The organism is Caulobacter sp. S45 (genome assembly GCF_009765965.1).
Lineage (GTDB): Bacteria > Pseudomonadota > Alphaproteobacteria > Caulobacterales > Caulobacteraceae > CAHJWH01.
Genome location: NZ_LMUL01000014.1, coordinates 635,693 through 690,438, shown reverse-complemented (window position 1 = coordinate 690,438; position 54,746 = coordinate 635,693). Strand labels below are relative to the sequence as shown.

Below are 54,746 nucleotides of genomic sequence, written 5' to 3'. Positions count from 1 at the left end.
GGCCGCCGCCAGCGCGGGGCAGAGCCTGCTGATGCGTGCGTGGGAAGAGGCGCTGGAACCCCACGGCTTGCCAGCCGCCCAGGTGCTGCTGACCCGCGACGACACCGAGGTGCGCCGGCGCTGGCTGAACGGGCGGGCCACGCTGGAACGCCTGTTGGAGCTCGGCGCCATCCCGGTGGTCAACGAGAACGACGCGGTCGCCACCGAGGAGATTCGCTACGGCGACAACGACCGGTTGGCTGCGCGGGTGGCGCAGATGATCCGCGCCGAGCTGCTGGTGCTGCTCTCCGACGTCGACGGCCTCTACACCGCCGATCCTCGCCGCAATCCGACGGCGCAGCATGTGCCGCTGGTCTCCAGCCTGACGCCGGAGATCGAAGCGATGGCCGGCGGGGCCAACAGCCAGACCGGGGTCGGAACGGGCGGCATGGCCACCAAGCTCGCCGCCGCTCGCATCGCCCAGGCCGCCGGTTGCGCCACCCTGATCGCGGCCGGTCGGCCCGAGGGAGATGTCGCCGCCCTGTCGGCGTTGCTGGCCGGCGCGCGCGCCACCTTTGTCCAGCCCAGCGCTACGCCGATGGCGGCCTACAAGCAGTGGATCGCCGGCGGTCTCGCCCCGCGTGGGAGCCTGACGGTGGACGCCGGCGCGGCGTTGGCGCTGCAGGCGGGCAAGAGCCTGCTGCCGGCGGGCGTGCGCGCGGTGCAGGGCGCGTTCGGCAAGGGCGACCTGGTGCTGGTGCTCGAACCGACGGGGCGTGAGATCGCGCGTGGGCTCTGCGCCTACGACGCCAGTGACGCCCAGCGCATCATCGGCCTGCAGTCCCAGGGGATCGAAGCGGCCTTGGGCTATCCGGGGCCGACGGCGCTGATCCATCGCGACGATCTGGTGGTGCCGGGCGAACCGTTGAGCAGGACCGCCAATGGCTGAAGACAGCGGCGAGGAGCTCGCCCAAGCCATGACCGCCATGGGTCAGCGCGCGCGTGCGGCGGCGCAGGCGCTGAGGCTGGCCCCCGCCGAGCAAAGGACCCAGGCGCTGACGGCCATGGCCGACGCCCTGGCTGAGGCGCAGACTGACGTGCTGGAGGCCAACGCTCAGGACGTCGCCGCGGCCCGCGCGTCCGGTCTCGCGCCCAACATGGTGGACCGGCTGGCGCTGGACGTTGAGCGGCTGTTGGGCGTGGTCACGGCGTTGCGCACCGTAGCGGCTATCCCCGACCCGGTCGGAGCCGAGATGGCCCATTGGACGCGCCCGAACGGATTGGATTTCACCCGCGTGCGCACCCCCATCGGCGTGATCGCGGTGATCTACGAGGCGCGTCCCAACGTCACCGCCGACGCCGCGGCCCTGTGCCTGCGCGCCGGCAACGCCAGTATCTTGCGCGGCGGCTCGGAGAGCCTGCGCTCCAACCTGGCCATCCATGCCGCCCTGGTTCGTGGGCTGACGGCTGTGGGGTTGCCGCAGGATTGCGTGCAGATCGTGCCGAATACGGACCGGGCTGCGGTCGGGCAGCTGTTGTCGGGATTGGGAGGGACCATCGACCTGCTGATCCCTCGCGGCGGTCGCACCCTGGTCGAGCGGGTGCAGGCGGAGGCGCGGGTGGCGGTGCTCGGTCACCTCGAGGGGCTGTGCCACACCTATGTCCATGCCGGCGCCGATGCGGACAAGGCGCGCGCCATCGTCGTCAACGCCAAGCTGCGGCGGACCTCGGTGTGCGGCTCGACCGAGACCCTGTTGATCGACGCCATCGCGGCGGGTCGCTTGTTGCCCGCCATCGCCGCCGATCTTTGTGCGGGCGGTTGCGAACTGCGCGGCGATGCACGCGCCAGGGCGTTGGTCCCCGACATGGGCGTGGCGGTGGAGCAGGACTGGCGGACGGAGTATCTGGCGCCGATCCTGGCGGTGCGGGTGGTCGACGGGGTGGATGCGGCGGCGGACCATATCGCCACCTATGGCTCGGGCCACACCGAGGCCATCGTCACCGAGGATGCGGGCGCCGCCCAGCGGTTCGTCGACCTGGTGGACAGCGCCATCGTCCTGGTCAACGCCTCCACTCAGTTCGCCGACGGGGGCGAGTTCGGTTTCGGGGCCGAGATCGGCATCTCCACCGCCCGCCTGCACGCGCGCGGTCCGGTGGGGGCGGAGCAGCTGACGACCTACAAGTACGTGGTGCGCGGGACGGGGCAGGTGCGCGCCTGAAAGTGCGCGCGTGGCTGCGTGGTGCGTCCTTCGAGACGCCCCTTTGGGGCTCCTCAGGATGACTTAGGTTGTTGGGTTGCATAAACGCTCGTCATGCTGAGGAGCGCGCAGCGCGTCTCGAAGCACGCAGCACATGTAGAGCACATGAAAAAGGCCGCGGATCGCTCCGCAGCCCTCTCCGTATCGACCAGGCGCTCAGCCTAGCAGTTGTAGTACATGTCGAATTCGACGGGGTGCGGGTGCAGTTGCAGCCGCATGACTTCTTCCATCTTCAACTCGATGTAGGCGTCGATGAAGTCGTCGTCCATCACGCCGCCCTTCTTGAGGAAGGCGCGGTCCTTGTCGAGGCTTTCCAGAGCTTCGCGCAGCGAGCCGCAGACTTCGGGAACCTTCTTCTGCTCGCGAGGGGGCAGGTCGTACAGGTTCTTGTCCATGGGTTGGCCCGGATCGATCTTGTTCTCGATCCCGTCCAGGCCGGCCATCAGCAGGGCGACGAAGGTCAGGTAGGGGTTGCCCATGGGATCGGGGAAGCGGACCTCGATGCGCTTGGCCTTGGGCGAGGACACCCACGGGATACGGATCGAGGCGGACCGGTTGCGGGCCGAATAGGCCAGCTTCACCGGAGCTTCGTATCCCGGCACCAGACGCTTGTAGCTGTTGGTGGTGGAGTTGGCGAAGGCGTTGATGGCCTTGGCGTGCTTGATGATGCCGCCGATGTAGTGCAGGCACATTTCCGACAGGCCGGAATACTTGTCGCCCGCGAACATGGGCTTTCCGTCTTTCCAGATCGACTGGTGGCAGTGCATGCCCGAGCCGTTGTCACCGAAATAGGGCTTGGCCATGAAGGTGGCGGTCTTGCCGTAGGCCGAGGCCACGTTGTGGATGACGTACTTGTAGAGCTGCATCCGGTCGGCCATGGTCAGCAGGTCGGAGAAGGTCAGCCCCAGCTCGTGCTGGGCGGGCGCCACCTCGTGGTGATGCTTTTCCGGCTTCATGCCGAGCTCTTCCATCACCGACAGCATCTCGCCGCGCAGGTCCTGGGCGCTGTCCACCGGGTTGACCGGGAAGTAGCCGCCCTTGGGGCCGGGGCGGTGGCCCATATTGCCCTCGTCATAGGCCTTGTCGGTGTTGCTCGGCAGTTCGATCGAGTCGAAGCTGTAGCCGGTCTTGTGGGCGGCGGTGGACCACTTCACGTCGTCGAAGATGAAGAACTCGGCTTCGGGGCCGAAATAGACCTGATCGCCGACGCCCGCTGACTTCACGTAGTTCAGCGCCGCCTTGGCGATGGAGCGCGGGTCGCGGTTGTAGGGCTCCGAGGTGTCGGGGTTCAGCACGTCGCAGAACAGGAATAGGGTGGTCTGCTGGTAGAAGGGGTCGATGTAGGCGGTCGACAGGTCCGGGCGCAGCAGCATGTCGGACTCGTTGATCGCCTTCCATCCGGAGATCGAGGAGCCGTCGAACATGGTGCCTTCGGTCAGGAACTCGTCGTCGACCAGGCTGAGATCGAAGGTGACGTGCTGCATCTTCCCGCGCATGTCGGTGAAGCGGAGGTCGACGTACTTGACGTCCTTTTCCTTGATCTGGGCGTAGATTTCTTCGGGCGTCATCTAAAACTCCAACGTGGTCCTGCACGGGAAGCGAGCGGGCGCCCCCTGGGCCCCGTCGCGATGGAAGGTGATCCGGCGCGCGGTCAGTCGTGCATCGCCTCGCCGTGGAGTGCAAGGTCTAGACCGTACACTTCCTCCTCTTCGGTGACGCGCAGGCCGGTGGTGAACTTGCAGACCATCAGGATCAGGAAGGTGACCATCGCCGTCCAGACGATGGTCACGATGCAGCTCTCGAACTGGACCAGCACCCCGTGTCCCTTGGGCAGGGTGTTGATCCCGACGTCGGCGAACACCCCGGTCAGGATCGCCCCGACGAAGCCGCCCACCCCGTGCACGCCGAAGGCGTCCAGGCTGTCGTCGTATTTCAGCGCGTTCTTCAGGAACACCGCCGAGCAGTAGCAGACCGCACCGGCGATCAGGCCGATCCACAGTGCGCCGCAAGGCGTCACGAAGCCGGAGGCCGGGGTGATGGCGACCAGGCCGGCGACCGCGCCCGAGGCCAGGCCGAGCAGGGTGGGCTTCTTGCGGTGGAACCACTCCACGGCCATCCAGGCGATGGTGGCGGCGGCGGTGGCGACCTGGGTGTTGGCCATGGCCACCCCCGCGAGCGCATTGGCGCCTAGAGCCGAGCCGGCGTTGAACCCGAACCACCCGACCCAGAGCAGGCTGGCCCCGATCATGGTGTAGACGAGGTTGTTGGGGGCCATGTTGTCGTGGCCGTAGCCACGGCGCTTGCCGACCACCAGGGCGCAGACGAGGCCCGCTACCCCGGCGTTGACGTGGACCACGGTGCCGCCGGCGAAGTCCATCACCCCCAGCCCGCCCAGGAAGCCGCCGCCCCAGACCCAGTGGGCGATGGGCGCATAGACGAATAGCGACCACAGCACGGTGAACAGCAGCAGGGCGGAGAACTTGAACCGCTCGGCGAACGCGCCGCAGATCAGGGCTGGCGTGATGATCGCGAAGGTCATCTGGTACATCATGTAGACGTATTCCGGGATGGTCAGGACCGTCCCGGCGATGGTGTAGCTCTTGGTCATCGAGACCTGCTTGAGGAACACGTTCCCCAGGCCGCCCCACCAGTTGTTGGCCCAGGCGCTCGGGTCGGTCCCCAGCGCCACCGAATAGCCGGCCACGAACCAGACCAGGGTCGCCACTGCCGTGATGGCGAACGACTGGGCCACGGTGGCGATGACGTTCCGCTTGCGCACCATGCCGCCATAGAACAGCGCCAGCCCCGGTATGGTCATCATCAGCACCAGGGCGGTGGAGACGAGCATCCAGGCCGTATCGCCGCTGTCGGTCTTGAAGGCGCTCGCGGGCGCAGCCGCCGGCGTGGTCGTGGCGGTGGCGGGCGCAACTGCGACCGGGGCGGCCGCCCCGGTGGCGTTGACGGCGGGCGTCGGCGAGACGGCGCTTGGCGCGGCCTGGGCGGAGGCCATGGCGGGGATCAGGCAGATCGCCAGCAGGACGGCGGAAACGAGGCCGGCGGCGCGACGAACCCTGGACATGGCTAAGAGCATCTGGGGCATGGGAACGACTGGAGCTCTAGAGGGCGGCTGCGCCGGATTCACCGGTGCGGATGCGGACGGCCTGTTCGACGTCGAGGACGAAGATCTTCCCGTCGCCGATCTTGCCGGTCATGGCGGCGGCGCGGATCAGCTCGACCGTGCGCTCGGCCAGGTCGTCGGAGACCACGACCTCGATCTTCACCTTGGGCAGGAAGTTCACCGCGTATTCGGCCCCCCGATAGATCTCGGTCTGGCCCTTCTGTCGGCCGTAGCCCCTGACCTCGGTGATGGTCAGGCCCTCGATCCCGCCGGCGGTGAGCGCCTCGCGGACATCGTCGATCTTGAACGGTTTGATGACCGCCATGATCAGCTTCATCGCTGCAGTTTCCCCACCAGAAACGAGCAGCTGCATCGCCGTCGCTTTGGGATTGCAGCCTCCTACAGGAGGCGGCCTCCGCCCCACGTCCGCGATAAAGCGAGCATCAAGATTTCCGGTTCAGCGCGTAAAATGTGCGCATATTGGGCATCGACTGCTTAATATGTATGCTGACAGTTCGCGGGCGGTTGCGCATTTCGATGACATCGCGCGATGCGGCCACAGGAGGCTTAGGCGTGCAGCGAGGAGGAACCGAGTCCTTGCCCCAGCCCGACCCCCAAGGCCCTGAACAGCGGGCGCTTCGCGCATCCGCCTTCGACGGCGCGCCCTGGCCCATCCTGGTGCTGTCCGCCAACGGTCTGCTCAAGGCCGCCAACGAAGCGGCCGAGATGCTGTTTGGCCAGGCGCTCGCCACGCTGTCCCGCCGCGGCCTGAGCGAAGCGACGCGAGACGGCGAGCTGATGCGCCTGTTCGACCGGGCGGTCGCGGAGGACGGCTTCGTCCACCAGGGCGGCGTGGAGGTCTGCTGTCCGGGCGTGATCACCTTCGAGGCGGAAGTGACCTTCAGCCCCTTGCCGTCGGGCGATGTGCTCGCGACCTTCTATCTGGAAAGCCAGGGAACCAAGCGGGAGCGGGCCAGCGAAGCGCTCCGCTCGGTCGCCGGCATGGGCCGCACCCTGGCGCACGAGATCAAGAATCCCCTGGCCGGCATCCGCGGCGCGGCCCAGCTGCTCAAGAGCGGCGCCAGTCCGGCGGATGCGCCCCTGGCCCAGGTGATCGTGGAGGAGACCGACCGCATCCGCCGCCTGGTGGATCAGGTCGAAGCGTTTTCGGACGAGCGCACCGCCGCGCGGGTCCCGCTCAACATCCACCGCATCCTGGACCGTGTGCGCATGCTGTCCTCAAGCGCCTTCGACGGTCAGGTGGCGTTCCAGGATAGCTACGATCCCTCGCTGCCGATGGTGCTGGGCGACGAGGATCAGCTTGTGCAGATTTTCCTCAACCTGGTGAAGAATGCGGCCGAAGCCGCCCTGGAGCGCCGCGACCTCCAAGGGCAGGTTCGCATCTCGACTGCCTATCGTATGGGCAGTCGTCTGCGCACCGCAGGGCAGGGCTGGCTCAGCGCGCCGCTCGAAGTCAGAATCCAGGACAATGGTCCGGGCGTGCCGCCGGACCTCCGACATCGCCTGTTCGACGCCTTCGTCACCACCAAGCTGTCCGGCATGGGCCTGGGCCTGACCCTGGTGGCCAAACTGGTCCACGCCCACGACGGGCTGATCGAGTTCGAATCCGAGCCCGGCCGCACGGTCTTCCACGTCCTGCTGCCCATCGCGGTGGACGCTTCCTGATGAAAACCCTTCGTATCGGAGCCAAGGCGTGAACGTCCCCCAGAAGGTTTTGATCGCCGACGACGACACCTCCATCCGCCTGGTGCTGAGCCAGGCCTTCACCCGCGCCGGGTTCCAGGTGCGGGCGACGGGGTCGGCGGCCACCCTGCTGAAATGGGTGTCGGACGGGGAGGGCGACCTGGTGATCACCGACGTGGTGATGCCCGACGAGAACGCCTTCGACGTGCTGCCGCGCCTGCGCAAGATGCGGCCGCAGCTGCCGGCCATCGTGATGAGCGCGCAGAACACCCTGCTGACGGCGGTGAACGCGGCCCAGATCGGCGCCTTCGACTACATGCCCAAGCCGTTCGACCTGGACGAGATGGTCAGTGTGGCGCGCCGGGCCCTCGCTCGTCCGGCCGACGCGGTGCGCGCCCGCGCCCAGGCGCGCGCCCTGCGCGACGAGGGTCTGCCGCTGATCGGCCGCTCGCCGCCGATGCAGGACGTCTACCGCACCCTGGCCCGACTTGTGGACACCAACCTGAATGTCCTGATCGTGGGCGAGGTCGGGGTTGGCAAGGCGCTGGCTGGCCGCGCCCTGCACGATCTAGGCTCGCGCCGGCAGGGGCCGTTCGTGACTGTGCGCCTGGCGGGGCTCTCGGCTGATCGGGTGGACGCGACCCTGTTTGGAACGCCCGATGGGGCGTCCGGCGGAAAACTGCTGGAGGCCGACACCGGCACCCTGTTCCTGGATGGGATCGACGATCTGTCGCTGGACGCCCAGGCGCGCCTGCTGGGTCTGGCGGACGGCGGCGAGCGCCCGGTCAATCCGCAAACCGGCCGGATGGTCGACGTGCGCGTCGTCGCCTCGGTCGGGGAGCATGTGCGCGAACGGGTGCGGCAGGGCCAGTTCCGCGAGGACCTGTTCCTGCGCCTGGCCGTGGCGATCCTGCGCCTGCCGCCGCTGCGCGACCGGATCGACGACGTGCCCGACCTGGCCCGCGCCTTCCTGTTTCGCGCCCATCGCGACGGCGGGGCGTCCAAGACGCTGGACGGTTCGGCGTTGGACCGGCTGGCTCGCCATAGCTGGCCCGGCAACGTGCGGGAGCTCGAGAACGTCATGCGCCGCGTCTCGGCCCTCTACACCGAGGACCTGATCACCGACCGCCTGATCGAACGGGAATTGCAGGAGGAGCAGCGGGTCGATCTGGCCAGCGATCCGCGCGTGTCGATCGACGACCTGATCGAGCAGAGCCTGATGGTGCAGTTCAACGCCGGCGGCGGCGACCTCCCGGCCGCAGGACTCTACGACCGGACGTTGGAGAGCATCGAGCGGCCGCTGATCCGCCTGACCCTGAACGCCACGCGCGGCAACCAGATCAAGGCGGCCGAGGTCCTGGGCATCAACCGCAACACCCTGCGCAAGAAGATCGAGATGCTCGGTTTGGAAGTGGGGCGGCGACGCACTTAAGCTTGTTCCTTCCCCCTCGAAGGGGGAAGGGCAGGGATGGGGGTGAGTGCAGAACGCTTCCGATAGGGCTTGTGAGGCTGCGCCTCATCGGGCTTCCGAACGCCGGGCGCCACACCCTCACCCCGACACTCTCCCTTCGAGGGAGAGGGAGGCAAGCTACCCGCGTGGTTCAGTCGGCGGCGCTGGCGGCGCGGCCTGGGTTGGCGCGGCCGACGCTGGCGCGTCGGAAGCCGTCGGCGCAATCGGCTTGGGGACGACCGTCTTGGGCGGTTTCCGCCTCGCTTCGCGTGCGGCGCGATCGGCGGCGACCTGGGCTTGGTGGAGCTGCTGATTGATCTGGTCGCAGACGTCGTCGAAGGCGCCGTAGGCGCGCTGGGCGCAGCTGTCCTGGTAGACCTGTTGCAGTTCCTGGACGGTCGCCTGCGGGTCGTCCTGGGCGGCGGCCCCCGCCATTGCGGCCACGGCCAGCAGCCAGATCATTCCACGGTCTCCATCTTTCGACCCTTACACGGACCTGGCGTCCCGGACTCTGCGGGCAAACGTCGCCGTGCGCGCGGCGCTCACGGTTTCCGCCATCGTCCAGGTGGTGTAGAGCATCGGCGCATCTTTCATCCACGTTCCCGAACCGACGCGCTGCGCCATTGCTCGCTGCTTGGGCGGTGCGGTCCCGGTCTGTCCCCATGCCCGATCCGATTCGAGACCCCTCGCCATCGCCGCTTCCGCGTTCCGGTGGAGCGCTCGTGCTGTTCTCGGGCGGCCAGGACAGCTCGACCTGCCTGGTCTGGGCGCTGCAGCGATACGGCCGGGTGGAGACGGCGGGCTTCGATTACGGCCAGCGCCATGGCGTCGAGATGCAGGCTCGCCAGCGGGTGCTGGAGGGCGTGCGCAACCGCTTCCCCCAGTGGGCGGAGCGTATGGGCGAGGACCATGTGCTCGACCTGCGCGGGTTCGGGGCGGTGGCGCAATCGGCGCTGACGGCGGACCGGGCCATCGAAATGACCGACCGGGGCCTGCCTTCGACCTTCGTGCCGGGCCGCAACCTGGTGTTCTTCATCTATGCGGCGGCCCTGGCGGATCGGCGTGGGATCGAGGCCCTGATCGGCGGCATGTGCGAGACTGATTTCTCCGGTTATCCCGATTGCCGTCGCGACACGCTCGACGCCATGCAGCAGACGCTGCAGCTCGGCTTGGACCGGCCGTTCACGATCGAGACGCCGCTGATGCGGCTGACCAAGGCGCAGACCTGGGCCATGGCCGAAGAGCTCGGCGGCTCGGCCCTGGTCGACCTGATCCTGGAGGACAGCCACACCTGCTATCTCGGCGAGCGCGGCGAACGCCATGCCTGGGGCTATGGCTGCGGCCATTGTCCGGCGTGCGAACTGCGGGCCAAGGGCTGGGTGGAGTGGCGCGAGGGAGCGGCGGCATGAGCTACGCCGTCAAGGAACTGTTCCTCACCTTGCAGGGCGAGGGCGGTCAGGCCGGTCGTCCGGCGGTGTTCTGCCGCTTCGCCGGCTGCAACCTGTGGTCCGGACGCGAGCAGGACCGGGCCGAGGCCGCCTGCAATTTCTGCGATACCGACTTCGTGGGCATGGACGGCCCTGGCGGCGCCCGGTTCGAGACGCCGGCCGATCTGATCGCCGCCGCCGAGGCCCTGTGGCGCGGTCCTGTGGGCGAGCCGCGGCTGGTGGTCTGCACCGGCGGCGAGCCGATGCTCCAGCTCGACGCCGCCCTGGCGGATGCTTTCCACGCGGCGGGGTTCGAGCTGGCGATCGAGACCAACGGGACGCTTGAGGTCGTACCCGGCGTCGACTGGATCTGCGTCAGCCCCAAGGGCGCGACGCAATTGGTGCAGACGTCCGGCCAGGAACTGAAGCTGGTCTATCCCCAGCCCGGCGTCGATCCGGCGCGGTTCGAAGCGCTGGACTTCGAACGTTTCCTGCTGCAACCCATGGACGGCCCCGCCCGCGCGGAGAACACTCAGGCCGCCATCGCCTATTGCCTGGACCATCCGCGCTGGCGATTGAGCGTCCAGACCCACAAATATCTCGGCCTGCCTTAGGGCTTCCTCCAAGGTTTCCTGTTCAAGACTGCATCATGTCCGATCCTGTATTCGAGATCACCAAGGCCGCGAGCTTCGACGCCGCCCACAGTCTGCCGGCCGGGCCTAAGGGCGAGTACCGCCGGCTGCATGGCCATTCCTTCCAGGTGGAGGCGACCGTGCGCGGCGTGATCCAGGGCCCGGTCGGCTGGGTCGAAGACCTGGGCCGGTTGGACGCGGTGCTGAAGGCGGTGGCGGGCGAGCTCGACCATGGCCTGCTCAACGAGAAGCCCGGCTTGGAGAGCCCCACCCTGGAACGGCTGTGCCTGTATTTCGCGGCGCGCCTGAAGCCGGAATTCCCGGGCCTGTCGCGGATCGTGATCTCGCGTCCGACCGTGCACGAGCGCTGTGCGCTGGAGCTTTAGCCCAGCCGTCGCAGCAGCTTAACGACCGCCGCCGCCCGTTGCGGTGCGCACCACGGCTCCGGTGGTGTTGACCGCCGCGCCCGCCGTCGCCCCGGCCACCTTGACGCCGGTCTTCACCGCCGCGCCCGCAACGCCGACCGCCGTCCCAGCGACCGCGCCCACCACGCAACCAGCAAGCGGCAGGGAGGCGGCCACGACGGCGGCGGCGGCCAGACGTATCAGGCGAAGGGATTGCACGGGAGGCTCCGGTCTCAGCCGCTTAGCTTAGCCGATCATCCGTTCATCAATCGTTGACGCTATTGGCGTGGTGCGTGCTTCGAGACGCCCCTTCGGGGCTCCTCAGCACGACGAAGGTTTTGGCGAATCCCCAGGTTTCATCATGCTGAGGAGCGGCGCGAGCCGCGTCTCGAAGCACGCAGCCCCGTCAGCCGAACTCGTCTTCCAGCGTGGCCAGGCGGGCGGCCTGGTCGTCGGCGATCAGGGCGTTGACCAGTTCGTCCAGGGCGTCGCCCTCCATCACCTTGGGCAGGTTGTAGACGGTCAGGTTGATGCGGTGGTCGGTCACCCGCCCCTGTGGGAAGTTGTAGGTGCGGATGCGTTCGGAGCGGTCGCCCGAGCCCACCTGCTCCTTGCGCGCGGCGGCCCGGTCGGCGTCGAGCTGGCCGCGCTGGGCGTCGTACAGGCGCGCCTTCAGCACCTTCATCGCCTTGGCGCGGTTCTGGTGCTGGGACTTTTCCGAGGAGGTGACCACGATGCCGGTGGGCAGGTGGGTGATGCGCACCGCGGAGTCGGTCTTGTTGACGTGCTGGCCGCCGGCGCCGGAGGAGCGGTAGGTGTCGATGCGGATGTCCGCGTCGTTGACCTCGATCTCCACGTCCACGGGTTCGGGCAGGACGGCGACGGTGGCGGCGCTGGTGTGGATGCGGCCCTGGGTCTCGGTGGTCGGCACGCGCTGCACCCGGTGGACGCCGCTCTCGAACTTCATCCGGCCGAACACGCCGTCGCCGGTGACCGACGCGATGATCTCCTTGTAGCCGCCGACCTCGCCTTCGGAGACGTCCTCGATCTCCATCCGCCAGCCCTGCAGCGTGGCGTAGCGCTGGTACATGCGAAACAGGTCGCCGGCGAACAGGGCCGCCTCGTCGCCGCCGGTGCCGGCGCGCACTTCCAGGATGGCGCTGGCGTTCTCGTCGCGGTCCTTGGGCGCCAGCAGCAGGGCGACGCCGCGTTCCAGGTCGGGCAGGCGGGCGTTCAGCGCCGCCATCTCCTCGCGGGCCATCGCGCTCATCTCCGGATCGCCGGAGGCCGCCATCTCCTCCAGTTCCGGCAGTTCGGCGCGCGCCTTGGCCAGATTGCTCACGGCGTCGGCGACGGGGCGAAGTTCGGCGTGCTCCTTGGACAGGCGCACGATCTCGGCGCCGTCGGAGGCGGCCGACATGCGCGCCTCCACTTCGTGGAAACGGTCGAGGACGGAATTCAGCTTGGCCTGAGGCAGATGCATGGCGGCGGGATATGGAACGCGCGGAGCGGCGCGTCCAGGGGCGCGATGTTTCGTCTATCCCCGGACGGTGTCCAGCGCACGGTTCTCCACCCGAACCCGCCACGCCAGCAGCGCCAGATTGGCGAGCCCGAACGCCAGCGAAACCCACACCAGCCCGAAGGCCAGCGGCAGGGCGAAGATCTCCAGGATCACCACGACATAGTTCGGATGGCTGACGAACCGGAAAGGGCCTTTGCGCACCAGGGTCTCGCCCGGCAGCACGAACACCCGTGTGGTCCAGCGGCGGCCGAGCGTGGCCAGCACCCAGACGCGTCCGAGCTGAAGCACGATGAATATGGCGACCCAGGGCCAGACCAGCGGCCGGTCCCAACCCCACAGCCACAGCGCCACGAGCCAAAGCCCGTGCAGGGCCACCATGATCGGATAGTGCTTGGCGCCCGCCTGCACGGCGCCCATCGCCTGGAGGCGACGTTCGTTGCTACGGCTCCAGACCAGCTCGGCGAGACGCTGGAGGGTGACGAAGACGAGAAGGATCAGAGCGCCGGGCACGACCTCAGCCCTCGTCCGCGCCGAGCGCCAGGAAGTGGGCGGTGAAGCCTGGTCCCATGGCCGAGGCCACGATCGGGCCGTCCACCCCGCGCTCCATCGCCTGCTTGAGGATGAACAGCACGGTGGGCGCGCTCATATTGCCGTACTCGGCCAGGGTCTGGCGCTCCAGGTCGAGCGAGCCGTGGGGCAGCTGCAGCGCCTCCTCGATCGCGGGCACCACCTTGGCCCCGCCGGGATGGCACACATAGCGGCCGACCTGCTCGTGGGTCAGCCCGGCGGTTTTCAGGAAGTCGCCGGCGGCCTCCGCCAGGTTCTTGGAGACGAAGGCCGGGACGTAGTTGGCCAGAATCACCCCGAACCCCAGTGGGTCGATGCGCCAGCCCATGATCTGCAGGGTGTCTGGCCAGAGATGCTCGCCGGTGGCGATGATCTTGCGGCCCTTGGCGTCCGGCCCGGCCGACACCACCGCCGCCGCCGCGCCGTCTCCGAACAGGGCGGTGGAGATGATGTTCTCCTTGCTGGCTTCGTCGGGGCGGCAGGCCAGGGTGGACAGTTCCACCACCACCAGCAGCACGGGCTTGTCCGGATTTTCGCGGGCGATGCGGGCGGCGAGGGACAGTCCCGCCGCGCCACCGCCGCAACCCAGCCCGAATACCGGCGTGCGCCGCACCTTGGGATCGTAGCCCATCCGCCCGAACACCCGCGCCTCAAGGCTGGGGGTGGAGATGCCGGAAGACGAGACGGTGACCAGGGCGCCGATCTCATCGGCCCTCAGGCCGGCGGCGTTTAGGGCCTTCTGCGCCACCTCGACATAGAGGTCCTGGGCGCCTTCGAGATAGACCTCGTTGCGTTCGGCCCAGCCATGCTGTTCGCCATACCAGGCCATGGGTCGGATGGCCTTGCGGGTCTTGATGCCGGTGTTTTCGAAGATCGAGAGCAGGTCGGGCGTGCGGAACACCTTACCCTTGAAAACTTCCGCGGCGCGCGCCGCGACCTCGGTCTGGACGAGGACATGAGGCGGCGTGGCCGTTTCGACCGCGACCAGACGAGGCGATGGCATCCATTACTCCGGCGATAAGAGCCTGCTGGCCGAAGGGGACGCCTGGCGCGGCGGCCAGCAGGTTCGGAAGCTACGTTAGTGGGAGAGCCCTTGTGGTTGGTTCAAAAATTCCGATCGAACCGCAAAGGCTCCTGAGATCTGTGCGAAGGGCGGGACTGGACCGCCTGTGCGGATTGATTACATCGTCCGCGCCCAGACGCCATTTCGAAAACGTTACGATCGCCGCTGATGTTACAAAAGAAATCCGTCACCCTGAGCGGCCACGAAACCTCGCTTGCGCTGGAGGCGGAGTTCTGGGCCGTGCTACAGGCCATGGCGGTGGTGCAGGATATCAGTCTTGCGGCGCTGATCCGGTGCATCGATGAAGGACGGGGCGGCAGGGCGCTGGCGTCCGCCTGTCGGGTTGCGGCGCTGACCTGGGCGGGTCGCGCTCAGTAAAAGGCGATTAGCCGTTGGTCGCGCTAGTACGCACATCGGGTCGCCCCGGCATGGCGGCGGACGTCGGAGCCTTCACGCCGCCGGGCGTCATCAGATGATGGCGATGCATCCGCACCATGATCAGCACGGCAAGCCCGACGAGGATGACCACGACGATGACCGCGAGCGGGGAGACCCGGCTGGAGACCTTCGGGGTAGCCGGATCGCTCATGTCGTCCCCTATAGCGCAATGATCTTTCGGAACGGACGGTGGGAGTCGAAGTTCCGGAGCCGTCCTATACCGCACCCCTTGGGGCGCGTCCCATCGCACGGTGTTTGGCCGCAGGGTCTTAAGCTCGCACCCGCGTGTGCTACATTCGTTCTTCGATTCAGGAACGCCCCGTGTCTCAACCTAGCTCGTCTCAACCTACGTCCACATCGTCCCCGTCCGTCTCCACGCCCCGTATCTCCGACCTCGCCCGCGTCGACGCCGCCGCCGACTACCTGTCCGGCCTGAACCCCGAGCAGCGCGCCGCGGTCGAGGCGGTGGATGGGCCGGTGTTGGTGCTGGCGGGCGCGGGCACCGGCAAGACGCGGGTGCTGACCACGCGGCTGGCCCACATCCTCAGCACCAATCGCGCGCGGCCCTGGGAGCTGCTGGTCGTCACCTTCACCAACAAGGCGGCGCGCGAGATGCGCGAGCGGATCACTCACCTGATCGGCGGCCAGGCCGAGGGGCTGCGCTGGCTGGGCACCTTCCACTCCGTCGCCGCCCAGATCCTGCGCCGCCACGCCGAACTGGTGGGGCTGAAGTCCAGCTTCACCATCCTGGACGACGACGACCAGCAGCGCCTGCTGAAGCAGTTGATCGAGGTCGAGAACATCGACGCCAAGCGCTGGACGCCGCGCCACCTGTCCGGCCTGATCGACCAGTGGAAGAACAAGGGCTGGGTCCCCGACAAGGTCCCGCCGGCCGAAGGGGACGGCTTCGCCAACGGCCGGGGCGTTGCGCTCTACCGGATGTACCAGGACCGGCTACGCACTCTGAACGCCTGCGATTTCGGCGACCTGCTGCTGCACAACCTGACCATCTTCACCGCCCATCCGGATGTGCTGCAGAGCTTCCAGGAGCGGTTCCGCTATCTGCTGGTGGACGAGTACCAGGACACCAACGTCGCCCAGTACCTGTGGCTGCGGCTGCTGGCCCAGGGGCGGCGCAACGTCTGCTGCGTCGGCGACGACGACCAGTCGATCTATGGCTGGCGCGGCGCCGAGGTGGACAACATCCTGCGCTTCGAGCGGGACTTCCCCGGCGCCAAGGTGGTGCGGCTGGAGCGCAACTATCGTTCGACCGAGCACATCCTGGCCGCCGCCTCCGGGCTGATCGCCACCAACAAGGGTCGGCTGGGCAAGACTCTGTGGACCGAACAGAAGGGCGGCGAGAAGGTCCGCGTCTCCGGCGTCTGGGACGGCGAGGCCGAGGCCCGGCTGATCGGCGACGAGATCGAACGCTGGCGGCGGACCAAGCGGCGCTACAACGAGGTGGCGGTGCTGGTGCGCGCCTCGTTCCAGATGCGGGCGTTCGAAGAGCGCTTCGTGCTGCTGCAGATCCCCTACACGGTGGTCGGCGGCCCGCGCTTCTTCGAGCGGGCCGAAATCCGCGACGCCCACGCCTACCTGCGCCTGATCAATTCCGAGGAGGACGACCTCGCCTTCGAGCGCATCGTCAACCAGCCCAAGCGCGGTATCGGCGACGCCAGCGTGCAGAAGCTACTGTCCGCCGCCCGTGTGCACGGCCTGTCCGCCTCGCTGGCGGCGCGGGGGCTGGTCCAGACCGACGAGTTGCCCGCCCGCACCCGCACCGCGTTGGCCAACTTCCTGCGCGACATGGACCGCTGGCGGGGGCTGGCGGCCAATGCGCGCCACGCGGAGGTGATGGAGACGGTGCTGGAGGAGAGCGGCTACACCGACATGGTGCGCGCCGACCGCAGCCCGCAGAGCCAGGGCCGGCTCGACAACCTGAAGGAGCTGGTCCAGTCGATGGCCCAGTTCGACAGCCTGACCGCCTATCTGGAGCACGTCAGCCTGGTGATGGACCTGGACCGGGGGCCGGGCGCCGACAGCGTGCAGATCATGACCCTGCACGCCGCCAAGGGGCTGGAGTTCCCGCTGGTCTTCCTGCCGGGCTGGGAGGAGGGCGTGTTCCCGTCCCAACGCTCGGTGGACGAAAAGGGCGAGAAGGGGCTCGAGGAGGAACGGCGGCTGGCCTATGTCGGCGTCACCCGCGCGCGGGAGGATGCGCGCATCTCGTTCGCCGCCAACCGCCAGGTCTATGGACGCTGGACCTCGCAACTGCCGTCCCGCTTCGTGGACGAACTGCCGCCGCACAACGTGGAGGCCAGTTCGGAAACCGGCTACTACGGCGGCGGCCCAGGCATGCAAGAGGCCAAGAGCCGCTTCGACGATCCGCCGGTGTTCGGGTCGGGTTATTCCTCGCCGGGCTGGAAGCGGGCGCAGGAACGTGGTGGGCTCGGATCATCGCGCGTGTCGTCCGAAAAGTTCGGCCTGTCGCGCGCCCGTGGTCGGTCCGGCGTGATCGAGGGCGAGGGGAGGCTGATCGCCACCTCCGATCCGAGCGCTACGACGTCGAATTACAAGCGCGGCGACAAGGTGTTCCATCAGAAGTTCGGCCCGGGCCTGGTGACTGCGGTCGAAGGCAACAAGCTGACCGTGGACTTCACCAAGGCCGGCGAGAAGCGCGTTCTCGACAGCTTCGTCGAGCCGGGCTGAGGAGCTCTGAAACGCAAACCGCCCGCCCCGCGTGAGCGGAACGGGCGGTGCAAAATCAGAAGCTAGGCGAAGCGCTTAGCAATAGCCGGGGGCGAACACGTAGGCGCCCGCATAGCCGCTCCAGCGCCAGTGACGATGTCCGCGGCAGTACCAGGGATAGCCGCCGTAGTAGCCGAAGATGCGGCCATAGCCGTATCCGTAGCCGCGACCGTATCCATAACCGCGGCCACCACGGAAGCCACCGCCATGGAAACCGCCACCGCCGCCGTGGAACCCACCGCCGCCACGACCGCCGCCGCCGCCGTGGAATCCGCCGCCACCACCATGGCCGCCACCACCATGGCCGCCGCCGTGCTGGGCGAACGCCGGCGTGGTGATCGCGGTGGTCGCCGCGATCGCCAGGGCGGCAGCCGCCACCTTAAAGAATTTCGAAGCCATGCCCGGCCCTTTCCATAAAAGTTCTGATGAAACGCAAAGCTTGGCTTTTGGCTCCCGCCTCCCCCAAGTCACGCCCAAAAAGGAGGGCCCCGTGAGGATGTCACGGAGCCCTCCGGCTCAACCGTCAGCAATAGCCGGCGTTGACGTAGCGACCGATGTAGGGGTCCCAGCGGAGGTGTGGGCGGCAGGGGCCGCCGTACCCGTATCCATACCCGTAGGCCGGCGCGTAGTAGCCGGGGGCATAGTGTGGGCGGTCGGCGATGGCCGCGCCGACCGCCAGGCCCAGGATGCCCGCGCCGACGGCGGCGCCGGCGCCCCAGCCACGGCCGCCGCGATACCCGCCGCCATGGTAGCCATAGCCGCCATGGAAGCCTTGGGCGGCGGCGGGCGTGGCCACGCCAGCAATGGCGCCGCCCAGGGTCAGAGCCGCGACGGCGGCGGTAGCGATCTTCTTGATCATCTCGATCTCCTTCCGTTTGCTCGTGCGTCGCTCCGAGGGGCGGCGCCGTTGTTCGACCATGCCGTTTTAGGAGGTGGCGTCTGAACTCACCTGGACGGTGGCGTTCATTCTTCCGTCAGCTTTGCAGAAACCGCCAAGACGTCGTCAGGGGCTCTTGGGAGCCTCATTGTCGGAGAAGATGTGGGGCGTAGTTTTCCGAACCTCAGGCGAGGTCACGGCCGTCCCGCATATGCAACGAATAGAGGCGCTTGCCTGAACCAAACCCCGGGTGCGGCGTTTCAAAGGCGCTCGTGAGCCGGGGATGGCCCCGGATAGCCAGCGCCGTATCTGGCGCTCTGAGCAAAAGGAGAAGAGGCTCATGAAGCGTCTTATATTGGCCGCGGCTGCGGCGACCCTGATGTGCGGCGCGACCGCCTTCGCCCAAACCGACATGCAGCCCGGCGCCGCGCCGGCGCCGCCCGCCGATTCGTCCATGCAGCCCGGCGCTGCTCCCGCCCAGCCTGGCGACACCGGAATGCAGCCGGGCGCCATGCCTGCGCCTGCCGCTGGCGACGCCGGCATGCAGCCTGGCGCTGCGCCGATGGCTCCCGGTGGTGCGACCGTGGTGGCGAACGCCCCCGCCGGTGATCCGCCCTCCCAGTATCCGCCCTGCAAGCACAAGGGCCAGGACCGCTGCGTCGCCGGCGCCGGCAGGGAGGTGGCGGAAGGCCATACGACCAAGCATCATCACATGATGAAGAAGGCCAAGGTCGCGAAGGCCGAGGCCGCGGCGCCTGCGGACGCCACCGCGAAGTAGATCGCAAATCAGCGATAGGATCGGGCCCCGAGGGGAATTCCTCCGGGGCCTTTTTCGTGCCCGCCTTGTTCAGAGCAGCGTGCGGCCGCCCACCTGTTCCAGCACGCGCAGGGGCGATAGCGCGACGGTCTCCATCGCTTCGGGCGGCATCAGGAAGGTTTGCTCCAGCGCGTGCTGGCCGGCGAGCGCGGCGTGCAGGACGGAGTCGGTGTAGACCACCCACATGCAGCCGGCGGGAAACACGATACGTCGCTTCGGCGCGCTCTTCTGGAAACCGTCGTCGAGCTTGGCGGCGTCGTGCAGTCGGAGCATGGCGTCGTCGTATCCCGAGCGGCGGCCCTTTGTCAGGCCCAGTCGCTCCATCAGCCACGCCGAGCGCGACGGAGAGCCCAGCCGGTCGCGATAGCGGACGGCGAGGGTTTGGAAGTCCTCCTCGCCGACTTCCCAGATGCGATCCTCGCCCGTGGGATTGACGTTGGCGAACACGCGCAGGATGCGGCGGCCATGGACGGGATTGGAGGGGAAGGCGTCCGTATGCAGACGCCGGTCGTCCTTGCGCGGGCTCAGCGCGCGGTTCTCGATGGCGCCGGGCCGGAAGCTGGTGCGCCGACGTTGCAGGGCGCCCGCGTAATGGGGCGTGAGCTCGCCCAACAAGGTTTCGGCGTAGTCGGCGAAGCGTGTGAGCATCCGGCCCAGCGCTGCCTGCGCCTCGGCGTCCACGTCGGCGCCGCCGACGCGGCCGGTGATGGGATCGAGGCTGACATTCTTGGACTTGCCGTTGGAGATGGCGGGGTCGAGCAGGGGACGTTCGTCCGCCTCCAGGGCGAACGCCATGTCCGGGAACAGCACCAGTCCTCCGGCTTCCAGCACCGAAGCGGCCCGGTTGGAGCCCGCCTTGGCCGCAACCGGCCCCCGCAACTCGAGAATCTCGAACATTTCCGCTCCTGTCCGACGCAATCTAGGGCGTGTGGGGACGGATCGAAAGCCGCCGCAATCGGCTGGCGACCCATTGGACGGTTTGCCCATGGACAAACCGTCCAATCCAGCCGGCGCGCCGGTTTTGATATCTGAACCTCGCTGAACGGCCGCACTTGTGCTGCCGCGCGTCATGCTCACCTATAACAGGCCATGTCCGAGCCCCTTTCCCCCGCTCTGCAGTCCGAACCCAACCGTTTCCTCCAGGGGATGGTCCGGGGGCTGAAGCGTCGGTGTCCGAACTGCGGCGAGGGCGCGCTGTATGCGGGCTATCTGAAGATCGAGCCGACGTGCCTGGTCTGCGGCCACGACAACAGCCAGTACCGCGCCGACGACGCCGGACCCTATTTCACCATCCTGATCGTGGGCCACATCGCGGTCGGGCCGCTGCTATTCTTCCCCTTCATCTGGAAGGCGCCGGTCTGGTGGGTGGTGGGCACGACGCTGCCCTTCCTCGCCGTGCTGACGCTGTTGCTGCTGCCCCGGGTCAAGGGCGCGGTGATCGGGGTGCAGTGGGCGCAGGCCGTGCGCAAGTCGGCGGTTGTGGACCTGTCTGCCGGCGGCGCCCCGCCTCCAGCCTAGCCGGCCGACCCTTCGGCCCAGGCCCGGATCAGGGTGTGGGCGATGGCGGAGGGTGGAGGCGGCTTCACCTCGTGGCGGCCGGCGAGAACCTCCATGATCTCCGGACGGGTGAACCAGCGGACGGCTTCGAGTTCGGTCTGGTCGGGTGCGCCGTCGCCGGGTGCGACCTCGGCGAACAGGCCGATCATCAGGTTGGCGGGGAACGGCCAGGGTTGGCTGGAATGATAGCGGACCGATAGGGTCTCTAACCGCGCCTCTTCCGCGATCTCGCGCGCGCAGGCCTCCTCGATGGTCTCGCCCGGCTCCATGAAACCCGCGAGGGCCGAGAAACGCCCGGGCGGCCACGCGGCCTGGCGACCGAGCAGGCAGCGCTCGCCCTGGGTCGGCAACATGATCACCACCGGGTCGGTGCGGGGAAAGTGCTGGTGGGCGCAGACGGTGCAGACGCGCTTCCAGCCGCCCTCGGCCGGCTCGGTCGGATTGCCGCAGGCGCCGCAGAACCGCGCTCGCCGCGCCCATTCGAACACCGCCCGTCCTGTCGCCGCCATCGCGGCTTCCTGGGCGGGAAGCTGGGGAGCCAGTTCGCGCAGTTGGCCGAACTGGCCATGGCCCAGCAACGCACTGGCGGTCGGATCGGCCGAGCCGTCCAGGTCGATGGCGAACACGGCCATCTCCTCGGCGTCGAGCCCCAGGAACACCCAGCGGGCCTCGCTTTCGGCGATGGCTTCGGCCATGGGCGCACCGATGAAACTCAGGCGCGCGCCCTGATCGCCGACATTTTTCACCAGTGGCAGGCCGTTCCAGAACACCGCCACCAGGGTGGTGTCGTCAGCTCGGCGCGCGGCGATCCATTCCGGATCGACCCGGCGATAGCTGGCGCGATCCAGCGGATTGCCGGCGAAGGTGTTGAGGGCGGCGGACAGGGGCATGGGGGGATTTATGGCGGCCTGGCTCGTTCGCGCCAAGGCCTTACAGCGTCGAGGTCCCTTGCGCGGCCGCCTCCGTCACGCGATATTAAGGGCGGAGGCTGGGCGGCGGGCGGAACCCTCGCCAACCCGGTCAGGTCCGGAAGGAAGCAGCCGTAACGAGTCACGTTTCGGGTCGCTGTCCAGTCTCCACCTTCTCTTCGCCGCCGTGCGACGGTCCCGCAGCTGGACAGGTTCACGACGAGGCCGGATGAGAGGTCGTCGCGATAGGTGGTAGGGTTCTCGCAGCTCACGCCTGAGCTTGTCCAAGACCCGGGGACCCCCAGCGATGACCGACGCTGATCTCGATCTGGACACGGACCTCGACCCGATCGAGCGCGATCCGGACACCTCCGATATGTTCGGCGGCGCACCTGCGCCCGTCCCCGCGCCGCCTGCGCCCGTGGCCATGCCGGCGAACTCGCCCGCCTACCAGGTGCTGGCGCGCAAGTACCGCCCGCGCAGGTTCGAGGACCTGATCGGCCAGGAGGCCATGGTCCGCACGCTTGGCAACGCCTTCACCTCGGGCCGCATCGCCCACGCCTATATGCTCACCGGCGTGCGGGGCGTGGGCAAGACCACCACCGCGCGCCTGCTGGCCCGCGCGCTGAATTACGAATCCGAGACCATCCACCAACCTACCATCGACCTGTCGGTGGATGGCGTGCATTGCCGCGCCATCATCGAGGGCCGGCACATGGACGTGCTGGAGCTGGACGCCGCCTCGCGCACCAAGGTCGACGAGATGCGGGAACTGCTGGATGGGGTCCGCTACGCGCCGGTGGAGGCGCGCTACAAGGTCTACGTCATCGACGAAGTCCACATGCTGTCGACGGCGGCGTTCAACGCGCTGCTGAAGACGCTGGAGGAGCCGCCGCCCCACGCCAAGTTCATCTTCGCCACCACCGAGATCCGCAAGGTGCCGGTGACCATCCTGTCCCGTTGCCAGCGCTTCGACCTGCGCCGCGTCGAGCCCGATGTGCTGGGTCCGAACCTAGCGCGTATCTGCGAGATCGAGGGCGCGCGGATCGAGCCCGAGGCCCTGGCATTGATTGCCCGGGCCGCCGAAGGTTCGGTGCGCGACGGCCAGTCCCTGCTCGACCAGGCCATGGTCCAGGCCGAGCGCGGCGAGCTGGTCACGACCGCTGTCGTGCGCGACATGCTGGGCCTGGCCGACCGGGGCCAGACCATCGCCCTGTTCGAGGCGGCTATGCACGGCAAGGCGGCCGACGCCCTGCAAGGTTTCCGTACGCTGTACGGCTTCGGCGCCGATCCGGCCCAGGTCATGCTCGACCTGCTGGAGCACGCCCACGGCTCGGCGGTGGCCCGGACGCTCGGTCCCGACGCTCTGGGCCTGCCGAGCGAGCAGGCGGCGCGGCTGGCGGCGGTGGGCGCCCAGATGTCGGCCGGCGCCCTGTCGCGGGTCTGGCAGATGCTGCTGAAGGCCCACGAGGAGGTGCGTCGCGCGCCCCAGCCGGCGGCGGCCGCCGAGATGGCGCTGATCCGGCTCTGCTACGCCGCCGACCTGCCCGGACCCGAAGAGGCGCTCAAGGCGATCCAGCGCGGCGAAGGGATCGGTGGCGGCGCGCCTGTGGGCGGCTCGTCCAGCCCTGCGCCTTCAGGTGGCGGTTTGAGGGCCGTGGCTGGCGGAGGCGGGCAGTATGGCGGCGCCCAGCCCAGCGTGAGAGCCGTGACCCAGCCCGAGGCGGCGGTCATGCTGCAGACCTTCGAAGACGTGGTGAAGCTGATCGACGCCCGTCGCGACGTGACGCTGATGATGGATGTGCAGCGCTATGTGCGCCTGGTCGATTTCAAGCCGGGCGTGATCAGTTTCGAGCCCGCGCCCGGCGCGCCGGCCAACCTGTCCCAGCGCCTGTCGGCCAAGCTGCGCGAATGGACCGGCCAGCGCTGGATGATGGACTTGCAGGTCGGCGGCGGCGAAACCGCCTACGAGAAAGAGCGTCGCGCCCAGGACGCTGCCCGCGCCAAGGTGACAGCCGATCCCTTCGTGGTCGCCATGCTCGACGCCTTTCCCGGCGTCGAGATCGTGAACATGACCTTCAAGCCGATCGTCGAGGCCGTGGAACCCGCGCCCGACGAGGATGCGCAGGACGACTGATCCGTCCTTCGCTGAAAGGCGCTCAGTGCCGCACGTTCAGCCGCACCAGCGCGTCGATTCCGCTTGCGGCCAGGCGGCTATGGTCTCGCTCCACGGCCTTCTCCTTGAACACCGCCACCACCAGCGGGCCCGAGCGGGGCCCGCGGGCCATGTAGCCGACGGAGCGGTAGCCGTCGGGACCCGGCGTGTCGGAGGCCAGCAGGTAGAACAGCTTGGCGCCCGCGTCGGTCACGTCCCCGGCGTGGATTTCGGCGCCGCCGTCGTGGGCGTCCACCTGCATGTTCTTGTAGGGGCCCCAACCGGTGCGGACATGAGCGTCCCCGTTATTCGCGTTCACCGTCAACCCAGGAAGCCTCACGCTGGCCTTGCCGTTGTCGGCGTCGATATGGATGCCGGGAAGATCGATTTTGGCGTGATCGTCGCCGTCGCCGTCGCCGGTGTGGACGGAAATTTTGTTTCCATCAGGCTTGGAGGGCGACGCGCCCGACGTACCGGCGCCCCCAGTTGGCGCGCCGATATAGCCTTCCAGGCCCTTTTGCGTATCCGCGAGCACAGCGGTCGGATCGCGTCCGTTCAGAGCGGTCAGGGTCAGGTCTACAAGCTCGTCGCGCGGCCCGCTGTACTGGCAGCTGCGCCCGTCCGCCGCCTGGGCGGTGCGCGTCAGCTCTTCGACCGTACTCGGACAGTCCAGCCGGTCGCCGACCTTGTAGGGGCGTTCGGCGAATATCCTCGCCCCGGGGTTCCTGTGCTCGACCGGGTGGCAGGCGGCGAGGCCGGCTAGGGCCGTGGTCGCCAGGACCAGCGTCAATCCAGAGCGTCGCATCATCTATTCTCCCGAACGTCCCCAGGTAGGCTCGCCGCGACCCGGCCGAAGGTCCAGTGAATTCGCGTTAAGTCATCGGCGCCGGAGCCCGGTCCCGAATCCACTGCGACAAGACCCACTTCTCGCCCGCGGTCGGCGGCGCGCCCGCATGGAGCGTCAGCCGATCGGGACGGTTCTCTGCGTCCACGTTGGCGAAGAAGAAGGCGTCGCCCTTGCGGCCGCGATGCTGCAGGCCGATGCGGGGAAAGGTGGTCTCCCCGCCTTCATAGTCGTCGTTCAGATACAGCAGGAAGGTGGCGATCCGCTGCCCGCGCACGGCGGCGTCGCGGGCGTAGCCTTCAACCGCCAGGTCCATGAAGTCGAAGTGCGGGGCGAACTGTTGGCCGACCGCATAGTGCAGCACCTGGACCGGCTCCATCGCCAGGGTGGACAGGCGGGTCGCCGCAGCGATCCGCTCCCGCAACAGCATCAGCACCAGGTCGGCCTGGACGATGTCGAACTCCGCCGCGCTGTTGCTGCGAGCGCTCTCCTGGCGCGGGCCGCCCGTCTCGGGATCGTAGACGGTGGCGGGGCGGATGAGGATGCGGGCGCGGCTGATCAGCCAGTCGCAGGCCAGGGCCGGCGCGAACCCTTCCACGACCCGTAGCCGAGGCTGCTCGGCGAGCACGCGTTTGGGCGGGGAGGTGATCCAGGCGGCGAGGTTGACCTGCCGACGGGCCTGTTCCCAGCCCTCGGGGCCCAGGTCCGACTTGCCGATCAGGCCGGCGAGCACCCGCAGTTGGCCCTGGGCGCGCTCCGAACCGAGCTGCGCGGCGCGCTGCAGATAGCCGAGCGCCACGTTCCAGTCCTGGCGCATGCCCGCGCCCGCGCCGGCCAGCGTGGCCATCATGGCGTTGGCGTCCGCGCCGCCCGCCTGGGCCGCGCGCGCCAGGAGAGGAACGCCCTGCGCCGGATCATGCGGCGCGCCGCGCCCGGTGAGCAGCCGTCCGGCCAGGAAGGTCATGGCCGGGACGTGGTCTCCATCCGAGGCCGTACGCAGGGCGATGACCGCCTCGTCATGGCGTCCTTCGGCGTCGAGCTGCTGGGCGAGGGCGAACTGTGCGGCGGCCGCGGCCAGGGCTTCGCGTTCGCGTTTGGAGCGGGGAATGGTGACGACGGGCGGCTGCATGCCCCTGGTTTAGAACAGGGGCATGCAGGTTGGAAACGGTCGGGCTTGCGGCCTGGAGGCGCGGGGGAGGGGGCGGCTATGGTCGCCGGTCTGGGCGTGTCGGCGCGCGCCTGGATTCCCGATCAGGAGATATGCTTCACAGCGACTGGGTCGGACGCGGGGAATGTCTCTTCCACCCCCTCGTCGAGCCGCTCGTCGTGGCGCTGACGATCGGCCTTCTTGCGCGCTTCACGATCCGCTTCGGTGGGGAAGTCGTCGTCCTGGACGTCGGGCAGGGGCGGTTGGCGGTCTTCGGGATTCATGAGGCCTTGTCCTGGTAGTGGAGCTCTCGGAGGTCGTCGTCGGATAGGGTGTCCGATTCCATATCCGCCGTGCTGGAGCCGCTGTCGGCGACATCGGTCAGGTCCCCGGCGTATTGCAGTTCGACCTCGTCCGGATCGGCGCGTTCCAGACCGTCGATGTCGCCCTCGTCGGGGAGATCGTCCTCGACCCGGTCTTCGCGGTCGCGAGGATCGGGACTTTGGTCCTCGTCCTCGTCTTCGGAATCCTGGTCGTCCTCGTCATCGTCTTCCGAGTCGTCGCCATCGGCGCGGGTCGAATCGTAGACGTCCGGCAGGTCCTCGAACTGTTCGGCGTCTTCCTGGCCGCCCTGGCGACGGGACTCGATATTGGTGTTGTCTTCATCGAAAACCTCGGCCACGTCCTGGGCGTCGCCGCCGTCCGTGTCGGCGTCAGTGAGATCGACCATGAAAACATCTCCCGCAGAATTCGATCCTGGTCGCGGACCCGGATGGCTCTCTGAAATCAACACCAAGGCGGGACATGCGTTCCGGTCCTCCGGCCATCCGGCGGCTCGGCTGGGATGCAACGGATGAGCGTCCAGGTCCGAACAGCGCGGATCGAAGACGTCGCCGTCATATTGGGGTTCATCCGCGAACTCGCCGAGTACGAGCGCCTTTCGGATCAGGTTTCCGCGAGCGAGGCCGACATCCAGGCGGCCCTGTTCAGCCCGGCGCCGAGGGCGTTCTGCGACATCGCCGAGGTGGATGGCGAGGCGGTCGGCCTAGCCCTTTGGTTCTACAATTTCTCGACCTTTGTCGGGCGTTGCGGCCTGTACTTGGAGGACCTCTATGTCCGCCCCAGCGCGCGGGGATGCGGGGCCGGCAAGGCGCTGCTCCGCCGGCTGGCGCGGCGTTGTGTGGAGGAGAAGCTCGGTCGGATGGAATGGGCGGTGCTGGACTGGAACGCGCCGGCCATCGGTTTCTACGACAGCCTGGGCGCGTCCAGCCTGGAGGATTGGCGCATCCGCCGACTGACCGGCGAGGCGTTGGCGGCCCTCGCCGGGAGCTAGGCGTTCAGCCGCCCTCGGGCAGGTCGAGGATGGTGTGCAGCTTCGGCGGCAAGCCCATACCCAGCAGCCGCAGGGTGCAACGGCTTTCCAGGGTGAAGACGGCGGCGGCGCCGAGCAGGCTCAGCAGGGCGAACCCGCCGGTCAGTACGGTCGCGGCCTTCGCCGCCTCGATCGCCCATTCGGACGCGCTGGCGATCATCAACGCCCCGGTCAGGCCGAACAGGGTCGACAGGCCGAAGCCGCCGACCGCGCAATAGAGCAGGTTCAGCGCCCGGACGATCAGCACCACCCGCTTGTTCGCCAGCTCCAGCGCGCGATGGCGGTCAGTGTAGTGGGTGCCGGCAGCGTTTTCGTAGCCGTGGATGTCTGACTGCAGGTCGCGCCACAGGCCGATGGCCAGGTTGTAGCGGATGCTGGCGCCGTTCAGCATCAAGCCCGAGGCGTTGGTCAGGATCGCCGGGCCAGCGATGAAGGACAGCGGCAGGAAGGGATTGTCGGGCGTCACCACGTCAGTCGTCTCCGCTCTCCGCCGCTGCCGCGGACGGTTTGGGGGGATAGGCGTGGCGGGTCCCCCAGGGGCTTTCCACGCACACGTCGCCACCGTCCGATTCGAGATAGCTGGGTCCGATTGGAACCTTGCCGTGGCCCTCGGGGATGTCCAGCACATAGGTTGGCTGGCACAGGCCCGAGACGTCGCCGCGAAGCGTGCGCATCAGCGCCTGGCCTTCGGCGATGGTGGTGCGCAGATGGCCGGTGCCCGGGGCGAAGTCGCCCTGGTGCAGGTAGTAGGGCTTGATCCGGGTCTCCACCAAGGCGCGCATCAGGGCCTGGAGACTGTCCGGATCGTCATTCACGCCCCGCAGCAGCACGGTCTGGCCCAGCATCGGCAGGCCGGCGTCGACGATGCGGGCGCAGGCGGCGCGGGCGGCCGGCGTCAGCTCGCGCGCATGGTTGGCGTGCAGCGCCACGTAGACGGCCTGGGTCGGACTCTTCAGCGCGGCGACCAGTTCGTCGGTGACGGTCTCCGGCGCCACTGTTGGGATGCGGGTGTGGAAGCGGACCACCTTCACATGGTCGATCGCCACCAACCGATCCATCAGCCCTCGCAGCCGCCGGGGCGAGAGCACCAGCGGATCGCCGCCGGTGATGATCACTTCCCAGATTTCAGGCCTGCCGGCGATGTAGGCCAACGCCGCGTCCAGCGCCTTGGGAGCGAGCGTCTTCAATCCCTGCGGACCGACCATCTCGCGGCGGAAGCAGAACCGGCAGTAGACCGCGCAGGTGTGGGTGACCTTCAGCAGCACCCGGTCGGGATAGCGATGGACGATTCCTTCGACCGGGCTGTGGGTGTGGTCGCCGACGGGATCGGCGTGCTCGTCCGGCTGCATGTCCAGCTCGACCGCCTGGGGCAGGAACTGGCGCGCGATGGGGTCGGCGGGATCGTCAGGATCGATCAGCTCCGCCATCGCCGGGGTGATGGCCACGGCGTACTGCGCCGCCACGCGCTCCAGCACCGCGATGTTTCCAGGCGCGATCAGGCCGGCGCGGGCGAGTTCGTGGGGTTTGCGGAGGGTCTTGGTGATGGGAGGCCAGGGGTTTGAGGTTCGGGGCATATGGCCTGAGTTTGGGATCGCAGCAATGTACGCGGCGCTGCGGAGGAAAGGTGTGGTCACGGCGTCTCCGCCAGCGGCGTCCATAGCACCTGCTCGACCCGCTGCGCGCCTGCGGCCAGCATGACCAGCCGGTCGAAGCCGAGCGCGGAGCCGCTGGCCGGCGGCATGGAATCCAGGGCGGCCAGGAAGTCCTCGTCGACGGGATAGCGTTCGCCGTAAACGCGCGCCTTCTCGTCCATCTCGGCTTCGAAGCGGCGGCGTTGCTCCACCGGGTCGGTCAGCTCCCCGAAGGCGTTGGCCAGTTCCACCCCGCAGGCATAGAGCTCGAACCGTTCCGCCACCCTTGGATCGTCGGGCTTGGGCCGCGCCAGCGCCGCCTTGCTGATCGGATACTCGCAAAGGATGGTCGCGCGCCCAAGGCCCAGGCGCGGCTCGACCCGCTCCACCATTACCCGGCTGAACACGTCGGCCCAGGTGTCGTCCCCGGCTACGCGGATGCTGGCTGTGACGGCGGCGCGGGCCAGGGCATCGCGGTCGGTCGATCCGTTCGCATCCACGGTGGCCAGCAGGTCGATCCCGGCGTCGCGGTGAAACGCCTCGGCCACGGTCACGCGTTCGGGTTCGGCGAAGGGATCGGCGCTGTGGCTTCGAAAGCGGAAGCTGTCCGTCCCGGCGGTCTCGGCGGCGAGCGCCAGGATCGCCGCGCAATCCTGCATCAGCGTCTCGTAGGGCTCCTCGGTCCGATACCATTCAAGCAGGGTGAACTCGGGGTGGTGCAGGGCGCCGCGCTCGCGGTTGCGCCAGACTCGGGCGAAATCGAAGATCCGCGTCTCCCCCGCCGCCAGCAGCTTCTTGCAGGCGAACTCGGGGGAGGTGTGCAGATGCAGCGGCGTTCGCGTCCCGCTGGACCCGATCGCTTCGGTGGAGAAGGCGTGCAGGTGCGCCTCATTGCCGGGAGAGACCTGGAGGGCTGCGGCCTCGACCTCGGTGAAGCCCCGCGCCTCGAACCAGCCGCGCAAGGCCGACTTGATCCGGTTGCGAACGATCAGCACCGGGCGGCGGTCGCGGTGGACCTCGGCGTTCCACCAAGGCGAGGGCGCTGAAAAGGACAGGAAAGGCTCCAGTTCAGCCGGGGGTGGCGGTTGGCGGGCCGAACATGGTAGGTGGCTCGACCCAAAAGGTTCAGCAGAATCGCAAGGCCGTATCGCAACGCCGCTCCGGCCGCACTGACTTAAGGACAAGCTAAGTGAAGGTTTCGGCCAGCTCGCTCAGGAAGGGCAACGCCGTCGATGTCGACGGGAAGCTCTATGTGATCCTGAGTATCGAGAACATCCACCCCGGAAAGGGCACGCCTGTCACCCAACTCGACATGCGCCGCATCTCCGACGGCGTGAAGGTGTCGGAACGCTACCGCACCACCGAGGTGGTCGAGCGCGCCTTCGTCGACGAGCGTCCGCACACCTTCCTGTACCAGGACGGCGACGGCTATCACTTCATGAACCCGGAGAGCTACGACCAGCTCACCGCCTCGCCGGAGATGATCGGCGATCTGGCGCCCTATCTGGCCGACGGCATGACCGTGTCGCTGATGGTCCACGACGACACCGCCATCGGGCTGAGCCTGCCCGCGCGCGTGACGCTCGAGATCGTCGAGACCGAGCCGGTGGTGAAGGGCCAGACCGCCTCGGGCTCCTATAAGCCGGCGATCCTGAACAACGGCGTACGCACCATGGTGCCGACCTACATCACCGTCGGCACCCGCGTGGTGGTCATGACCGAAGACGGCTCCTACGTGGAACGCGCCAAGGATTGATGTGGCGGGGAGGGCGCAGCGCCCTCTCCACCCCTCCCGCTAAAGCCTCACCTTCACGGCCGCGTGGTGCAGGCTCACCTCGTGGCCGGCCGTCCCGCCGGCCAAGCCGACGCGCAGCGTGCGTGGGCCGACAACCGTCCCCTTCTGCTCCAGCGTCAGTTCGCGCCGGGCGTCGGACCATGTCGCCTTGATCCAGCCGAAGGCGCCTTTGCGGTAGTCGAAGGTGTCGCCGTCGTCCTCGTAGACCACCCCGCCGCCGTCCGCCCCCGGATAGACCCACAGCGTCAACGGTTCGTCGGAGAATTCGCCGGTGTGCTGCTTGACCGGCCCCATCGGGATCACCGCCCCGGCCCGCACGTAGATGGGCAGGGTCTCCAGGTCGACCGGCCGCGAAACCTCCCGCCCGCCGTCCAGCCGCTGGTGGGTCCAGAAGTCATGCCAGAGGCCCTTGGGCAGGTAGACGCTGCGGTGGGTCGCGCCCTTTTCCGTCACCGGGGCCACCAGCAGGTCGCGACCGTACAGGTACTGGTCGCCTCGCGTGGCGGCGACCGGGTCGTCGGGATAGTGCAGCCACAGGGCGCGCATGATCGGCAGGCCGCTGTCGCAGGTCTCGCGCACCGCCGAATACAGGTAGGGCATCAGCCGGTAGCGCAGCTCCAGGTACTGCCGGCAGATCGGCTCCACGCGCGGATCGTGCAGGGTGGCGGGATCGGGGTTCCACTTGGGCGTCTCCGGCGCCCCGCGCACGCCCTCGCTCCAGCCCCAGGGCAGGTGCATGCGCCAGTCCCGCCCATGCGAGCGGAACAGCGGGTTGAAGGCGGCGAACTGGAACCAACGGGCGAACAGCTCGCCGGTGTACTCGTCGGTGGGCACGAAGCCGCCGATGTCGGTTCCCCAGTAGGGGATGCCGCTCAGCCCGGTGTTGATCGCCACCGGCACATGGGTGCGCAGGGTCTCCCAGGTCGAGCCGACATCGCCCGACCACAGGAAGGCGGCGTAGCGCTGCATTCCGGCATAGGTGTTGCGGTGGAGCGCATAGACCCGCTTGTTGGGGCGATAGAGCTGCTGGCCCTCGAAATACATGCGGTTGCGGGCGAGCCGCGAGGGCGCGTCCAGCCCGTCGCCCTGGTCGGGCCACCAGCCGTCGATCCCCATGTCCACCAGCGGCTTGTGCACCGGCCAGTAGCAGCTGACCTGGCGGTCGTGCGGCCAGTGTCCGTCCGGCGTGCGGCCGCTCGGCAGGGGTGGGGCGGTGCAGGGATCGCTTACGTTGCCGGCCAGGACATGGCCTTCCAGCACCGCGTGCAGCACCACTTTGAAGCCCAGGCCATGCAGGTCGTCGACCGCCTTCTGCGGGTCGGGGAAGGCGCGCGGGTTCCAGCCGAACTCGCCGTTATCGGTGTTCCAGCCGTTGGGGCAGAAGCCGGTGCCCAGATAGATCATCGCATCGCAGGGCAGCTTCTTGTCGCGGAACTTGCGCGCCTCGGCGATGATCTCCTCCGGCGACCCGAGGGTGCGGTGCGACTGCTGGTAGCCCAGCGACCACAGGGGCGGCATCTCGGCGAAGCCGGTGATGCGGGCGTAATCGGCCATGACCCGCGCCGGTTCGCGCGCGCCGACCACGAACAGGTCCAGAGCGGCGCCGGGGGTCTTGGGCTGGAAGCGACCTTGCGTCCCGCCGAGATCGAAACCACCGCTGGGGTGATGGACGAACAGGCCCCAGCCACCGCTGCCGATCAGCCACGGGATCGGTTCGCGCGATCCGTGGGTCTTCAACTCATAACCGCCCTGTCCGCTGGACATGGTGTCCACGTCACCCCGCCGGTCGAACTGGGGTCCGCCCTGTCCCAGGCCGAACAGAGGTCCCTGATCCAGTTGGAAGCCGAACCCACCCGCGGGCTCGATCCTGATTTCCTGAACCTTGCGCCCGTCACGGCCGTGCACCGAGAGGGTGAGCGGATCGCGCGAGAGCGTCACCTTCAGCTCGCCGCAGTCGATGGTGGCGGGTGTCGTCAGCGCGCGCAGGCGCGCCGCCACCGGCCACGCATGCGGGTCCACCAACACACCATCGTCCGGGATCGGGACCGGCTGGCCGTCCACCAGCGGCGTGAGGGTGATCCGCACGCAGGTCGGGCTGACCTGGGCGACCGCGATCTCGACGTCCGCGCCGTCCCGGCTAAGAGGCTGGGCGACGCTTTCTTCGGAAATCAGCGCAAGTCCCGCGCCCGCCGCCAACCCGCTCAGCGCTGTCCTGCGCGACACGTGTTCGATCATGATGGGAATCCCTCGTCCAGGCGCACACTCCAGCATGGTATACGTTATTCGGAAAGGCGCGATCGGCTGCGCGGAGTGGGGCTTGGCGACTTAGGCGGCTTGAGCCCCGCCCAGAGCAGGCTCATATCGCAGGCATGACCATCGATCATCGCCCGCCCGGCGGTCTTTCGGCGCTGCTCGCCTATGCCGGCGGGGCCGAGGGATCGAGCGGCAAGCTCCCTCCTGTCCACCTGTGGCATCCCGCGCACTGTGGGGAGATCGACATCCGCATCGCCCGCGACGGGACCTGGTTCCACGAGGGCTCGCCGATCGGCCGCGCGGCCTTGGTGCGGCTGTTCTCCACCGTGCTGCGCAAGGACCCGGACGGCTATGTCCTGGTCACGCCGGGGGAGAAGCTGACCATCACGGTGGACGATGCGCCCTTCATCGCCGTGCGGGTGGACCGCGAGCCGCGGGGGTTGCGCTTCGTCACCAATGTCGGCGACGGGGTGCTGGCGGGAGCGGAGCACCGGCTGAGGGTCGAGACCGACCCCGTAAGCGGGGAGCCCGCGCCTTACCTGCATGTCCGGGGCGGGCTGGAGGCGAGACTGGCGCGTCCGGTCTTCTATGAGCTGGCGGACATGGCGACGTCTCGCGACGGCCAACTCGGCGTGGAGAGCGACGGCGTCTGGTTCAACCTCGGCGCCGGAGACGCCACGTGACGGAGCCCGGCGTGCGCGCCGATCCGTCCGCGCCCTTGGCGACGCTGGAGCCCTGGATAGGCGCGCGCCTGCACCCGTTGGCGGATTACGATCCTATCCAGCATCGCGTCCGCTCCGACTACGACCTGAACCCCCATCTCGCTCCCGCACGCACGCTCGAAGCCGCGCTGACGCCGGCGGCGGTGCTGATCGCCCTGGTGGAACGGGAGGCGGGGTTGAGCGTGATCCTGACCCGGCGCGCCGACACGCTCAGCCGCCATTCGGGCCAGATCGCCTTCCCGGGCGGGCGGGCCGAGCCGGGCGAAACGCCGTGGGATGCGGCGGTTCGTGAGGCGCACGAGGAGATCGCGCTCGATCCCGCCTTCGTGCGGGTCGCGGGGCTGGGCGATCCCTATCGCACGGTGACGGGGTTCGAGATCGTGCCGGTGGTGGGCTTTGTGCGCGCCGGCTTCACCCTCCAGGCGGCGGAGGCCGAGGTGGCGGAAATCTTCGAGACGCCGTTCGCCTTCCTGATGGACCCGGCCAACCACCAGCAGCGCAGCTACGAATCCGCCGACGGGGAGCGGCGTTTCTACGCCATGCCCTATGGTGACCGGTTCATCTGGGGCGCGACGGCGGGGATGCTGCACGCCCTCTACGAGCGGCTGTTCGTTCAGCCGACGTAGCCGGCGGCGCGCCTCAGCCGGTCGTTGATGGCTTCGCCGAGGCCGATATCGGGGATCGGGGCGACGGCGATCCCGACAGGTCCGGTTCGATCCGCCGCCCTCAGATAGGCGAACAGGTTGGCGGCGGCTTCACGCAGGTCGCCGGTGGGGCTCAGGTTCCACACGCCGGTCTGATCGCGGGGCGCTGTCCCGAAGGCCAGGAAGGCTTCACCGTTGCGGGTGCGATCGGCTTCAAGCCGAACGGGCGCCTGGGGAGCGTAGTGCAGGGCGAGGCGCCCGGGCGAGCGGATGGCGTCGTCGGGGACCTCGATCAAGGATCCGACCACGGCCTGAAGCGCCTCGCGAGTCACGCCGCCCGGCCGCAGCAAGGCCACGCCCGCGTCGGTTATCGAGACCACGGTGGATTCCAATCCCACCCGGCATGGGCCTCCATCCAGAGCTGCGGACACCGAGCCGCCGACCTCGGCCAGGGCGTCGGCCAGGGTCGTCGGGCTGGGGCGGCCGGAGCGGTTGGCGGACGGCGCCGCCACCGGACGGCCGAAGCGCTCCAGCAGGGCCAGGGCGAGCGGATGGTCGGGCACCCGCACGGCCACGGTGTCCAGCCCCGCGCGCGCCAGGACGCTGACGGCGCAGTCGGGAAGCGCTGGCGCCACCAGGGTCAAGGGGCCGGGCCAGAAGGCGCTGGCCAACGCCTGCGCGCGCTCGTCCATGCGGATCACGGCGGCGGCCGCCCGCGCATCCGTCACATGGGCGATCAGGGGATTGAACCTCGGCCGTCCCTTGGCCTCGAAGATGCGGGCGACAGCCATCGCGTCGGTGCTGTCGGCGCCCAGGCCGTAGACCGTTTCGGTGGGGATGACGACCAGTTCGCCCCGGCCCAGCGCTTCGGCGGCTGCAGCTACGGTGTCGGAAGTCACCGCGCCCTCTTGGCCACCAGCCGCATGGTCACTTGAAACGCGGGCGCCACCGGCGGCGGCGACTGCCAGGGACCTTCGCCGATATGGAAGTCGCGCCGGTCCAACGTCAGCGTCGCATCCATGCGACCGGCGTCGCGGGTGATGGAAACGGTGAAGGGCACCGTGGTCCTATGGGCGAAACCGCGAATCTTGACGTCCGCCACCGCTTGATATCGCCCAGGCGAGACCTCGGTGATCGCGCGGGTGACCAGGACGGCTTGGGGATAACGCGAAATGTTGAGCCACTCGGCGTTAGGCAGGGCCTGGTCCTTGATCGGCTGACCCGTCAGTGCGGATTCCGTGTCGACGGTGATCACCGCCTTGGAGCCCTTCAGGTTTTTAGGGTCGAACGCGATCTTCGCCGCCCAGGACCGGAACACGCCGTCGAAAGGGGCCGCGTCCATCAAGCCCTTGAAGGTCAGGCGGGAGGCCGCCTTGTCCACGATCCAGGACGCCGCCGGGGAGATCGTGGTGTGGGACAGGGTCGTGCTTTGAGCGGTGGCGTCGGCGGTGCTGGCGGATTGGCCGGTGGAGGCTGTGCTGGAGGATGACGCGCCGTCGCTAGCGGTGTGGGGAGACGCCCGATGAAGGCGAGGCCACAGGAGCCAAGCGATCACGGCGACCAGGGTCACGCCCGCCGAAGCAGCCAACCAGGCGCGGCGGGAAATCCTCAAGCCGTCGTTCCCCTCTCGTGTCAATCGTCCGACTTATAAATGCCCAAGGGCGGTTGCGGGTATGTTTCAGGTCACGCATTCGACCGAAGCTGGACGATTGAACAGCCGCAGTGGTGCGGCGGCAACGCTATTTCTTGAACTCAACCTCGATATCCACACTCACATCATCGCCCGCGGCCGGCCGGTACTTCGTGACGCCGAACTGAGAACGCTGGATCGTGGCGTTGGCGGAAAAACCCAGGCGCGTCTGATGCTGGGGGTCCTGTCCAGCGCCGTTGAAGACCACGTCCAGGTCCACCGGGCGCGTCACCCCGTGAAAGGTGAGGTCGCCTGTGACCTGGCCACGACCTTCGATCGTCGGCTTCACCGTGGTGGAGACAAAGCGGATCTGGGGGTATTTCCCGGCTTCAAACAACTCGGTGGCGATCTGGCGGTTCAGGGCCTCGTCGCCGGTGTCGACGGAGGCGGGATCGACCGTCACCTGAAGCTTCGACGCCTCGGGATGGGCCGGATCGTAGGTCAGCGTCGCGTCCAGCTTGTCGAACCGCAGCGTTGCGTAGGACAGGCCGAAGTGGGAGACCCTCATCGTCACGCTCGAATGGGCGGGATCGAGGGTATAGGCGCCGGCTGGGGCGGCGCCGGAATCGATCGTGTGGAGTTCCTGCGCCGCGGCGGGCAGGACCAGGCTCAAGGCCGCAAGCGAGCCTAGGGTGGCGAGAAGGGCGGGGCGCATCACGGTCGTCTCCAGAAGGCCCCGCCGTTCGATCCTAGAATTGCGCCAACATGTAGTCTGCCGACGAAACCTTGAAGTCTCCGCCCTCTTCGACGTTGAGGGTCTTCACCACGCCGTCCTCGGCGACCAGGGAATAGCGCTGCGAGCGCTGGCCCATGCCGAACTTGGAGCCGTCCAGCTCAAGGCCCAGCGCCTTGGTGAAGGCGCCGTTGCCGTCCGCCAGCAGCAGGACCGACTCGCCCACGTCCTGCGACTTGCCCCAGGCGCCCATGACGAACACGTCGTTGACCGAGACGCAGGCGATGGCGTCCACGCCCTTGGCCTTCAGCTCGGCGGCCTTTTCGACGAAGCCGGGCAGGTGCTTGGCCGAGCAGGTGGGGGTGAAGGCGCCGGGCACCGCGAACAGGGCGACGGTCTTGCCCTTGAACACGTCGTCCGAGGAGAGGGGCTTGGGGCCGTCCGCGGTCATGGTCATGAAGTTGGCCTGCGGCAGCTGGTCGCCTACTTTGATGGTCATAGCCGTCTTCTCCTTAGGGTGCGCTGCGCCGCTGATATGGCCACGCACGCGCCACGGCAAGCGCGCTCGACGGTTCGCCTTGCATCGGGCGCGCGGGCTCCCATCATAGGGACATGACACCGACCGACGGCGACGGCGAATTCCTGGACGGCAGGCTCCTGATCGCCATGCCGGGAATCGGCGATCCGCGCTTCGAGCGGGCGGTGATCCTGATGTGCACCCACTCCGACGAGAGCGCCATGGGCGTGGCGGTGAACAACCCGGTCGAGGGGCTTTCGCTGTCCCACCTGCTCGAGCGGCTGGAGGTGAAGCCCAACACCAGCCGGCTCGATCAACTCGTCCTGGCCGGCGGTCCTGTAGAGCGGGAGCGGGGCTTCGTCATCCACACCGACGACTTCTCCACCGCCGACGCGACCCTGCCTGTGACCGATGGCATCGCCCTGACGCCCACGCGCGAAGTGCTGGAGGCGATCGCGGATGTGGATCGTCGCCCACGCCATTCCGTCCTGGCGCTCGGCTGCGCCGTGTGGGGGGCGGGGCAGCTCGAGCAGGAAATCCGCGACAGCGTCTGGCTGTCCTGCGACGCGGACGAGGACCTGGTGTTCGACGACGACTACGGCAGCAAGTGGGCGCGGGCCCTGGCCAAGATCGGGGTGACCGTGGATCACCTGTCGACCCAGTCGGGACGGGCCTAGGTCTAACCTCGCGCGGGGTCCTCGCGCACCCGGCCGAACAGCAGGTGGTCGCGCCATTCGCCGTTGATCTTCAGATAGCTGCGGGCGCGACCTTCGAGTTCGAACCCGGCCTTGAGCAATAGCCGGCGCGAGGCGGCGTTCTCGGGGCAGCACGCGGCTTCCAGGCGATGCAGGCCGACACGGCCGAAAGCGAAATGCGACATCTCCTGCACCGCCGCCAGGGTGTGGCCCTGGCGTGCATAGCGCTCGCCCGCCCAGTAGCCGATCGCGCCGGTCTGGGCCACGCCGCGCAGGATGTTGCGCAAGGTGATGCCGCCGACCAGCACGTTGTCGGGCTTGCGGAAGACGAAGAAGGCGTAGCCGTGACCGAGGTCCTGATCGCGCTGATACAGCGACAGGCGCTGGCGGAAAGCGGTGCGGGTCAGGTCGTCCGTCGGCCAGGTGGGCTCCCAAGGCTGGAGGAAGCTCTTCGACGCCTGGCGAAGCGCCGCCCACTCGCCATAGTCGGCCATCCGCGGAGGGCGCAGCCTGATCCGCTCGCCATCGAGGGTGAAGCCAGAATCGGCGGATATCCAGTCGAGGACGGCCATATCCCGCCATACAGGATTTTGTCCGGGAACGTCAGCCCGCCGCGCGCGTCTCGATCAGGCCTTTGCGGGCGAGGCCATCGGCGCGCTCGTTCATCGGGTGGCCGGAATGGCCCTTGACCCACTTCCAGCTCACGTCGTGGCGCGCGCGCGCCTCGTCCAGCTCGCGCCAGAGGTCCTCGTTCTTGACCGGGGCCTTGGCGGCGGTCTTCCAGCCGCGCGCCTTCCAGCCCGCCAGCCATTCGGTGATCCCCTGGCGCAGGTACTGGCTGTCGGTGTGCAGTTCGACCTTGCACGGCCGCTTGAGGGATTGAAGCGCGCGGATCGCGGCCATGATCTCCATGCGGTTGTTGGTGGTGTGCGCCTCGCCGCCGCAGATCTCGCGCTCGTGCTGGCCGGAGGTCAGGATCGCGCCCCAGCCTCCGGGGCCTGGATTGCCGCTGCAAGCGCCGTCCGTGTAGATCACAACGTCTGGGGTCATGGGCCGACCTAGACCAGACCCACGCCCTTGGGAAGCGCCCGGAACACGTCCAGCTTGGCGGCGTATTCCAGCGGGTCCTTGGGTCGCACCAGAGCGCCGGGCGGGGTGGCCGTCCAGTCGATCAGGCGGGTCAGGAAGAAGCGCATGGCCGCCCCGCGCGCCAGCACGGTAAGGCTCGACCGCTCCGCCATCGAGAGCGGGCGCAGGGCCTCGTAACCCTCGAGCATCGCCCGGGCGCAGTCCGGTTTGTACCGCCCGTCCGGTTCGAAGGCCCAGGCGTTGAGGCAGACCGCGAGATCGTAGGCCAGGGCGTCGTCGCAGGCGAAATAGAAGTCGATGGCGGCCGAAAACCGCTCGCCGACGAAGAAGACGTTGTCGGGAAACAGGTCGGCATGGATCGGCCCGGACGGAAGCCCGGTCGGCCAGGCGTGCGCCAAATCGTCGAGGTCCTGGGTGATCCGCCCGGTCAGTCCCGGCTGCAGGGCGTCGGCGGTCGCTTTCGCCCCATCGAACAGGCCGGCCCACACGTGTTGGCCCAGTGTGTTCTCCCGCCGATGCGGGAAGCCCTGTCCGGCCAGGTGCAGTCGCGCGAGCCCTTCACCGGCCTGGCGGCAGCGTTCGGGGCCGGGACGCTGAACCGAGACCCCGGTCAGGAAGGTGACCAATGCGGCGGGACGTTCGCGCACGACCTTCAGCACCCGGCCTTGGCGGTCGGCCATGGGGATGGGGCAGGGGAAGCCGCGCTCGGCCAGCCACTGCATCAGGTCGATGAAATAGGGCAGGTCGTCTGTGCGCACCCGCCGCTCGTACAGGGTCAGGATGAAGCGGCCGCGCTCGGTCTCCAGCAGGTAGTTGGAGTTCTCGACGCCCTCCGCGATGCCTTTGCAGGACACGGCCGCGCCGAGGTCGAAATCCGCCAGCAGGGCCGTCAGGTCGTTTTCGTCGATGTTGGTGTAGACGGCCAAGACGGTGAGCGCAGCGCTATTGCGCGGCGGTTTCTTCCACCAGCACGCGCGGCAGCTTGAAGATCACCGTCTCGCGCGCGGTCTCCTCGGTGGAGATCGACAGGTCGAACCGCGCCGCCAGCCAGTCGAGCACACCTTCCACCAGGACCTCGGGGGCGCTGGCGCCGGCGCTGAGCCCGAGGCGGCTCACGCCTTCGAACCAGGCGGGTTGGATCATGTCGGCGTCGTCGATCAGCTTGGCGTCCTGGGCGCCGGCCTTCATCGCCACCTCGACCAGGCGCTGGGAGTTGGAAGAAGTGCTGGAGCCCACCACCAGCACCAGGTCGCAGCCCGGCGACAGGGTCTTGATGGCTTCCTGCCGGTTGGTGGTGGCGTAGCAGATGTCGCGCCCATGGGGCCCGACGATGTTGGGGAAGCGCGCCTTCAGGGCCGTGATGATGTCGGCGGTGTCGTCCATCGACAGGGTGGTCTGGGTCACGAAGGCCAGCTTGTCGGGATCGCTCACCTGGACGAAGGCGACGTCGCCCACCGTCTCGACCAGCTTGATCGCGCCGTCCGGGAGCTGACCCAGCGTGCCGTCCACTTCCGGATGGCCCGCATGACCGATCAGCACGATCTCACGGCCGGCCATGTGATGCCGCTCGGCGTCCAGGTGGACCTTGGAGACCAGCGGGCAGGTGGCGTCGAGATAGAACATGTTGCGCCGTTCCGCCTCGGCCGGCGCGGACTTGGGCACGCCGTGGGCCGAGAAGACCACCGGGCGGTCGTCGGGGCATTCGTGCAATTCCTCGACGAACACCGCGCCGAGTTCACGCAGGCGCGCGACGACGTGGTGGTTGTGCACGATCTCGTGGCGCACATAGACCGGCGCCCCGTACTTCTGGATGGCGCGTTCGACGATCTGGATCGCCCGGTCCACGCCGGCGCAGAAGCCGCGCGGGTTGGCCAGGATGACGGTCAGCGGGCGGCGGATCGGTAGAATGGCGTTCATGGTCGCAACTTAAGCCGCCTAGGCGCGTGGCGCCAGCGCGTCGCAGCGCCTTTCGTTGCGACCAATGGGGTAAGGGCGTAAGAAGATGGTAGACGCGCCTGCTTCGCGCCGTCTCCTTTCCGCGCCCGTCCACGTTCCCGGTGTCCCATGCGTCGTCCGCTCACCCTTGGCCTCAGCCTGCTGCTGCTGGCCGGGCTCCCCATCGCCAAGGCCTACGCCCAGTCCCAGAACCCCGACGACCAGCGCCGTCAGGCCCAGGCCGACGAGGACACCAAGAAGAAAAAGAAGGAAAAGGACTGGAAGATCGACCAGGCGCCGTTGCCCAACACCAACGCCGCCGGTCCCTGTCCCTTCGCCAAGGCCCTCTACGACGCCAGCCGCTATGTCGAGCTGAAGGACGGTGAAGAGACGCCCGCCGCGGTCAGCTACACCGGCGAGATCGAGCACGTGCAGGCGACCTGCCAGTACAAAGGGCTCGAGCCGATCGTCGTCCACCTCGGCGTCGGCTTCCAGTTCGGCAAGGGGCCGCTGGCCAAGAGCGATCACAAGAACTACCGCTACTGGGTGGCGGTGACGGTGCGAAACCTCGCCGTGCTGGACAAACAGTACTTCACCATCCCCGCGGAATTCCCCAAGGGGAGCGACCGGGTGGTCTATTTCGACCGGCTGGCCGACATCGTCATCCCGCGCGCCAAGACCAGCGTCAGCGGCTCGAACTTCGAGATCCTGGTGGGTTTCGACGTGACCCCGCAGATGGCGGAATTCAACCGCATGGGCAAACGCTTCCGCGCCAATGCGTCGAGCGACCCTGAGCCCACGCCGGCCCCCAATTCGGCGAAGACGGCCTCCAACACCGGAACCTCCGGGGCGCAATGACCGATCTGAGACGTCGGCTGTCGGAGGCGACCCGCGCCGCCTTCGAGGCCGAAGGCTTGCCGGGCGAGCGGTCGGGTGTGACGCCCTCCGATCGCCCAGACCTCGCTGACTTCCAAAGCAACGGCGCCCTGGCCGCCGCCAAGGCCGCCAAGGCGAACCCGCGCGAGATCGCGGGCCGCGTGGCTGCGCGCCTGACCGGCGATCTGCGCTTCGAGGCGGTGGAGATCGCGGGACCTGGCTTCATCAACCTGAAGATCGCGGCACGCCTGCTGACCGAACGCGCGGTCGAGGTGGAGGCGAGCGCGATGGCGGGCGCCGCTTCGGTGGAGACGCCGCGCCGCGTGCTGATCGACTTCGCCGGCCCCAACGTGGCCAAGCCCATGCACGTGGGCCACCTGCGGTCCTCGATCATCGGCGAGTCGCTGAAGCGCATCTTCCGCTTCCGCGGCGACGAGGTGCTGGGCGACGCCCACTTCGGCGACTGGGGCTTCCAGATGGGGCTGCTGATCACCGCCCTTGGCGAGGCGCAGCCCGATTCGCCGTTTCTGGCGGACGGCGAGGGACCGTTCCCGGCCGACAGCCCCGTCACGCTGGAAGACCTCGAGCGGCTCTATCCCCAGGCCGCCGCCCGCGCGAAGGCCGAGCCCGAGTTCCGCGATCGCGCCCGCAAGGCCACCGCCGAACTGCAGAACGGCCGGGTGGGCTATCGCGCCCTGTGGCGGCATTTCGTGGCCGTCAGCCGCAGCGCTCTGCAGCGCGAGTTCCATGCGCTGGGCGTGGACTTCGACCTGTGGAAGGGCGAGAGCGACGCCGATCCGCTGATCGCCCAGATGGTCCAGACCCTGACCGACAAGGGCCTGTTGATCGAGGACCAGGGCGCGCGGATCGTGCGGGTGGCGCGCGAGGGCGACAAGCGCGAGCTGCCGCCGCTGCTGGTGATCTCGTCGGAAGGGTCGGCCATGTACGGCACCACCGACCTCGCCACCATCGTCGACCGGCGCCAGGGCTTCGACCCCCACCTGATCCTTTATGTGGTGGACCAGCGTCAGGCGGACCATTTCGAGCAGGTGTTCCGCGCCGCCTATCTCGCCGGCTATGCTGATCCGGGCGCGCTGGAGCATATCGGCTTCGGCACCATGAACGGCGCCGACGGCAAGCCCTTCAAGACCCGCGAGGGCGGGGTGCTCAAGCTGCACGACCTGATCACCACCGCCACGGCCAAGGCGCGCGATCGCCTGCGCGAGGCGGATCTGGGCAGCGAACTGGGCGAGGCCGAATTCGAGGACACCGCCCACAAGGTCGCGGTGGCGGCGCTGAAGTTCGCGGACCTGTCGAACTTCCGCGGCACCAGCTACGTCTTCGACCTCGACCGCTTCACCAGCTTCGAGGGCAAGACCGGCCCCTACCTGCTGTACCAGGCGGTGCGGATCAAAAGCCTGCTGCGTCGCGCGGAGGATCAGGGCGCAGCTCCTGGCCAGATCGCCATCGTCGCGCCGGCCGAGCGCGAACTCGCCCTGGTGCTGGACGCCTTCGACACGGCGGTGCAGGAAGCTTACGACAAGCGTGCGCCGAGTTTCGTGGCCGAGCACGCCTATCGGTTGGCGCAGAGCTTCTCGCGATTTTATGCCGCCTGCCCGGTGTTGGCGGCGGAAACGGAAACTGTGCGTGGATCGCGTCTGGCGCTTTGCCGGACGGCGCTCAAGCAGCTTATGTGCGCTTTGGAGCTTCTCGGCATAGATACGCCGGAACGGATGTAACGCCGCGCGCCTGGGCGCACGGCCTTCAGGGGATGACGATGCGGTTCACCAAGGATCACGAGTGGGTGCAGGTTGAGGGCGACGTGGCCAGCGTGGGCATCACCGCCTACGCCGCCGAGCAGCTTGGCGACGTGGTCTTTGTCGAGCTGCCCGAGGTCGGCAAGCAGGTGAAGGCGGGAGAAAACCTGGCGGTGGTGGAAAGCGTCAAGGCTGCGTCCGACATCTATGCGCCCGTGGCCGGCGTGGTCGTGGAGATCAACACGGCGCTCGGCGCGGCGCCGGAGACGGTGGGCGAGTCGCCCGAGACCGTCGGCTGGTTCGCCAAGCTGAAGCTGGCCGACGTCTCCGAGGTCGAGAAGCTGATGGACAAGGCCGCCTACGAGGCGTTCCTGCAGACGCTCTGAGGCCCGGCCGCGCCAAGGGGCGTCCGGCGCAGAACCGGCCGATGATCCATCGCCTGCGGCGGTTGATGCGCAATGTGATCGTCGCCTTCGGCTTTGTGCTGATGGCGATCGGGCTGGTGGGGGCCTTCCTGCCGACCCATCTGCTCGGCTTCCTGCTGGTGCTGGGCTTGATCCTGGTGCTGAGGAATTCGATCCGCTGGCGGCGTCGCTTCATCCTGATGCAGCGGCGCTATCCGCGGTACGGCTATCCGTTGCGCAGGCTGTTGCGCGGCGAGGTCTGGCCGGTGATCTGGCACGAGTTGCTGCGCAGCGAGCGGCTGTTTGTTCCCCGCCGCTTTCATCGCCTGCGAAGGTGGCGGTTTGCCCTGAACAGATCGCGGCGCAAGCCCTGAGCAGGATTTCCGGTCGCGACGCCTTGTCCCGTCCAATGGCTGAGCTAGGGTGACCGACTTCGCATAAAGGGGCGGTTTTGATGCGTCTGTTGTTTGCAGCGGCGGCTATGGCTGCAGCGTTGTCCGGGCCGAGTTTCGCGCAGACGGCGAGCGGCCCGTCGCGGACGTTCCAGGCCAAGGACCTGTTCGCCCTGGAATATGCGGCCGACCCGCAGATCCGCCCCGACGGCGGCATGGTCGCCTATGCGCGCACCAGCTATGACATCATGACCGACCGGGCGCGCCGTTCGATCTGGCTGGTGGACGTCGCCACCGGCGCCCAGCAGCCGCTGGCCAGCAACACCACCTCCCAGTCCCGCCCGCGCTGGTCGCCGGATGGTAAGCGCCTGGCCTATGTCTCCGCCGGCGAGGACGGGCGGCCGCAGCTGTTCGTGCGCTGGATGGCCACCGGGGCGACCGCGCGCGTGACCAGCCTGCCGGAAGCGCCGGGCGACATCGCCTGGTCGCCGGACGGCTCGCAGATCGCCTTCACCATGCTGGTCGCCAGCGAACCGGTGCGCCTGGGCTCATCCGTCCCCAAGCCCGAGGGCGCCAAGTGGGCCGAGCCGCTGAAGATCATCACCCGCGTCCACTACCGCGAGGACAACGAAGGCTACCTGAAGCCCGGCTACGACCACCTGTTCATCGTCTCCGCCGAGGGCGGCCAGCCCCAGCAGCTCACCTTCGGCGAGTTCGACGATGGCGGCCCGATCTCCTTCACCCCGGACGGCCGCAGCCTGATCTTCGACGGCCAGCGGGAGAAGAACTGGGAGCTGAACCCGATGAACTCGGAGGTGTACCAGTTCAACATCGCCGACGGGACGGTGACGGCCTTGACCCACCGTGCCGGCCCAGACCGGGCGCCGGCGGTGTCGCCGGACGGCAAGCGGATCGCCTGGGTCGGCTTCGACGACAAGCAGCGCGGCTACGAGAACGCGCGGCTCTACGTCATGGACCTCAAGGACGGGACGCCCAAGTCGCTGACCGACGGGTTCGACCGGGCGATCGAGCGCCCGCACTGGGCCGCCGACGGCCGCAGCCTGTTCTTCAGCTACGCCGACCATGGCGTGACCAAGGTGGGCCGCATCGGTCTGGACGGCCATATCCAGACCGTGGCCGAGGGGCTCGGCGGGTCCGAGCTCGACCGGCCCTATAACGGCGGCGCCTACACGGTCGCCGACAACGGGACGGTGGCCTTCACGCTCGGCGACGCCGCCCATCCCACCGACATCGCGGTGGTGCGCGCCGGGGGCTCGCCCAAGCGCCTGACCGCCCTGAACACCGACCTGTTCGCCGGCAAGACCCTGGCCAAGGTCGAGCACATGACCGTGACCTCCAGCTACGACAAACGGCCCGTCGACGCCTGGGTGATGACCCCGCCGGGCTTCGACCCGTCGCACAAGTACCCGATGATCATGGAGATCCACGGCGGCCCGTTCTCCGCCTACGGACCCAACTTCGCCTCTGAGCTGCAGCTCTACGCCTCGGCCGGCTATGTCGTGGTCTACGCCAACCCGCGCGGCTCGACCTCGTATGGCGACGAGTTCGCCAACCTGATCAACGACAACTATCCCAGCCAGGACTACGACGACCTGATGAGCACGGTGGACGCCGTGATCGCCAAGGGCTCGGTCGACCCCAACAACCTGTTCGTCACCGGCGGCTCGGGCGGCGGCCTCCTGACCGCCTGGATCGTCGGCAAGACCAACCGCTTCAAGGCGGCGGTGGCGCAAAAGCCGGTGATCAACTGGACCAGCGAAGTGCTGACCGTGGACGGCTACACCTTCATGGCCAAGTATTGGTTCGGCAAGATGCCGTGGGAGGACCCCCAGTATTATTGGCGGCGGTCGCCCCTGTCTCTGGTCGGCAATGTCACCACCCCCACCATGTTGATGGTCGGCGAGGAGGACCACCGCACCCCGCCGAGCGAGGCCGAGCAGTTCTTCGACGCCCTGCAACTGCGCGGCGTGCCCACCGCCATGATCCGGGTGCCCGGCGCCTCGCACGAAGCCCTGGCCGAGCGGCCGTCGCAGGAGGGGGCGGAGGCCGCCGCTATCCTGGCCTGGTTCGCCCGCTACCGGACGGACGGGGCGGCGGGGCGCTAGCCTCGTTTCGCGACCGATACAGGATGAACTCCGCCTTCCCCCTCGAAGGAGGAAGGGCAGGGATGGGGGTGGATCAGGCTACGTTGGGGAGGGCGCTGGAGGCGCGGAGCCTCGTAGGGTTTTCCTTAGGCCGTAGTGGCGCACCCCAGCCCGACCCTCCCCCTTCGAGGGGGATGGAGCAGGGAATACTACTCAACCCCCAACCCGCGCATAATCCTCCGGCGTATTGATGTTGTCGAAGGCGGCGGCGTCTTCGAACGCGACCTCGACCGCATCCACTGACCCCAGCACCGCGCGGATCGCCGGATGCTCGCCCTGGGCCAGGGCGGTCCGTACGACGTCCAAGCTCTCGCACCGCCATACTGCGCATAGCGGCTGCAGCCCCGACACGGTGCGCGCCACCGCAGCCCCCGCGCCAAGGGTCAGGGCGTCCACCAGCCGGGAGACCAGGCCGTCCGGCAGGAAGGGTGTGTCGCAGGGCGCCGTGACCAGCAGGTTTGCCCCCCCGTCCGACGCCCACGCCAACCCCGCCTTCACCCCCGATAGCGGCCCGTTTGGATCGCCCGGCGCGTCGGGCAGCAGGACAAGGCCGTGCTCCAGGGCGAAGTGGGCGGCCCAGCGGTCCGGCGGCGCGTTGATGGCTAGGGCGCAGACGTGTGGCGTCAGGACGCCGGCGATGCGGGCCAGCATGGCTTGGCCGTCGATCTCGGCCGCCGCCTTCTCGCGCCCGAACCGACTCGACCGCCCGCCCGCCAGGATGACGCCATAGATCACGACAGGACGATCCGCTCGGGGTGGGTGAAGACCTCGAACCCGTCCGGGCGCGCGACCGCCACCAGGGTCAGTCCCGCCGCCTCCGCCGTGCGCACCGCGAAGGCGGTGGGCGCCGACACCGCAATCAGGATCGGGGCGCCGATGACGGCGGTCTTCTGCACCATCTCCACCGACACCCGGCTGGTCAGCAGCACCGCGCCCTCGCGCCCGGCCTGTCCGCTCCGCGCCAAGGCCCCGGCCAGCTTGTCGAGCGCATTGTGCCGCCCGACGTCCTCACGCAGCGCTACGAGGCCCGTATCCGGCCGCCAGAAGGCTGCGGCATGGACAGCCCGTGTGCGTTCGCCCAGCGTCTGGGCTGGCGAGAGCGCAGCCATCGCTCTCAGGATATCCTCCGGCGACATCTGCAGATCGCCGGAAACCCTTGGCGGCGTCCTGGCCGCCTCCGCCAGACTGTCGATGCCGCAGAGGCCGCAGCCGGTTGGACCCGCCAGCCGCCGCCGTCGGGTCGCCAGCGCCTCGCGGTGGCCGGGGGCCAGCCACATCCGCACCTCGACCCCCAGTTCGCCCTGCACCACCTCGATATCCTGGATGTCGGAGGCCGACCCGATCACGCCCTCGGTCAGGCTGAGCCCGAGGGCGAAGTCTTCCAGGTCGAGCGGGGTGGCCATCATCACCGCATAGGTGGAAGCATCGTAGATAAGGGCGACCGGGGTCTCGTCGGGGATGTCCCGCTGACCCGGCGAGGCCTGCCCGTCGCGCCACCGCAGCCGGGGCGAGGGGGTTGCGCCGTCCACTACCGCACCCCATCCTGAAGATGCGCTTTTCGGGGTAAGTTCCGCGTCAAGACGGTTTGCCGCGGCAAGTCATTCCAACCGCTCCCGCAAAATTGCTTTGCATGGGGAAAATTTCCCCTATTTCTCGCCGGTTCGCAGATCATAATCTTTTCGCGCGCGAGGCCGTCATGACCCAACGCATGTCCGAGTTCGTCACTGTCGTTCAGCATAGCCCCAATAAGCGGGCCGTGAGCGAACGTGCGCGCGACTTCTCCGAGATTTACGCCGGCTTCACTGCGCCCCAGGGCGGCAAGCAGTCCTCGCGCTGCTCCCAGTGCGGCGTGCCGTTCTGCCAGACCGGCTGCCCGCTGCAGAACAACATCCCCGACTGGCTGCGCCTGGCCGCCGACGGGCGCATGCAGGAAGCGTGGAAGCTTTCCGAGGCCACCAGCGCGCTGCCCGAGATCTGCGGTCGCATCTGTCCGCAGGACCGCCTGTGCGAAGGCGCCTGCGTGCTGGAGCAGGCTGGCTGGGAGAGCGTCACCATCGGCGCCGTCGAACGTCACATCAGCGACACCGCCTGGGAACAGGGCTGGATCGAGCCTATCGTTCCCTCGGAAGAGAAGACCCAGTCCGTGGGGATCATCGGCGCCGGGCCGGGCGGGATCGCGGCGGCCGACTGGCTGCGTCGGTTCGGCTACCAGGTGACCATCTACGACCGCTACGACCGGGCCGGCGGCCTGCTCACCTACGGCATCCCCGGCTTCAAGCTGGAGAAGCCGGTGGTCGCGCGTCGCACCCAGCGCCTGGCCGACAGCGGCGTGACCTTCGTGCAGGACTTCGAGGTCGGCCGCGACGCCACGCTGGAAGAGCTTCGCGAGCGCCACGACGCGGTGTTCATCGCCACCGGGGTCTACAATGCGCGCCGCCTGACCGGGCCGGGCGTGGGCTCCGACAGCGTGGTGCGGGCGCTGGACTACCTGATCGCCTCCAACCGCCTCGGCTTCGGCGACGCCGTGCCCGAGTTCGACAGCGGCCGGCTAAACGCCGACGGCAAGGACGTGGTGGTGGTCGGCGGCGGCGACACCGCCATGGACTGCGTGCGCACCGCCGTGCGCCAGGGCGCCCGCTCGGTCACCTGCCTGTACCGGCGCGACCGGGGCAACATGCCGGGCTCGCACCGGGAAGTGACCCATGCCGAGGAAGAAGGCGTGCGCTTCGAATGGCTGGCCGCCCCCAAGGCCATCCATGGCGACGCCCAGATCGTCGACCACGTGCGCGCCGTGCGCATGCGGCTCAGCGCGCCGGACATGAGCGGCCGCCGCTCGGTCGAGGAGGCGCCCGGCGAGGAGTTCGACGTGCCGGCCCAGCTGGTGATCGAGGCGCTGGGCTTCGAGCCCGAGGACCTGCCCACCCTGTTCGGCGCGCCCGAACTGCGCGTCAGCCGCTACGGCACCATCGCCGTGGACGAGGACGCCATGACCACCCTTCCGGGCGTTTTCGCCGGCGGAGATATCGTGCGCGGCGCCTCGCTGGTCGTATGGGCGGTGAAGGACGGCCAGGACGCGGCTCTCGCCATCGACCGTCATATCCGCGGCAAGACCGCCGAACAGTCGCTCCGCGACGCCGAACTGCAAGAGGTGGCGGCATGAGCCACGACGTCGAACAATACCTCGCCAACCGCGAACACCTGATCGCGGGCCACGCCTACGACCCCGCCTCCGAGCGCGACGCCTGCGGCGTGGGCCTGGTCTGCGCCATTGACGGCAAGCCGCGCCGCGAGGTGGTCGAGCTGGCCATCGCCGCGCTGAAGGCGGTCTGGCACCGGGGCGCGGTGGACGCCGACGGCAAGACCGGCGACGGCGCCGGGGTCATGGTCAGCGTGCCCCAGGCCTTCTTCGCCGAGCACGTCGCCCGCATCGGCCATAAGCTGCGGCCCGGCCCGATCGCGGTCGGGATGATCTTCCTGCCGCGCACCGATATCGGCGGCCAGGAGCTGGCTCGCACCATCGTCGAGAGCGAGGTGCTGCGCTTCGGTTTCTACATCTACGGCTGGCGTCAGGCGCCGATCGACTCCTCGGTGCTGGGCGAGCGCGCCGCCGCCGTGCGCCCCGAGATCGAGCAGATCATGCTGGCCCCGCCCGAGGGGCTGGACGGGGAGGCGCTGGAACGCGCCCTGTACCTGTGCCGTCGCCGGATCGAACAGCGGGTGGAGCAGGCCAAGCTGCCGGGCTTCTACATCTGCTCGCTGTCGGCCAAGGCGCTGATCTATAAGGGCATGTTCCGCTGCGGCGATGTCGACGCCTTCTACCGTGACCTGTGCGACCCACGCTTCGAGGCGGCGGTGGCCATCTTCCACGCCCGCTACTCGACCAACACCTTCCCCGAATGGCGGCTGGCCCAGCCATTCCGGATGCTCGCCCACAACGGCGAGATCAACACCGTGCGCGGCAACATCAACTGGATGCGCAGCCACGAGATCCGCATGGCGGCGGACGCCTTTGGCGAGCACGGCGACATCGTCAAGCCGGTGGTGCAGCCGGGGGGCTCGGACTCCGCCGCGCTCGACAACGTCTACGAGATGCTGGTGCGCGCGGGGCGTCCGGCGCCGATGGTCAAGGCCCTGCTGATCCCGGAAGCCTGGTCCTCGGACGCGGCCGGCAGCGGCATGAGCGAGGAGCACAAGGCGCTCTACGCCTATTGCAATGCGGTGATGGAGCCCTGGGACGGACCGGCGGCGGTCTGCGCCACCGACGGCCGCTGGGTCGTGGCCGGCAAGGATCGCAACGGCCTGCGCCCGCTCCGCGTCACCGAGACCGTGGACGGCCTGCTGATCGTGGGCTCGGAGGCCGGGATGACCGGCGTCGGCGACGACCGGATCATGCGCCGGATGCACGTCTCGCCCGGCCGCATGATCGCCGTCGATCTGCAGGCCGGCCGGCTGTTCGGCGAGGTCGAGCTGATGGACGAGCTGGCCGGCGCCCACCCGTTCACCCGCTGGCTGGAGAACATGGTCGACCTGGAGGCCATGGTCGGTCCCGGTCCCGAGCCTCGCCGCTTCCAGGGCGAGGCCCTGGCCCGCCGCCAGGCCGCCGCCGGCATGACGCTCGAGCAGATCGAGATGATCGTCGACGCCATGGCGCTCGACGGCAAGGAGGCCATCGGCTCGATGGGCGACGACAGCCCTCTGGCGGTGCTGTCCTCGCGCCCGCGCCCGCTGAGCGACTTCTTCCGCCAGCACTTCGCCCAGGTGACCAACCCGCCGATCGACCCGCTGCGCGAAGGGGCGGGGATGAGTCTGAAGACCCGGTTCAAGAACCTCGGCAACATCCTGGCCCAGGACGAGGCCCAGACCGAGGTGTTCGTGCTCGACAGCCCGGTGCTGACCACCGGCATGTACGAGCGGATGCTGGGTGTGTTCGGCCAGAGCAAGGTGGTCATCATCGACTGCACCATGCCGGTTCCGGCGCCCGAGGCCCGTCCGGGCGACGCCCTGCGCGCCGCCCTGGACCGCATCCGCAACGAGGCGGTGCACGCCATCCGCGGCGGCGCGGCCCAGATCGTGCTGACCGACGAGAAGAGCGACGGCGAACGCATCCCATTGCCGATGATCCTGGCCACCGGCGGTGTGCATGCCCGGCTGGTGGACGAGGGCCTGCGCTCCTACGTCTCTATCCTGGTCCGTTCGGCCGGTGTGTTCGACAGTCATCAGCACGCGGTGATGATCGGCGTGGGCGCCACGGCGGTGAACGCCTACCTGGCCCAGGAGACCATCCAGGACCGGCTGGAGCACGGCTTCTACCCTGGCAAGTCGCTGCGCGACGTGGTGCTGAACTTCAAGCACGCCATCGAAGCCGGTCTGCTCAAGATACTGGCCAAGAAGGGGATTTCGGTCATCTCCTCCTATCGCGGCGCCTATGAGTTCGAGGCCGTGGGCCTGTCGCGGGCGCTGGTGGCCGAGTATTTCCCGGGCATGACCTCGCGCATCTCCGGCATGGGCCTGGCGGGCCTGGAGTCCCGGATGCTGGAGGAGCGGGCGATGGCCTGGGCTCCGCCTCAAGCGGCCATCCCCATCGGCGGCTTCTACAAGGTGCGCGCTTCGGGCGAGAAGCACGCCTACGAGGCGGCGCTGATCCACAAGCTGCAGCACGCCTGCAACACGGGCGATTTCAAGAGCTTCAAGGCCTATTCGAAGATGACGCGCGAGGTCGCCCCGATCTCGCTGCGCGACCTGCTGGCCTTCCGCTCCGACCGCAAGCCCGCGCCGATGGAGGGGGTGGAGAGCGTCAACGGCATCCGCAAGCGCTTCGTCACGCCGGGCATGTCGCTGGGCGCCCTGTCGCCGGAAGCGCACGAGACGCTGAACATCGCCATGAACCGGATCGGCGCCCGCTCGGTCTCGGGCGAGGGCGGGGAGGACCCGGCCCGCTACCAGCGCCGCAGCAACGGCGACAACGCCAACTCGGCGGTCAAGCAGATCGCCTCGGGCCGCTTCGGCGTCACCGCCGAATACCTAAACCAGTGTCGCGAGATCGAGATCAAGGTGGCCCAGGGCGCCAAGCCCGGCGAGGGCGGCCAGCTGCCGCCGTTCAAGGTCACCGAGTTCATCGCCCGGATGCGCCACTCCACGCCCGGCGTGGGGCTGATCTCGCCGCCGCCGCACCACGACATCTACTCGATCGAGGACCTGGCCCAGCTCATCTACGACCTGAAGCAGATCAATCCCGACGCCAAGATCACCGTGAAGCTGGTCTCCATGTCCGGCATCGGGGCGATTGCGGCCGGCGTGGCCAAGGCCAAGGCCGACGTGATCTTGGTCGCCGGCAATGTCGGCGGCACCGGCGCTTCGCCGCAGAGCTCGATCAAGCAGGCCGGCTGTCCCTGGGAGATCGGCTTGGCCGAGGCCCACCAGGTGCTGACCCTGAACGGGCTGCGCCATCGGGTGCGGCTACGCACCGACGGGCTGATCCGCACCGGCCGCGACGTGGTGATCGCCGCCATGCTGGGGGCCGAGGAGTTCGGCATCGGCACCGCCTCGCTGATCGCGGTGGGCTGCCTGATGGTGCGCCAGTGCCATTCCAACACCTGCCCGGTCGGGGTCTGCACCCAGGACGAGAAGCTGCGCGCCAAGTTCACCGGCACGCCCGAGAAGGTGATCAACCTGTTCACCCACATCGCCGAGGAGGTGCGCGAGATCCTGGCCGAGTTGGGCTTCACCAAGCTCGACGACATCATCGGCCGCACCGAACTGCTCAGTCAGTTCAGCCGGGGCGAGGCCTATCTGGACGACCTGGACCTGAACCCGCTGCTGGTGAAGGTGGAGGGGGCCGCGCGCGAGCCGTACGGGGTCAGCCTCTATCAGGCGCTGCCCGAAGACACGCTCGACGCCCAGATCATCGCCGACGCCGAGCCGCTGCTGGCGCGCGGCGAGAAGATGCAGCTCACCTATTCGGTGGCCAACACCATGCGCACCATCGGCGCACGGACCTCGTCGGCCATCGTGCGCAAGTTCGGCTCCTCGCTGCAGGAGGACCATCTGCGGCTCGAGCTGCGCGGTTCGGCCGGCCAGAGCCTGGGGGCCTTTGCGGTGAAGGGGCTGCGCATCGACCTGAAGGGCGAGGCCAACGACTATGTCGGCAAGGGGCTGTCGGGCGGGACCATCACCATTCGGCCGCCGCGCTATGGGGTGAACCCCGGCGCCGACGCCCTGGTGGGCAACACCTGCCTGTACGGCGCGACCTCGGGCCGGCTGTTTGTGGCCGGGAGCGCCGGCGAGCGCTTCGCGGTGCGCAACTCCGGCGCCTCGGCGGTGGCGGAGGGCTGCGGCGCGCACGGCTGCGAGTACATGACCGGCGGGCTGGTGGTGATCCTGGGGATCACCGGCCAGAACTTCGCTGCAGGCATGACTGGCGGGGAGGCGTTCGTCTACGACCATGACCGGCTGTTCACCACCCGGATCAACTCCGACAGCGTGACGGTCGGTGCGCTCGAACCGCAGGACGAGCCGGCGGTGAAGGCGTTGATCGAGGCCCATCTCGCCGCCACCGGATCGCCCCGCGCGCAGGAGCTGCTGGAAAGCTGGACGAGCGCGCGGACGCACTTCGTGCGGGTGACGCCCAAGGACATGCTGTCCCATCGCCAGGCGGCGAGCCTCAAGATCGGGGCCTGAAGCTTGATCGGCGCCTGAGGCTTCCGGTCAGGCCCGGAGAAAGGTAGACTGGCCCCATGACCAGCATGTCCAGAAGCACGGTTTGGCTCGCCGCCTTCACCCTCGTGGTCGCGGCCGTCCTTGGCTCGTATCTCGGCTATAGCCGGGCGTCGGCGGCGCCGGGCGGCGGTGGTCAGAGCGCGGGAAACGCCACGCCCACCCTGGCCGCCAAGACCGCCAGCCCGATTCCCGAGGCGGTCAACGCGGCCCCGGACGAGGCCTTCATCCGCAAGATCGCGCAGGAGGAGCTGCAGTCGGCCCTGCACCCGAAGCATACGGCGGTCGCCAAGGACGATAGCGACGACAACGACGACAGCGACGATCATGGACCCGCCGCGCCGCCGAGCGTGGCCGCCGTGACGCCGGTCCCGGCCCCGCCCAATCCCACTACGCCGCCCGCGCCGCCGCCCCCGACCGGGCTGTATTAGAGGCGAACGCTCTTATGCGCGCCATGTTGGGCGCATGAGGGTTGCGGAAGCGCCGAGCTAAGCTTCCAGCTCGATGTCCCAGTACAGGTAGTCCAGCCAGCTCACGTGCAGGAAGTTGGGCGGGAAGCGTCGTCCGAGTTCCTGGAGTTCGAACATGCTGGGCCGCTTGGCTGGGCGGCCCGGGATCATGGACGCCTCTCGCGGCGTGCGACCGCCTTTGCGCAGATTGCAGGGCGCGCAGGCGGTGACGATGTTTTCCCAATTGGTCCGACCGCCGCGCGAGCGTGGGATCACATGGTCGAAGGTGAGGTCCTCGCTCGACCCGCAATACTGGCAGCTGAAGGCGTCGCGCAGGAACAGGTTGAAGCGGGTGAAGG

The 54,746-nt window shown here is 68.4% G+C and carries 57 protein-coding genes and 1 other RNA gene (2 of these 58 running past the window's edge); 26 read left to right on the top strand and 32 right to left on the bottom strand.

All coding sequences use genetic code 11. The features are described 5' to 3' along the window. Positions 1–928 carry the 3' portion of a glutamate 5-kinase gene (gene proB / locus GSQ87_RS10330; protein WP_158915368.1) on the top strand. The gene continues 230 nt to the left of window position 1, outside the view, so only the last 928 of its 1,158 coding nucleotides appear in the window; its start codon lies beyond the left edge, outside the window; its stop codon occupies positions 926–928. Then, positions 921–2,198, top strand: coding sequence for a glutamate-5-semialdehyde dehydrogenase (locus GSQ87_RS10325; protein ID WP_371416664.1), 1,278 nt, complete (start codon positions 921–923; stop codon positions 2,196–2,198). The genes proB and GSQ87_RS10325 overlap by 8 nt, the downstream gene beginning before the upstream one ends. Positions 2,199–2,398: 200 nt before the next feature. On the opposite strand, the gene glnA is transcribed toward GSQ87_RS10325, so the two are convergent. The 3 genes from glnA to GSQ87_RS10310 all read right to left on the bottom strand — a co-directional run bounded on the left by glnA (position 2,399) and on the right by GSQ87_RS10310 (position 5,692). Beyond that, positions 2,399–3,805 (bottom strand): type I glutamate--ammonia ligase, encoded by a 1,407-nt coding sequence (gene glnA, locus GSQ87_RS10320; RefSeq protein ID WP_158915367.1) that lies wholly within the window; start codon positions 3,803–3,805, stop codon positions 2,399–2,401. Positions 3,806–3,888: 83 nt separating this feature from the next. Continuing rightward, the gene (locus tag GSQ87_RS10315) at positions 3,889–5,316 is read right to left on the bottom strand and encodes an ammonium transporter (RefSeq protein WP_305764185.1); all 1,428 of its coding nucleotides are present in this window, start codon (positions 5,314–5,316) and stop codon (positions 3,889–3,891) included. Between the two features lie 37 nt (positions 5,317–5,353). Continuing rightward, complete coding sequence (locus GSQ87_RS10310) at positions 5,354–5,692, bottom strand: P-II family nitrogen regulator (RefSeq protein WP_158915365.1); 339 nt, start codon at positions 5,690–5,692, stop codon at positions 5,354–5,356. A gap of 260 nt (positions 5,693–5,952) precedes the next feature. Between GSQ87_RS10310 and GSQ87_RS10305 the strand changes: the two genes are divergently transcribed. Further along, positions 5,953–7,041, top strand: coding sequence for a nitrogen regulation protein NR(II) (locus tag GSQ87_RS10305; protein WP_254062871.1), 1,089 nt, complete (start codon positions 5,953–5,955; stop codon positions 7,039–7,041). Positions 7,042–7,069: 28 nt separating this feature from the next. Continuing rightward, the gene (locus GSQ87_RS10300) at positions 7,070–8,491 is read left to right on the top strand and encodes a sigma-54 dependent transcriptional regulator (protein WP_158915363.1); all 1,422 of its coding nucleotides are present in this window, start codon (positions 7,070–7,072) and stop codon (positions 8,489–8,491) included. A gap of 156 nt (positions 8,492–8,647) precedes the next feature. On the opposite strand, the gene GSQ87_RS10295 is transcribed toward GSQ87_RS10300, so the two are convergent. Then, complete coding sequence (locus tag GSQ87_RS10295) at positions 8,648–8,971, bottom strand: hypothetical protein (RefSeq protein WP_158915362.1); 324 nt, start codon at positions 8,969–8,971, stop codon at positions 8,648–8,650. A gap of 200 nt (positions 8,972–9,171) precedes the next feature. On the opposite strand from GSQ87_RS10295, the gene queC reads away from it, so the two are divergent. The 3 genes from queC to GSQ87_RS10280 are packed head-to-tail and all read left to right on the top strand — an operon-like array spanning position 9,172 to position 10,954. Then, a complete protein-coding gene (queC, locus tag GSQ87_RS10290) occupies positions 9,172–9,918 on the top strand; it encodes a 7-cyano-7-deazaguanine synthase QueC (RefSeq protein WP_158915361.1) in 747 nt (248 codons plus the stop codon). Then, positions 9,915–10,550 carry a 7-carboxy-7-deazaguanine synthase gene (queE, locus tag GSQ87_RS10285; protein WP_158915360.1) on the top strand — a complete coding sequence of 212 codons (636 nt, stop codon included), beginning with the start codon at positions 9,915–9,917 and terminating at the stop codon, positions 10,548–10,550. Before queC ends, queE begins: the two co-directional genes overlap by 4 nt. Positions 10,551–10,585: 35 nt before the next feature. Then, on the top strand, positions 10,586–10,954 hold the full coding sequence (locus tag GSQ87_RS10280) for a 6-carboxytetrahydropterin synthase (RefSeq protein ID WP_158915359.1): 369 nt from the start codon (positions 10,586–10,588) through the stop codon (positions 10,952–10,954). An 18-nt stretch (positions 10,955–10,972) separates the two neighbouring features. Here the strand turns inward: GSQ87_RS10280 and GSQ87_RS10275 are convergent, their stop codons facing one another. The 4 genes from GSQ87_RS10275 to GSQ87_RS10260 all read right to left on the bottom strand — a co-directional run bounded on the left by GSQ87_RS10275 (position 10,973) and on the right by GSQ87_RS10260 (position 14,064). Beyond that, positions 10,973–11,191, bottom strand: coding sequence for a hypothetical protein (locus GSQ87_RS10275; RefSeq protein ID WP_158915358.1), 219 nt, complete (start codon positions 11,189–11,191; stop codon positions 10,973–10,975). Positions 11,192–11,378: 187 nt separating this feature from the next. Continuing rightward, positions 11,379–12,455 carry a peptide chain release factor 1 gene (prfA, locus tag GSQ87_RS10270; protein ID WP_158915357.1) on the bottom strand — a complete coding sequence of 359 codons (1,077 nt, stop codon included), beginning with the start codon at positions 12,453–12,455 and terminating at the stop codon, positions 11,379–11,381. A gap of 54 nt (positions 12,456–12,509) precedes the next feature. Next, entirely contained in the window at positions 12,510–13,004 is a 495-nt protein-coding gene (locus GSQ87_RS10265; protein WP_158915356.1) for an isoprenylcysteine carboxyl methyltransferase family protein, read from the bottom strand. A gap of 4 nt (positions 13,005–13,008) precedes the next feature. Further along, positions 13,009–14,064: a type III polyketide synthase gene (locus GSQ87_RS10260; RefSeq protein ID WP_158915355.1), complete on the bottom strand. Its 1,056-nt coding sequence runs from the start codon at positions 14,062–14,064 to the stop codon at positions 13,009–13,011. Positions 14,065–14,292: 228 nt separating this feature from the next. Between GSQ87_RS10260 and GSQ87_RS10255 the strand changes: the two genes are divergently transcribed. Further along, a complete protein-coding gene (locus GSQ87_RS10255) occupies positions 14,293–14,502 on the top strand; it encodes a ribbon-helix-helix domain-containing protein (RefSeq protein ID WP_158915354.1) in 210 nt (69 codons plus the stop codon). A 7-nt stretch (positions 14,503–14,509) separates the two neighbouring features. Here GSQ87_RS10255 and GSQ87_RS10250 read toward each other — a convergent pair whose 3' ends face one another. Then, entirely contained in the window at positions 14,510–14,713 is a 204-nt protein-coding gene (locus tag GSQ87_RS10250; RefSeq protein WP_158915353.1) for a hypothetical protein, read from the bottom strand. 170 nt (positions 14,714–14,883) lie between these two features. Here GSQ87_RS10250 and GSQ87_RS10245 point away from each other — a divergent pair, with 170 nt between their 5' ends. Beyond that, positions 14,884–17,271, top strand: a complete 2,388-nt coding sequence (locus tag GSQ87_RS10245; RefSeq protein ID WP_158915352.1) for an ATP-dependent helicase — start codon at positions 14,884–14,886, stop codon at positions 17,269–17,271. Positions 17,272–17,346: 75 nt separating this feature from the next. Here the strand turns inward: GSQ87_RS10245 and GSQ87_RS10240 are convergent, their stop codons facing one another. Both GSQ87_RS10240 and GSQ87_RS10235 read right to left on the bottom strand, forming a co-directional pair. After that, positions 17,347–17,709, bottom strand: coding sequence for a hypothetical protein (locus GSQ87_RS10240; protein WP_158915351.1), 363 nt, complete (start codon positions 17,707–17,709; stop codon positions 17,347–17,349). Positions 17,710–17,833: 124 nt separating this feature from the next. After that, complete coding sequence (locus GSQ87_RS10235; protein ID WP_158915350.1) at positions 17,834–18,169, bottom strand: hypothetical protein; 336 nt, start codon at positions 18,167–18,169, stop codon at positions 17,834–17,836. Positions 18,170–18,527: 358 nt separating this feature from the next. Between GSQ87_RS10235 and GSQ87_RS10230 the strand changes: the two genes are divergently transcribed. After that, a complete protein-coding gene (locus GSQ87_RS10230) occupies positions 18,528–18,965 on the top strand; it encodes a hypothetical protein (RefSeq protein WP_158915349.1) in 438 nt (145 codons plus the stop codon). Positions 18,966–19,034: 69 nt separating this feature from the next. Here the strand turns inward: GSQ87_RS10230 and GSQ87_RS10225 are convergent, their stop codons facing one another. Beyond that, complete coding sequence (locus GSQ87_RS10225; protein ID WP_158915348.1) at positions 19,035–19,901, bottom strand: Kdo hydroxylase family protein; 867 nt, start codon at positions 19,899–19,901, stop codon at positions 19,035–19,037. Positions 19,902–20,093: 192 nt separating this feature from the next. Between GSQ87_RS10225 and GSQ87_RS10220 the strand changes: the two genes are divergently transcribed. Continuing rightward, positions 20,094–20,522, top strand: a complete 429-nt coding sequence (locus GSQ87_RS10220) for a DUF983 domain-containing protein (protein WP_158915347.1) — start codon at positions 20,094–20,096, stop codon at positions 20,520–20,522. On the opposite strand, the gene nudC is transcribed toward GSQ87_RS10220, so the two are convergent. Beyond that, positions 20,519–21,451 carry an NAD(+) diphosphatase gene (gene nudC / locus GSQ87_RS10215; protein WP_158915346.1) on the bottom strand — a complete coding sequence of 311 codons (933 nt, stop codon included), beginning with the start codon at positions 21,449–21,451 and terminating at the stop codon, positions 20,519–20,521. The genes GSQ87_RS10220 and nudC overlap by 4 nt on opposite strands. 95 nt (positions 21,452–21,546) lie before the next feature. On the opposite strand from nudC, the gene ffs reads away from it, so the two are divergent. Continuing rightward, an RNA gene (gene ffs / locus GSQ87_RS10210) (signal recognition particle sRNA small type) lies at positions 21,547–21,640 on the top strand. Positions 21,641–21,776: 136 nt separating this feature from the next. Further along, the gene (locus tag GSQ87_RS10205) at positions 21,777–23,606 is read left to right on the top strand and encodes a DNA polymerase III subunit gamma/tau (RefSeq protein WP_158915345.1); all 1,830 of its coding nucleotides are present in this window, start codon (positions 21,777–21,779) and stop codon (positions 23,604–23,606) included. Between the two features lie 22 nt (positions 23,607–23,628). Here GSQ87_RS10205 and GSQ87_RS10200 read toward each other — a convergent pair whose 3' ends face one another. The 4 genes from GSQ87_RS10200 to GSQ87_RS10185 form a co-directional block, all read right to left on the bottom strand. Then, positions 23,629–24,432 carry a hypothetical protein gene (locus GSQ87_RS10200; protein WP_158915344.1) on the bottom strand — a complete coding sequence of 268 codons (804 nt, stop codon included), beginning with the start codon at positions 24,430–24,432 and terminating at the stop codon, positions 23,629–23,631. A 64-nt stretch (positions 24,433–24,496) separates the two neighbouring features. Next, on the bottom strand, positions 24,497–25,597 hold the full coding sequence (locus GSQ87_RS10195; protein ID WP_158915343.1) for a 2OG-Fe(II) oxygenase: 1,101 nt from the start codon (positions 25,595–25,597) through the stop codon (positions 24,497–24,499). 122 nt (positions 25,598–25,719) lie between these two features. Then, positions 25,720–25,899 (bottom strand): hypothetical protein, encoded by a 180-nt coding sequence (locus tag GSQ87_RS10190; protein ID WP_158915342.1) that lies wholly within the window; start codon positions 25,897–25,899, stop codon positions 25,720–25,722. Continuing rightward, positions 25,896–26,345, bottom strand: coding sequence for a hypothetical protein (locus GSQ87_RS10185; protein ID WP_158915341.1), 450 nt, complete (start codon positions 26,343–26,345; stop codon positions 25,896–25,898). Before GSQ87_RS10185 ends, GSQ87_RS10190 begins: the two co-directional genes overlap by 4 nt. Before the next feature lie 123 nt (positions 26,346–26,468). On the opposite strand from GSQ87_RS10185, the gene GSQ87_RS10180 reads away from it, so the two are divergent. Continuing rightward, positions 26,469–26,948: a GNAT family N-acetyltransferase gene (locus GSQ87_RS10180; RefSeq protein ID WP_158915340.1), complete on the top strand. Its 480-nt coding sequence runs from the start codon at positions 26,469–26,471 to the stop codon at positions 26,946–26,948. A 4-nt stretch (positions 26,949–26,952) separates the two neighbouring features. On the opposite strand, the gene GSQ87_RS10175 is transcribed toward GSQ87_RS10180, so the two are convergent. From GSQ87_RS10175 to epmA, 3 genes are read right to left on the bottom strand one after another with little or no spacing between them, the layout of a single operon-like run. Beyond that, positions 26,953–27,456, bottom strand: a complete 504-nt coding sequence (locus tag GSQ87_RS10175) for a DUF2721 domain-containing protein (RefSeq protein WP_158915339.1) — start codon at positions 27,454–27,456, stop codon at positions 26,953–26,955. 1 nt (position 27,457) lies between these two features. Then, entirely contained in the window at positions 27,458–28,561 is a 1,104-nt protein-coding gene (locus tag GSQ87_RS10170) for a lysine-2,3-aminomutase-like protein (RefSeq protein ID WP_158915338.1), read from the bottom strand. A 56-nt stretch (positions 28,562–28,617) separates the two neighbouring features. Then, positions 28,618–29,613, bottom strand: a complete 996-nt coding sequence (gene epmA / locus GSQ87_RS10165) for an EF-P lysine aminoacylase EpmA (protein WP_371416663.1) — start codon at positions 29,611–29,613, stop codon at positions 28,618–28,620. 194 nt (positions 29,614–29,807) lie between these two features. Here epmA and efp point away from each other — a divergent pair, with 194 nt between their 5' ends. Further along, a complete protein-coding gene (gene efp, locus GSQ87_RS10160) occupies positions 29,808–30,374 on the top strand; it encodes an elongation factor P (protein WP_158915337.1) in 567 nt (188 codons plus the stop codon). A gap of 39 nt (positions 30,375–30,413) precedes the next feature. On the opposite strand, the gene GSQ87_RS10155 is transcribed toward efp, so the two are convergent. Further along, positions 30,414–32,648, bottom strand: a complete 2,235-nt coding sequence (locus GSQ87_RS10155; RefSeq protein WP_158915336.1) for a TIM-barrel domain-containing protein — start codon at positions 32,646–32,648, stop codon at positions 30,414–30,416. A gap of 134 nt (positions 32,649–32,782) precedes the next feature. Here GSQ87_RS10155 and GSQ87_RS10150 point away from each other — a divergent pair, with 134 nt between their 5' ends. Then, positions 32,783–33,349 (top strand): DUF1285 domain-containing protein, encoded by a 567-nt coding sequence (locus tag GSQ87_RS10150; RefSeq protein WP_158915335.1) that lies wholly within the window; start codon positions 32,783–32,785, stop codon positions 33,347–33,349. Continuing rightward, positions 33,346–34,014, top strand: a complete 669-nt coding sequence (locus GSQ87_RS10145) for a CoA pyrophosphatase (RefSeq protein WP_254062870.1) — start codon at positions 33,346–33,348, stop codon at positions 34,012–34,014. The genes GSQ87_RS10150 and GSQ87_RS10145 overlap by 4 nt, the downstream gene beginning before the upstream one ends. Here GSQ87_RS10145 and GSQ87_RS10140 read toward each other — a convergent pair. The 4 genes from GSQ87_RS10140 to GSQ87_RS10125 all read right to left on the bottom strand — a co-directional run bounded on the left by GSQ87_RS10140 (position 34,002) and on the right by GSQ87_RS10125 (position 36,894). Next, complete coding sequence (locus GSQ87_RS10140; protein WP_158915334.1) at positions 34,002–34,931, bottom strand: L-threonylcarbamoyladenylate synthase; 930 nt, start codon at positions 34,929–34,931, stop codon at positions 34,002–34,004. The two genes, GSQ87_RS10145 and GSQ87_RS10140, sit on opposite strands and share 13 nt — an antisense overlap. Continuing rightward, positions 34,928–35,644 (bottom strand): YceI family protein, encoded by a 717-nt coding sequence (locus GSQ87_RS10135; protein WP_158915333.1) that lies wholly within the window; start codon positions 35,642–35,644, stop codon positions 34,928–34,930. Before GSQ87_RS10135 ends, GSQ87_RS10140 begins: the two co-directional genes overlap by 4 nt. Before the next feature lie 127 nt (positions 35,645–35,771). After that, entirely contained in the window at positions 35,772–36,335 is a 564-nt protein-coding gene (locus tag GSQ87_RS10130) for a YceI family protein (RefSeq protein ID WP_158915332.1), read from the bottom strand. A gap of 76 nt (positions 36,336–36,411) precedes the next feature. Beyond that, positions 36,412–36,894: a peroxiredoxin gene (locus GSQ87_RS10125; protein WP_158915331.1), complete on the bottom strand. Its 483-nt coding sequence runs from the start codon at positions 36,892–36,894 to the stop codon at positions 36,412–36,414. Between the two features lie 113 nt (positions 36,895–37,007). On the opposite strand from GSQ87_RS10125, the gene GSQ87_RS10120 reads away from it, so the two are divergent. Beyond that, positions 37,008–37,589 (top strand): YqgE/AlgH family protein, encoded by a 582-nt coding sequence (locus GSQ87_RS10120; protein WP_158915330.1) that lies wholly within the window; start codon positions 37,008–37,010, stop codon positions 37,587–37,589. Positions 37,590–37,591: 2 nt separating this feature from the next. On the opposite strand, the gene GSQ87_RS10115 is transcribed toward GSQ87_RS10120, so the two are convergent. The 4 genes from GSQ87_RS10115 to ispH are packed head-to-tail and all read right to left on the bottom strand — an operon-like array spanning position 37,592 to position 40,613. Further along, positions 37,592–38,179, bottom strand: a complete 588-nt coding sequence (locus GSQ87_RS10115) for a GNAT family N-acetyltransferase (RefSeq protein ID WP_158915329.1) — start codon at positions 38,177–38,179, stop codon at positions 37,592–37,594. 31 nt (positions 38,180–38,210) lie between these two features. Then, a complete protein-coding gene (gene rnhA / locus GSQ87_RS10110; RefSeq protein ID WP_158915328.1) occupies positions 38,211–38,657 on the bottom strand; it encodes a ribonuclease HI in 447 nt (148 codons plus the stop codon). A gap of 8 nt (positions 38,658–38,665) precedes the next feature. Further along, on the bottom strand, positions 38,666–39,622 hold the full coding sequence (gene thrB / locus GSQ87_RS10105; protein ID WP_158915327.1) for a homoserine kinase: 957 nt from the start codon (positions 39,620–39,622) through the stop codon (positions 38,666–38,668). Positions 39,623–39,638: 16 nt separating this feature from the next. Further along, a complete protein-coding gene (ispH, locus tag GSQ87_RS10100) occupies positions 39,639–40,613 on the bottom strand; it encodes a 4-hydroxy-3-methylbut-2-enyl diphosphate reductase (protein WP_158915326.1) in 975 nt (324 codons plus the stop codon). A 147-nt stretch (positions 40,614–40,760) separates the two neighbouring features. Here ispH and GSQ87_RS10095 point away from each other — a divergent pair, with 147 nt between their 5' ends. From GSQ87_RS10095 to GSQ87_RS10075, 5 genes are all read left to right on the top strand, one after another. After that, positions 40,761–41,489 carry a Tat pathway signal sequence domain protein gene (locus GSQ87_RS10095; protein ID WP_216839200.1) on the top strand — a complete coding sequence of 243 codons (729 nt, stop codon included), beginning with the start codon at positions 40,761–40,763 and terminating at the stop codon, positions 41,487–41,489. Further along, positions 41,486–43,246, top strand: coding sequence for an arginine--tRNA ligase (gene argS / locus GSQ87_RS10090; RefSeq protein ID WP_158915325.1), 1,761 nt, complete (start codon positions 41,486–41,488; stop codon positions 43,244–43,246). The genes GSQ87_RS10095 and argS overlap by 4 nt, the downstream gene beginning before the upstream one ends. Before the next feature lie 38 nt (positions 43,247–43,284). Continuing rightward, on the top strand, positions 43,285–43,650 hold the full coding sequence (gene gcvH, locus GSQ87_RS10085) for a glycine cleavage system protein GcvH (protein WP_158915324.1): 366 nt from the start codon (positions 43,285–43,287) through the stop codon (positions 43,648–43,650). Positions 43,651–43,691: 41 nt separating this feature from the next. Further along, a complete protein-coding gene (locus GSQ87_RS10080) occupies positions 43,692–44,042 on the top strand; it encodes a hypothetical protein (protein ID WP_254062868.1) in 351 nt (116 codons plus the stop codon). An 80-nt stretch (positions 44,043–44,122) separates the two neighbouring features. After that, positions 44,123–46,186, top strand: coding sequence for a S9 family peptidase (locus GSQ87_RS10075; RefSeq protein ID WP_158915323.1), 2,064 nt, complete (start codon positions 44,123–44,125; stop codon positions 46,184–46,186). A gap of 192 nt (positions 46,187–46,378) precedes the next feature. Here the strand turns inward: GSQ87_RS10075 and GSQ87_RS10070 are convergent, their stop codons facing one another. Both GSQ87_RS10070 and fdhD read right to left on the bottom strand, forming a co-directional pair. Beyond that, complete coding sequence (locus tag GSQ87_RS10070) at positions 46,379–46,960, bottom strand: molybdenum cofactor guanylyltransferase (RefSeq protein WP_158915322.1); 582 nt, start codon at positions 46,958–46,960, stop codon at positions 46,379–46,381. Then, positions 46,957–47,754, bottom strand: coding sequence for a formate dehydrogenase accessory sulfurtransferase FdhD (gene fdhD, locus GSQ87_RS10065; RefSeq protein ID WP_158915321.1), 798 nt, complete (start codon positions 47,752–47,754; stop codon positions 46,957–46,959). The genes GSQ87_RS10070 and fdhD overlap by 4 nt, the downstream gene beginning before the upstream one ends. 167 nt (positions 47,755–47,921) lie before the next feature. Between fdhD and GSQ87_RS10060 the strand changes: the two genes are divergently transcribed. The 3 genes from GSQ87_RS10060 to GSQ87_RS10050 are packed head-to-tail and all read left to right on the top strand — an operon-like array spanning position 47,922 to position 54,369. Continuing rightward, entirely contained in the window at positions 47,922–49,385 is a 1,464-nt protein-coding gene (locus tag GSQ87_RS10060) for an NAD(P)-dependent oxidoreductase (protein WP_158915320.1), read from the top strand. Next, positions 49,382–53,902 (top strand): glutamate synthase large subunit, encoded by a 4,521-nt coding sequence (gltB, locus tag GSQ87_RS10055; RefSeq protein ID WP_158915319.1) that lies wholly within the window; start codon positions 49,382–49,384, stop codon positions 53,900–53,902. Before GSQ87_RS10060 ends, gltB begins: the two co-directional genes overlap by 4 nt. Positions 53,903–53,958: 56 nt before the next feature. Beyond that, on the top strand, positions 53,959–54,369 hold the full coding sequence (locus GSQ87_RS10050) for a hypothetical protein (protein WP_158915318.1): 411 nt from the start codon (positions 53,959–53,961) through the stop codon (positions 54,367–54,369). Between the two features lie 57 nt (positions 54,370–54,426). On the opposite strand, the gene GSQ87_RS10045 is transcribed toward GSQ87_RS10050, so the two are convergent. After that, positions 54,427–54,746, bottom strand: the 3' portion of a protein-coding gene (locus GSQ87_RS10045; protein WP_158915317.1) for an HNH endonuclease. The gene runs 241 nt beyond the window's last position; the window shows 320 of its 561 coding nt (coding positions 242–561); the start codon falls outside the window, past its right edge; it ends in the stop codon at positions 54,427–54,429.

What these genes read in the sequence shown, in the direction of transcription:
- GSQ87_RS10220 (WP_158915347.1), top strand. Translation starts at nt 20,094, where the DNA reads ATGTCCGAGCCCCTTTCCCCCGCTCTGCAGTCCGAACCCAACCGTTTC.
- GSQ87_RS10050 (WP_158915318.1), top strand. Translation starts at nt 53,959, where the DNA reads ATGACCAGCATGTCCAGAAGCACGGTTTGGCTCGCCGCCTTCACCCTC.
- GSQ87_RS10325 (WP_371416664.1), top strand. Translation starts at nt 921, where the DNA reads ATGGCTGAAGACAGCGGCGAGGAGCTCGCCCAAGCCATGACCGCCATG.
- glnA (WP_158915367.1), bottom strand. Translation starts at nt 3,805, where the DNA reads ATGACGCCCGAAGAAATCTACGCCCAGATCAAGGAAAAGGACGTCAAG.
- GSQ87_RS10150 (WP_158915335.1), top strand. Translation starts at nt 32,783, where the DNA reads ATGACCATCGATCATCGCCCGCCCGGCGGTCTTTCGGCGCTGCTCGCC.
- GSQ87_RS10125 (WP_158915331.1), bottom strand. Translation starts at nt 36,894, where the DNA reads ATGACCATCAAAGTAGGCGACCAGCTGCCGCAGGCCAACTTCATGACC.
- GSQ87_RS10190 (WP_158915342.1), bottom strand. Translation starts at nt 25,899, where the DNA reads ATGAATCCCGAAGACCGCCAACCGCCCCTGCCCGACGTCCAGGACGAC.
- GSQ87_RS10095 (WP_216839200.1), top strand. Translation starts at nt 40,761, where the DNA reads ATGCGTCGTCCGCTCACCCTTGGCCTCAGCCTGCTGCTGCTGGCCGGG.
- GSQ87_RS10155 (WP_158915336.1), bottom strand. Translation starts at nt 32,648, where the DNA reads ATGATCGAACACGTGTCGCGCAGGACAGCGCTGAGCGGGTTGGCGGCG.
- GSQ87_RS10060 (WP_158915320.1), top strand. Translation starts at nt 47,922, where the DNA reads ATGACCCAACGCATGTCCGAGTTCGTCACTGTCGTTCAGCATAGCCCC.
- gcvH (WP_158915324.1), top strand. Translation starts at nt 43,285, where the DNA reads ATGCGGTTCACCAAGGATCACGAGTGGGTGCAGGTTGAGGGCGACGTG.
- rnhA (WP_158915328.1), bottom strand. Translation starts at nt 38,657, where the DNA reads ATGACCCCAGACGTTGTGATCTACACGGACGGCGCTTGCAGCGGCAAT.
- GSQ87_RS10295 (WP_158915362.1), bottom strand. Translation starts at nt 8,971, where the DNA reads ATGATCTGGCTGCTGGCCGTGGCCGCAATGGCGGGGGCCGCCGCCCAG.
- GSQ87_RS10120 (WP_158915330.1), top strand. Translation starts at nt 37,008, where the DNA reads ATGACACCGACCGACGGCGACGGCGAATTCCTGGACGGCAGGCTCCTG.
- GSQ87_RS10255 (WP_158915354.1), top strand. Translation starts at nt 14,293, where the DNA reads ATGTTACAAAAGAAATCCGTCACCCTGAGCGGCCACGAAACCTCGCTT.
- GSQ87_RS10195 (WP_158915343.1), bottom strand. Translation starts at nt 25,597, where the DNA reads ATGCAGCCGCCCGTCGTCACCATTCCCCGCTCCAAACGCGAACGCGAA.
- GSQ87_RS10075 (WP_158915323.1), top strand. Translation starts at nt 44,123, where the DNA reads ATGCGTCTGTTGTTTGCAGCGGCGGCTATGGCTGCAGCGTTGTCCGGG.
- GSQ87_RS10180 (WP_158915340.1), top strand. Translation starts at nt 26,469, where the DNA reads ATGAGCGTCCAGGTCCGAACAGCGCGGATCGAAGACGTCGCCGTCATA.
- GSQ87_RS10310 (WP_158915365.1), bottom strand. Translation starts at nt 5,692, where the DNA reads ATGAAGCTGATCATGGCGGTCATCAAACCGTTCAAGATCGACGATGTC.
- GSQ87_RS10315 (WP_305764185.1), bottom strand. Translation starts at nt 5,316, where the DNA reads ATGTCCAGGGTTCGTCGCGCCGCCGGCCTCGTTTCCGCCGTCCTGCTG.
- GSQ87_RS10230 (WP_158915349.1), top strand. Translation starts at nt 18,528, where the DNA reads ATGAAGCGTCTTATATTGGCCGCGGCTGCGGCGACCCTGATGTGCGGC.
- GSQ87_RS10260 (WP_158915355.1), bottom strand. Translation starts at nt 14,064, where the DNA reads ATGCCATCGCCTCGTCTGGTCGCGGTCGAAACGGCCACGCCGCCTCAT.
- GSQ87_RS10240 (WP_158915351.1), bottom strand. Translation starts at nt 17,709, where the DNA reads ATGGCTTCGAAATTCTTTAAGGTGGCGGCTGCCGCCCTGGCGATCGCG.
- GSQ87_RS10080 (WP_254062868.1), top strand. Translation starts at nt 43,692, where the DNA reads ATGATCCATCGCCTGCGGCGGTTGATGCGCAATGTGATCGTCGCCTTC.
- GSQ87_RS10185 (WP_158915341.1), bottom strand. Translation starts at nt 26,345, where the DNA reads ATGGTCGATCTCACTGACGCCGACACGGACGGCGGCGACGCCCAGGAC.
- nudC (WP_158915346.1), bottom strand. Translation starts at nt 21,451, where the DNA reads ATGCCCCTGTCCGCCGCCCTCAACACCTTCGCCGGCAATCCGCTGGAT.
- GSQ87_RS10280 (WP_158915359.1), top strand. Translation starts at nt 10,586, where the DNA reads ATGTCCGATCCTGTATTCGAGATCACCAAGGCCGCGAGCTTCGACGCC.
- GSQ87_RS10225 (WP_158915348.1), bottom strand. Translation starts at nt 19,901, where the DNA reads ATGTTCGAGATTCTCGAGTTGCGGGGGCCGGTTGCGGCCAAGGCGGGC.
- GSQ87_RS10170 (WP_158915338.1), bottom strand. Translation starts at nt 28,561, where the DNA reads ATGCCCCGAACCTCAAACCCCTGGCCTCCCATCACCAAGACCCTCCGC.
- GSQ87_RS10115 (WP_158915329.1), bottom strand. Translation starts at nt 38,179, where the DNA reads ATGGCCGTCCTCGACTGGATATCCGCCGATTCTGGCTTCACCCTCGAT.
- queC (WP_158915361.1), top strand. Translation starts at nt 9,172, where the DNA reads ATGCCCGATCCGATTCGAGACCCCTCGCCATCGCCGCTTCCGCGTTCC.
- GSQ87_RS10235 (WP_158915350.1), bottom strand. Translation starts at nt 18,169, where the DNA reads ATGATCAAGAAGATCGCTACCGCCGCCGTCGCGGCTCTGACCCTGGGC.
- argS (WP_158915325.1), top strand. Translation starts at nt 41,486, where the DNA reads ATGACCGATCTGAGACGTCGGCTGTCGGAGGCGACCCGCGCCGCCTTC.
- GSQ87_RS10200 (WP_158915344.1), bottom strand. Translation starts at nt 24,432, where the DNA reads ATGATGCGACGCTCTGGATTGACGCTGGTCCTGGCGACCACGGCCCTA.
- GSQ87_RS10205 (WP_158915345.1), top strand. Translation starts at nt 21,777, where the DNA reads ATGACCGACGCTGATCTCGATCTGGACACGGACCTCGACCCGATCGAG.
- prfA (WP_158915357.1), bottom strand. Translation starts at nt 12,455, where the DNA reads ATGCATCTGCCTCAGGCCAAGCTGAATTCCGTCCTCGACCGTTTCCAC.
- ispH (WP_158915326.1), bottom strand. Translation starts at nt 40,613, where the DNA reads ATGAACGCCATTCTACCGATCCGCCGCCCGCTGACCGTCATCCTGGCC.
- GSQ87_RS10250 (WP_158915353.1), bottom strand. Translation starts at nt 14,713, where the DNA reads ATGAGCGATCCGGCTACCCCGAAGGTCTCCAGCCGGGTCTCCCCGCTC.
- queE (WP_158915360.1), top strand. Translation starts at nt 9,915, where the DNA reads ATGAGCTACGCCGTCAAGGAACTGTTCCTCACCTTGCAGGGCGAGGGC.
- gltB (WP_158915319.1), top strand. Translation starts at nt 49,382, where the DNA reads ATGAGCCACGACGTCGAACAATACCTCGCCAACCGCGAACACCTGATC.